Raw genomic sequence first — 57,671 nt, forward strand, 5'->3', positions numbered from 1 at the left:
TCTGGAAGGAAGGCTGCCGTATTTTTAAATGGGATAAGGATACTGACCAAAGATGGTTGCATAGCTGCAATTTAGGGAATAGCTGCTAAAATCCGAGATTGAATTTGCTGTTAAATAGAGTCAATAGTGCCAGATGCTGTCCTATTACTATTAGGGTCAAGCCAATTCATTGAAGGTGTATTTCAGGAATTGAAGAACAGGATTGTAAATTTTATTCAAAGCTCGCTGGTCTTAAATTTGGAACCTGATGGAGGTCTATCGCATTTTCAATTTGCAGGAGATGCTCCTTAAGCGAATTTTGGTAGGGGTCTTCTTCACTGTAGTTCTCTTGTGCCCTTTTGTAAGCGGCAATGGCCTTATCCTTCTGACCAATTCGCACATAAGCATTGCCAAGGATGACAAAACTGCTTGTTGCCCAGTCTAAATGCTCGGTGACCTTTTCGAGGCGTTTTGCGATTACAGCCCAGTCCGGATCATCTGTTTCCCGAATATATCTAATTACCTTGTCATACATAGAATATGCCCAATTCTTAGGATCTTTAAACTCCCCATAAACGATATCAATGTTACCGATACGCTTTATTGATTTCAGGTCTTTAATATCGTTTGGATCCCAGTTAGGCCATTTCAAATATGTATTCATTGGTAGGAGGTAATATCCCTTCATTAGTCCATCTTCATTGCTGTCATCGTAAATATCTTTAACGAGATCGGTATCGAAGTTCAGATTTTCTGATTCCCATTCTTCACGCATATACCATGCCCAGGCACTAATAGATTCATCAGGGTCGATGCCAGGCTGATCAAAAAAGGCTTTGGTCTCGTAGAACCGTTGTCCCTGATAAATTCCCTCATCTGCGAAATACTTATAGGCATTTTCTGTACCACCTACAATCTCATTATAATACTCGTAGATACGTTTTTCGCCAAAGGTCATTATTAGGGTGATACAAAAAAGTGCGGTTGGTACTAAACGATTAGAATACCTAAATCCAGGCAATTTCAGCAAGCCAATTGCCCCTGCCAATATCCCCATTCCGCCAACAACAGGCAAAGCATGTCGAATGCCCCCGTAAGAAGTTCTTCCGCTGGCCAGTGCCAGTAGATGGGCCAGAACAAAGGCGCCTATAAAAGCAATGACAATCCATTGGGAGTCTTTTATATTAGAAGACCTTGATCTCCAATAGGCAATAAGTTCTTTGGCCAGGAGTATAAGGGCAAGAAGAAACATTAGCATTAATGCCAGTGGCAATTTGGCCACTATGGCTCCGGGAAAATAAAGGTAGGGTGCCCTTCCTTCAACTATGGTACCAAAAAATAGATGTTCATTCTCGCCACGCCCTTCAATGCCTGCTCTTATGGTATCGGCAAGACCCCAAACATAGGCCCTTGGGAAAAGATGAGATTGGTCCATTATACTAACCAGATGCTGCCACATCCCGGTATTGAGATCAGCAATCTTTAATTCAAGGCTTCTATTAAACTTATCCTGAGCCCCTTCCGAGCTGTAATACTGAAATCCGTAAGTTGACCATAGTACCGTTAATGCCAATAATGCTACCACTACTAATCGGAGGAGTCTGTTTAATCCAGTTTTCACCTTTCTTCTAAAAATAGGTCCCAAAGCAAAGATGATACTTAGCAAAATTATGGCGGCCAGGCCAGGAAGAGCAGAATGTTTGGCCGCTAAAGTAGCCCCGGCGGCAATACCAAAAGCAATTACCCATTTCCATGACCAATCATAACACATTTTGCCAGCAGTGAGGGCAGCTAAAATTAAGGTGTAAGTAAGTGGAAGATCTGTAAAGACAAGAGGTTGATGAGCGCCAATAGATGGCTCAAGGGCCATCCAGATCATAGAACATAAAGCCCAGCCAAAACCAAAAATATGCCATAGTAAAATTGCAATTAACAGCCCTAATACAAAATGAAAGCTGTACATGGCCCGTCTGGATTGCCGCTGCGACAGGTGGTCGTCATTGTCAAAATACATTATCTGCTGTAACCATTTGCGCTCTTGTCCTTTATCGTCCAAAACCTCAAATGGCCTTAATTCTAAATTATTGGCATTCCAGAGTCCAACCCAAAGTTTGGAAAGTGGAGGATGCTCAGGGTTCAGGCGGTAATCTCCAGTCTTGGCATAATAGGCTCCGGATACAATATGATAAGGTTCATCGTTTGCAAATGAATCTAATTGAGTACCATACCAGGATCGGACAATTGCCAGGAAAAGGACCATCAGAATAATGCCAATTCTGAAGGTTTTAGGATTTCGCTTAATTATGGCTTCCAACTTCATAACAAATTTATTATAAAGGGGCAAAGGCTAAAGTTAGCTACTCCAATTAATTTCTTCTTAGATAAGTAGCGCTTTACGGTTAAAGCTAGGCAATAAATTAACCTAATGGCCTATATTTTTATAAATAGCCGGTAAGGGTGTATGTATTGCATAAATAACACCATATTCAGAGGTATTGCCCGGATTTAATGACCAATTTTCCAATTCTTTATTATTGTATAATCAAGAATAAAAGGATGTGTATTCAGTATTTAAAAAGATTAATGCGGTAATGCTAATGGCTACCCAGCACCTTTTTTAAAGCATCTTCTGCCATAGGGGCCATCATTTCATAACCTTTTTTTGTAGGGTGTACCCCATCATGGGCGAGCTCTTCATCAAGGCCATTTCTGGAGTTGGTCATTGCCGAGAAATAATCCAGGTAAGCGGTACCACTATTATCGCAATAATTCTTTATTAGGGCATTGAGTGCAGGAATCTTTTCATTCGGTTTAAGGCCTGGCCTCCATGGGTAATCTTCGGCAGGTAATACAGAACATAGTACTACTGCTATATTATTGGCCCTGGCCAGCTCAGCCATAGACTTTAAGTTATCCATAATCTGTGTCAGGGTCATGGGCCCAGTATTGCCCGCTATATCATTGGTCCCCGCCAATATAATCACTGCCTTCGGCTTTAAGTCGATAACATCTTGTCGGAAACGCAATAACATCTGGGGCGTGGTTTGTCCGCTGATTCCTCTATTGACATAAGGTTTACCCTTAAAAAAATCTGGTTGTGTATTGAGCCAGCCTATGGTGATAGAGTTGCCCATGAATACTACGCGGTCTTCATTATCCGCAGCTGGAGCCAAAGATGCATTGGCGTCCTTAAAATGCCCCAGATCTGCCCAATCCTGGGCGTTTACGATTTGTGTCATAGAAAAAACGAGTATAAGAACTGATAGGAATTTCAGAAATTTCATTGGTTGCGATTTTAGATTTTGGCAGAAGATACAAAATCTGCACAGACAGCAAAAGCCAACTTTATGTAGAAAACCAATAATAGATTTGAACATATAGGTGGCTTAATATTTTATCAGAGATCAGTATTTTGCACTTTTACCATTGGCCAGGGTCCTGGTAATAAATGTCCTGATATCCTCATTGGCCTTTTTAAGATCTTCCCTTCTGAGGTACATCATATGTCCACTGCGATAGCCCTTAAATTCGAAGCGGTCTTTTAGCCTGCCGCTGGGGTCTGTTTGCCACATGGTATATTTGGCATTAAAATAAGTGGTAGCGCCATCGTAATACCCGGATTGAACAAGGACATTCAGATACGGGTTTTGCGCCATAGCCTGTCTGAGGTTGTCTCTGGTTTCATCATTCTCATTATTCCAGGGCCTTACGGGGCCAAACATATTATATTTAATGTCTGTTTTGAGTTTTAACTCCTCCTGCAGATAATAATTTATAGCAGGGGTAAAGCTATGCAGCCAGGAGGTGATTTCCGGATTGTAATCTGTTTCTGTGCCCAACATTTTCTTATCCATACCTAAATAGCGAGAATCTAGCCGGCCAATAGTATATCCGCCTTTCTCCTTAAGTAAATTCTTCCAAAAGAAGCGGGTAGGGATCACCAGATTCTGGTCTAGTATATCCTTTTCTGATAGCCCTGAGTAATATGCCATTTTTTTAGCTACTTCACCCTTTTCGTTTTTATCAATAAATCCACCTTTAGCCAGGGCAGGGATAAGGGTGTTTACGGTATACGCCTCAGATTCCGGTAGTATTTCGAGCAAGTCTTTATTTTGAAGGGCAGGAGGCAATGCTTTATGGTGCCATGCAGCTGCCGTATAATAGGGGAGGTTTAGCGCATTAGACACCGGGCCACCTACTCGGATAACTTTGTAATCTGCTGGGGAGACCATAATTACCCCGTTGAGGTACATCCACTGTTGGTTCTGTAATGCAAGAGAAAGCCCCATAACCCTTGTACCACCATAACTCTCTCCTATAATATATTTTGGCGACCTCCATCTGTTGTTTCTGGTAACAAAGGTGTTTAACCATTCGGCCAGGTATTTAATGTCTGCATTGATCCCAAAGAATTTATCCCTGTCCACTTCTTTTCCTGTTTCCGGGATGGTTCTTGAATAGCCTGTATTGGCAGGGTTTACGTAAACAATATCTGTAACATCCAATACAGAATACGGGTTGTGCCTTACGCCATAGGGCTGTACAGGATAACCTTCATCATCAATATTTAATATTCTTGGTCCTGTATAGGCCAAATGCATCCAGACCGATCCAGAACCCGGGCCGCCGTTAAAGGAGATAAGCAGGGGCCTGGAAGCCCTGTCTCTGACATTATTTCTTGTGTAGTAGGTGTAATGCAGGGCTGCGATGGGCTGGCCCATTTCATCCCAAACCGGCTGTGTTCCTGTTTTTGCAGTATATGAGAAGGCCGTGCCATTGACGGTGACATTATGTTGGGTGGTTACTACAGTGTCTATTGGAAGTTTGCGTTCCTGTGCACTAAGTAATTGGGTGGCAAGCAGGGTTAGGGTAATACAGATGATGTTTTTCATTTCAGGCTTGAATTTAGTCTGGACTAAAATAGGGATTTTAGGTTAGATAAGTATTCTTATCCATGAAAGTTAAAACTGTTTTAAAACGGCTATGAGCTTGGCGCTTAGTTCCTATATTTAAAGAACGCTAACTAATCTAAAACCTTTGTCGTATGAGTAAATTAGACAGAAGAACATTTGGCAACCTTTTAGGACGAGGTACCGCTGCTGCTGCATTATTGGGAGGAATACCCCTGGCGTGTGCCATGTCTGGGAAGAAAGACCATTCTAAAAAGTTAGGAGTTGCCCTCGTTGGTTTGGGCGGTTATAGTACCTATCAGTTAGCTCCCGCCCTGGAAGACACGGAGCATTGTTATCTGGCTGGCATTGTAACCGGAACCCCTGCAAAAGAATCCGTATGGGCGCGTAAATACAATATCCCTCAGGAAAGTATTTACAATTATGAGAATTTCGATACAATTGCAAAGAATAAGAATATCGATATAGTATATGTTGTATTGCCAAATAGTATGCATGCCGAATTTTCTATTAGGGCGGCTAAGGCCGGGAAACATGTTATTTGTGAAAAACCGATGGCGATATCTGTAGAAGAGTGCGATGCTATCATTGCGGCCTGCAAACAAGCCAACGTAAAATTAGGTATGGGATACCGTTTGCATTCTGAACCCTATACCAAAGAAGTAAAACGTTTTGTCCGGGAAAAGACCTTTGGAGAATTAAAAGAAATTAGTGCTGATGCTGCATATGTGTCCCGCGGAAACCCTGATCAATGGCGCCTTAACCGGGCCTTGTCTGGTGGTGGAGCCCTAATGAATATGGGGGTGTATGCGATTCAGAGCATTATTTATGGTTCAGGAATGAATCCTGTAGCAGTGACAGCTCAGGAGTATAGTACCAGGCCAGAGTACTTTAAAGATACCGACGAGACCATTACTGCACAGCTAGAATTACCTACGGGAGTCAGGGCCGAGATAATGACCTCTCATAATAAAAGAGCAAACAGACTATATGCTTCCTGCGAAAATGGATGGTTTGAGCTGGATCCTGCCAGCACCTATATTCCTCTGGCCGGGAGAACTTCCAAAGGGCCGCTTACCTTTCCACAAGAAAGCCAGCAAAAATTGCAAATGGACGATTTTGCCAGACATATTCTTAAAGGAACAACTAATGTAGCTCCTGGTGAAATGGGGAAAAGAGATATGATAATTGTTGAAGCCATTTACAGATCTATTGCAGAGGGGAACAAAAGAATAGATTTAGATCTTGGGACTATGGGGATTGTTAATTAGCCAGTACCAGTAAGTTTTCATCTTACTAGGGATTTAAGAGTCGAAGATATTTAGGCAAAAGGGAAGGGCTGGGAGCTGAAGGAAACAGTTGTGACTTACCTCTGCTAAACAAATAAAATTGGATTTACCTTATACGTAAAGGCCCAGGGGTTCATCCTCCTTATCATATAACAACCAGTATTCTGCCGTTTTTATGTCTCCAAAGATTTTGAGGCAGGCGGCCCTGTTATTTGCTACGGCCTGGAAGAATTTTTTGTCATCCTTCCCTTTCCATACCATGGCCATCTTTATCCTGTCCCTTAAAGTATCTGCCAGAATTTCGCTGAGAAAAAACAGTTCAATATTGGGTATCTCCTTATACCTGACCAAGATGAGATCTACCAGAATCTTGAATGAATTTAATTCCAGGCATTTCTTTTTTATCAGAGCCGGATATTTAATAAATTCCCGATAGTTATAATCTCCCTTAACAGTCAATACCAAAAAACTGCCTTTATCCTTAAAAGTAAAGTTACTGCCCATACTAATACGTTAAAAATAAAGTGACCGAAAAGTCTGGGGGGATGTAAATTAAGGAGCTAGGTGTGAGCTAATAATATACGAATTATTTTATAAAGTTGTAGGAATTTATCAAAATTGGATAAAAATTATTTGGTTATGCCAATGTTTTACTTCCCTCAGCCATTTGAAAATAAGGAGTTTTTAATGCCTTTACAGTCAGTATTTTAAAGAATTACCATTTTTCAAATACTCCTAATCCAAACAAAGCATAATCATATTTCACCGGATCTGTCGGGTCTAGTTGTCTTAGATGTTTATCTAGTTCAATAAGGGCTTTTGCATCGTTCTGCTTTCGATGCAATAATCCTAGACTTCTGGCCACTCTTCCGGAATGTACATCCAGGGGGCAGCTCAATTGTGAGGGAGAAACGCTGTCCCATAAACCAAAATCAACGCCTGTTGTGTCTTTACGGACCATCCATCTCAGAAACATATTTATTCGCTTGGCTGCCGACCCTTTTAGGGGGTCAGAGATGTGTTTGGTGGTCCTGGATGGATGCGGAATTTCAAAAAAAAGTTGTTTAAAGGCGCTTATAGCAGGCTGAAGGGAGGCCGGATGGGCATAGGACCTGAATACACTTTCCAGACCATGGTGTTTAGTGTACAAATTCTTAAGGCCTTTGATAAATTGTGTAAAATCGGTGCCATTGAAGGTTCTGTGTACAAAGGGCAGCAAAGCATCCAGGTCGCTCTCCTTGTGATGCATAACAAACTGAAAAGGATCATTGTCGAGGAATTGCATCATACGGTTGGCATTTTTAATGATGCTTTTCCGATTCCCCCAGGAGATTGTGGCTGTAAGAAAGGCGCTTATTTCTATATCCTCTTTCTTTTCAAATTTATGCGGAACCTGGATGGGATCTGTGGCGATAAATTTGGAATTATTGTATTGCAAGACCTTGGCATCCATAAAGTCTTTCAATTCTTGCTGTTTCATTCCCATGGGATACCCAATTATATCCTAAGTACGGACAAAAGTATTTTATAGTATTTGACCATCTACCATGGTTAACTTCCTGTCGGCCATATCGGCCAATTCTGAATTATGGGTAACAATGACAAAGGTCTGGCCAAATTTATCTCTTAATTCAAAGAAGAGTTTGTGCAAAGTATCTGCGCTTTCCGAGTCCAGATTTCCACTGGGTTCATCCGCCAGGATGGTAGACGGATTATTTATCAAAGCTCTGGCAACTGCTACCCGCTGCTGCTCGCCTCCGGATAGCTCATTAGGTTTATGATGATGCCTGTCTTTTAGTCCCAGAAAATCTAGCAATTCTGCTGCTCTTGCTTTAGCTGCTGCCTGTGGTGTTTTTTTAATAAAAGCCGGGATACATACATTCTCGATAGCTGTAAATTCGGGTAGAAGTTGGTGAAACTGGAAAATAAATCCCAAATGTTCATTCCGGAATTTAGCCATCGCCTTATCGCTGAGGGTATTCACTGCCACATTATCTATGTTGATAACACTACTCTCCGGATTAGAAGCTACATCTAAGGTGCCTAATATTTGCAACAAAGTAGTTTTACCTGCTCCGGAAGGCCCCACAATTGAAACTATTTCACCTTTAGCTATTTCAAGATCAACTCCTTTAAGCACCTGAAGCTGTCCGTAATATTTTTGAATGTTGCTCGCTTTGATCATGTATCAAATCATTTACTGCCCGAAAGTAGCTATAAGTGCAGACATGGCAAAAATAACAATCTCCCCCATAAATTCTTGTGAGATTTTGTTTATTATTACGACCAATAGGTGCATGCTTTCCTGGCGAGGTATAATATTCTGTCAGGATGCTACTATTTTAGCTAAAATTCACCATATTTAACAACAATAAATACGGAAGTACCCTATGTCACCATATAGAAATTTAGAGGAGTATAATATTGAGATCACTAATGAGGTCAGAGAACATTTTTCAAAAATAATAGATGATATCGGCGAAAATGTAGCGCGGGAAGGACTTACCAAAACCCCTGAACGTGCGGCCAAGGCCATGCTATTTCTAACACAAGGCTATAAGCAGAATGCTGTAGAGATTCTTCAGGGGGCTATGTTTAAAGAAGATTATGACGATATGGTTATTATCAAGGACATAGAAGTCTACTCACTTTGTGAACATCATATGCTGCCATTTTTCGGGAAAGCCCATATTGCATATATACCAGACGGACACATTGTTGGGCTTAGTAAGATACCACGGGTAGTGGATGTCTTTGCAAGGCGTTTACAGGTGCAGGAGAGACTTACTCATGATATTCTGGAGTGTATCAATGATACTTTAAAACCAAAAGGAGTTGCAGTGGTGATTGAAGCGGCGCATATGTGTATGATGATGCGTGGGGTGCAAAAACAGAATTCGGTGACCACCACCTCGGGCTTCAGGGGCCAGTTCGAAAAAATTGAAACCAGAAACGAATTTTTAAAATTAATTAGCTCCACGCTTTCCTGATACTGCCTGCTTGCATCTGGTTGTGAATCAACCACAAGTATTGGTTAGAATATTATCACATTTAGTACCAACTGTGTTAAAATTGTCGGTTTGTTGTAACACAAGGCTTTTTACAGCGTCTCTTTAATATAACCTTAACCAGTTCATTCATGAAGAATGTACTCCTTCTTCTTTTTATATTAATTGGTGCGCCATGTTTTGCACAAAATAATGAGGCCCTTATAGCATTCGATTCGATCGACAGCAATATTGGAGCAAATATAAACATCATTAAAGCTGACGAACATAAAATAGAACTTACAGGGGATGGCGAAATTATAAAACACATCAACTGGGCTGTTAATAATAGAAATTTAAAGATCAGATCGGATAGTAAAACCATTAACTATGAGGAGGTGATACTAAATGTATATACACCCTCTCTGAACGTGTTAAGCGTATCAGATGGCGGCAAGACAATAATGGACGGCAGTTTTAACCGCCTAAACAATTTTGAAGTTACCGCCTCAGGAGATGCTATTGTTGATCTTTCGAGAGTAGAGTTCAAAACTTTGATTGCCAATTCTAAACTTGGTGGTCAGATTATTTATAACGATCCTGCAGCACCATTTTAATTGGCTTACTCATTGGATTAACCACAAGGGATGCATCCTCAATTCGAATAAATTTCCTTACCAAACTTCATTTTTGGCATTTAAATTGATTCCTTTAAAAGGAATACTTAATTTTAAACATGTCAAATAGTAAACAAAATAAATACAGAGATTTGTTCCTGGGACTTCTTTTTGATGCCATTGGGATGGTCTCTTTTTTAATTCCGGGAATTGGAGAATTCTCGGATGTAATTTGGGCTCCGATCGCAGGGTGGTTAATGACCAGGATCTATAAAGGAAAAGTAGGCCAGGCAGCTGGTATTTTCACCTTTATAGAAGAAATTATCCCAGGATTGGATATTATTCCCACTTTTACCATAATGTGGCTGTATACGTACGTATTTAAGAGTGCTAAGGCCACGAGAGTAATAGATATTGATGCTAAATAAATCCGGGCGTAGAAGGCCCTGAGTAATGTTGAAATATGGATTCCTACCTAGAAGCTTTTTTAAATGCATTTTCTTCTAATGTCAACTGGACATGGAGGTCTATTCTTTTTGATGTACCATGGTACACCAACTATTTCTGGGGCCTGATACTAATTTCTTTATTCATTTGGGGTCTGGAGATTTTATTTCCCTGGCGAAAGCAGCAAGCTGTTTTTAGAAAGGACTTTTGGCTCGATGGATTTTATATTTTCTTTAATTTCTTCATTTTCACTATTGCAATCAGTGGTTTTTACAAACTCCTGGAGGTTTTATTTAATGATTTGGGCATCACTGCCCGCAGTTTGTCCATTGTAGATATAAGATTATGGCCAAATTGGACACAATTGATTTTATTTTTTGTGCTGCTCGATTTTTTCCAGTGGTTTACACATGTCTTATTACATAAGTACAATTTCCTTTGGCAATTCCATAAAATACATCACAGTGTAAAAGAGATGGGTTTTGCTGCTCACTTTCGCTATCATTGGATGGAGAACATTTTTTATAAACCGCTAAAGACATTGGGGGTGATGTTGCTTGGAGGGTTTGAACCTCAGCAGGCCTTTATTGTTCACTTTGTAGCGATAGCCATAGGGCACTTAAACCATGCTAATGTGAAGGTTAGCTGGGGACCTTTAAAGTATTTATTTAACAATCCGGTAATGCATTTATACCACCATTCCTATGTGTTACCTAAAGGGAAATACGGGGTAAATTTTGGAATAAGTTTAAGCCTTTGGGACTACCTCTTTAAAACCAATTATATCCCTGAAGATAGCGGAACCATTCCGCTTGGATTTAAAGGAGATGAGGAAATTCCCAAAGACTTTTTACATCAACTAGGATATGGATTTAGAAAAACCAAATCCTCAGACTAAATAGCCTCAGAGTGCAACACTAAGACCAACACTTATATTCCGTCCTATGTTAGGAATTCCATCTGACTTTAATCTGGACAAATGGGCAATATAGTTCTGATCTAACAAATTGTTGGCGCTCAGTCTGAGTTCTGCGTCTTTATTAAATAACGAAAAGTTTCCACCGCAGCCTATATTTAATAAATTATAGCTATCAGTTGTAGTTTCAAACTCGCTAAAATTGTCCTGAGTAAAAACAGATTGCAGACTAACGAAGGCGTAACTTCTTTTCAGCCAGCGACTCTTGTCCTCAAATTCTATCCTCAGTGTATTTTTCAGTTTGTTTGCTGGTATCAGTGGCAAGTTATCCCCGTTATCTAGTTTTCCTCTTACAGTTTCGAAACTGCTTTCGAGATGAAGCCAATCTAACGGATGAGGATGAAGGTGAAATACTATTTCACCCCCATAAAGCCTTGCATTTTGTTGTCTGTATAGAAAAACTGCATCCTCACCAACAACCTCACCATTGGGCTCTATAAAGATGTAGTCTTTTATGCTATTGTAGAAGCCATTCAGATAAAACTCTACATGCTCATTTTTATATTCCAGTGCAACATCTGTCTGCAGGTTTTTTTCATTTTTTAGATCCGGATCCCCAATTTCAAATCGGTTAGTACCCTCATGGACACCATTTGAAGTAAGCTCCGCCAGGTTGGGTGCTCTGAATCCGGAAGCAAAATTTACTCTTCCGATAAGTTTATCCATAACATCAACTCTATAGCCTAAAGCCGCATTAAAACTAGTGAAATCCCTGTCTAGTGATGCTATATAGCCTTCTGTGGCGGCTATTCCGCTTTCTTCACCAGTTATGGCCCTGTGATCAAAACGAAGGCCAAATTGAATATCGCTTTTGTCAAAATGTAAGTGGGAATTTGCTAAAACTCCAATATCTGAGGTGGTGGCGTCTGGAATCAGGATTTCTTCGCCAAAGTTTTTATTGGTTTGCCGCATCCCCTGGATACCCACAATGGTTTCCAGACGTTTGCCCTTAGGGAGATTGTAGAGAAGGTTATAATTAAATGTAGAAAGATGCATATCGAGAGCTGCCCCTTCCTCTTCCTCTTCCTCTTCCATTCCTTCTTCCTCCTCATGGTCTTCAAACTCCTTCCGATCATTAAAGATATATCCTAATGTAATTTTCAGGCTGGATTTGTTAAAGAATATACTGGTTGCGGAGCTCAATATATGATTATGGAGTTCCTGGTATGGAAGGGTGGGGGTTCTGTCTCTGGTCTGAGCCCCTATCTCTTCTGGGATTCCCAATTCGGATGCATTATAATTGTATCTGAATTCTGTTTTTAGAATGCCTGCCTGGTAACCCATTCCAGTTTTAAGGTCATATTCTCTGAATCGAGAATTGGTAACTCTTAATCCATCTCCGCCCTTATAGTCGGTATGAGTAGTATGCCCTCCTCTGACCAAAAACTTAAATCGTTCTCCGGAAGATTTAAACCCCAAATTTGTACCAAGCCCCGTAGTATTGGAATAATAATTCATATTGATATCCCCCGAACTGGTATTGGCAAGCGCAAACCTTTCCGGATTCAGATAAAGGACCCCTCCAAGGGCATCTGAACCGTAAAGCAGGGAAGCGGGCCCCTTGATAACTTCCACACTTTCTATTCCGGCCTCTCCTATGCCCAGGCCGTGTTCATCTCCAAATTGTTGATTTTCTAGTCGTATACCCTGGGTATAGACCAAAACCCTGTTAGCACTTAAACCCCGTATCACGGGTTTCCCAATTCCCACCCCGGTAGAAACGGTTTCAACCCCGGCAATATTTGTAATACCATCGGCCAGAGTAATGGCTCCACGGGTTTTTAAATCGGCTATTTTCGCCTGTTCTACCTTCATTACATTTTCACGCTGTAATTTGTGGAAGGGAGTAGATACAATTACTTCTTCCATTTCAATGACACTTGGAATCAGTTGAACTTCTAGATTATTAACTCCTGTTGTAATTTCAAAAGTTTTGGAAAAAGTTTGGTAGCCTATATATGATACCACCAGTTTGTAGGAACCTAGGGGCAGGCTGGATACCTGGAAAACCCCTTCAGAATTTGTAACCGCACCTCTTTCCAATTGAGGGAAATACACGGATACCTGCTCTAAAGGAGCATTATTCTCGGCATCGGTTATTTTTCCTGAAACTGAATTTTGGGCATGGGTTACTGATATAGATATTGCAAAAAGCAATGAACAAAAATATTTCATACTTAGAATTTTAATTAACCAAATTGTAAAATTGTCGAACTATGAAATATTCGGGGGCCCTCTGAGAGAGAAATGAAGTTTTTGAAAGGAACTTAAAAATGAATAATAATTACTATTGATACTGAACTGCCTGATGGGGGAGTAAACCTCAAAATTTACAATAGGGGGGTAAAATTGCTGTGTAAGCTTAAACTTCTGAAACTCACAGTCAAATTCGGCCTCATGAATGTGAACAGCAATGTTTTCGACACATTTCTGATTTTTATGCCCGTGCACAGCATGGGCTAATTTCATGATATTCGGCAGTGCCATAAAGGCGATAAGCGTAAAAGAAGCAAGGGATAAGTAAAGGTCTCTTTTAATAGCCATCATGCTGCAAATTAATTCAATATAGACGTGCCACAATGTTAAGGAAATTATAATTTACTTTAAAAGAAATCCGAGCCCCATTCTTTGTAGCATCTTCTTTTCAAAATTCCAGAAAAATCTGAATTGTCCGAAAACCCAGCCAAAGACAACTAGTAATACCTGGTATATCGGGAATATAATCAGTAATCTGATGGTCCAGTAGATCCACCCACTCCACCAACTATCCGGGAAAATTGATCTGTCAAATCCAATCCATTCTAGAAACGGACGTGCCACATAAACAGAAGATGATCCTGTAATTGCAAAAACAACGAAGATGATGATCAGCTGAAAGGTAGACTCAATGCCCCAACGACTTTTTAGTTTATCCATAGGAATTTAAAAGAGCTGGCAAATATATTCAATTAAATCCTTGGCACAAAAGGTCCCAGACGTTGATTGTATTTACGCTGGAAATAGATAAAGTAATTGTAGAGTTTGAAATTTACCTCATAACCATAGTCTATATGCGGCTCATAGTCTATTTGCATCTGATATAGGTTAGGGTCAAATCGCATGGGCTGCAGCACCCTTTGGTTCCAATTAGAAACAAGTATCCGGTTTCTGGTTTCCAGGTACGACTGGGAATAATACCCTTCGGGCTTTGCAATACTTTGCAGCCAGAAATTAAAACCAGGTTCAATTATTATTATCTCATATTCGGTCTTATCGCTTTTAATCTCAATTGTATCTTCCGTAGTTTGTTGAAATGCTAATTTTTCATCTTCACTAACAACAACGGCCTCCTTTGAGCTTTTACAGCCAATTGCAAACCCTAATGCAACCACAAAAATACTCAGCAACACCCCTTTCGTCCTATTCATCTTTTGCATTTTAATAAATCAATAATCTCTAATAAAAGATACAAAAAAAGCCATTCGCACCGGCGAATGGCTATGTTAAATAACGTTAAGTTTTATTGCGTTTAATTATTTCCCAAAAAGACCTCCCAGTAACCCTCCCAGGCCACCGCTTTTCTTTTTAGATCCACCGCCCATTACCATGCCGGCGACGTCATCCAGGATGCTTCCGTCACCATCTGCATCAAGCAAAGTGGTAATAAGACTTTGGTTTTGTTCTGGCTGCCCCCCGAGCATACTGCCGAGCAAGCCGTTCATTCCCTGGGCATCCTGTACATTGCTTTGTGCTTTCTGTTTTCCGAGAAAGCCCATTACAATAGGAGCGGCTATTTTTAAAATTTGCCCTATAGAGCCAGCATCTACGCCAGATTTCTGACTCAATGCATTTTCTACCTGTGGTTGTTTGTTTCCAAATACGTGGCCTAAAATTCCTGCTCCATCATCAACAACTTCCTTGTTAACGCCTCCGCCGAATAAACCCTGCAGGTTATCCAAAATACTGCCATCGTGTTTGGAGGATAACGCACTCATTAATCCTTCAGCACCTCCGGGTTGTGCTACATTTTTTTTCATTGCCCCAAGAAGCAGTGGCATAGCCATGCTAAGAACATCAGAAGTCTTGTTTTCGGCCTGCCCTGTTTCGCTTGCCACCCCGCTGATTAATTGTTTGCCCATTGGGCTGTTTAGTAAATCTAGTAATCCAGACATTTTTATAGTGTTTAATAATTAGTAGGGTAATGTACAAAAATTGTCTTAGAAAACAGTTGTTTAAAAGGGCTTGTGTGTTATTTTGATTTATTTCAACAAAGTAGAAATCTGGCTGGCCAATTCCTCGCCAATCCTGTCTTGTGCCTCTCCGGTTGCGGCTCCGATATGAGGAGAGAGTGAAATATTCGGATGCATTAGGATTTTTAATTCCGGACTGGGTTCAGATTCAAAAACGTCCAGGCCGGCAAAGGCTACCTTACCACTTTCTATGGCATTGATAAGGGCCACTTCATCTATGACACCACCTCTTGCTGCATTTACGATGCCGACACCGGTCTTCATTTTATCGAACTCCGCTTTCCCAATCACATATTCTTTTTGGGCAGGTACGTGCAGGGTAATGAAGTGTGCTTCGGCCAGGATGCTTTCCATAGCGCTGCTTTGTAGCTCAAATGAAACTTTCTGACCATCAAAAAAGTCAACTTCAATGCTGGCTTTCTCTATAAAAGGATCAAAATAAACTACCTTCATACCTACACCCAATGCGATCTTTGCTGTAGCCTGACCAATACGGCCAAAGCCTATTACACCAAGGGTTTTACCTCTTAATTCTATCCCTTTCGCATAGGCCTTTTTTAATTTTTTAAAATTACTGTCTCCTTCCAGAGGCATATTTCTGTTGGCATCATGAAGAAATCTAACCCCACCAAATAAATGGCCAAATACCAATTCGGCTACTGAACTAGATGACGCCGCCGGAGTATTGATTACATGCAATCCTTTTTGCCTGGCATATTCCACATCAATATTGTCCATCCCAACACCGCCACGACCAATTAATTTAAGGCTAGGGCAAGCATCAATAAGGTCTTTACGCACTTGTGTTGCGCTTCTTACAAGTAGCCCTACAATGGCATTTTCATTAATGTAGTTTGGCAGCTGCTCCTGTGCTACGGTAGTAGTAATTACCTCAAAACCTTCTTTTTCAAGGGCGCTTATTCCACTTTGGGAGATTCCGTCATTAGCAAGTATCCTCATGTAATTTGCAGTTTATAATTATAAAAACTTTGATTTTTTATTCCCAGTTTGTCAGGCATTCCGCTCTAAATCGCTCATTATATCTACCAATACGCCTACGCTTTCAAGAGAGAGTGCATTGTACATTGATGCCCGATAACCTCCAACAGAACGGTGGCCGTTGATTCCGTTGATACCTGCGGCTTTGCACATAGTATCGAAAGTTTCTTTAAGGCGCTCATCGGTCAGTGTAAATGTAGCATTCATTGCTGACCTGTCTTCTTTTTCCGCGAAACCTGTAAAAAGTGGATTAAGATCAATTTCGGAATAAATAAGGCTGGCTTTCTTTTCATTGATTTCCTCAATGGTCGAAATGCCTCCCATATCTTTTAACCATTGTAGGGTCAGCATGGAGGTATATACTGCAAAAACAGAAGGAGTATTAAACATGCTGTCTTTTGATATATGTACCTGATAATCTAACATGGAAGGGATCTGACGTGAGACCTTACCAAGAATGTCTTCTTTAACTACCACCAATGTAGTCCCAGCCGGACCCATATTTTTCTGAGCACCAGCATAAATCAGATCGAACATAGAAAAGTCTATCTGCCTCGAGAAAATATCCGAACTCATATCACAAACCAAGGGGATATCCGTGACAGGAAGTGCTTTCACCTGAGTGCCGAAAATGGTGTTATTGGAAGTAAGGTGCAGGTAATCTAAATCTCCCGGCACCTCATAGTTCTTAGGGATATACTTGAAATTCTTATCTTTTGATGAGGCCACCTCAATGATGTCTCCAAAATATTTAGCTTCTTTAATGGCTTTATCGCTCCAGGTACCTGTATTGATGTAACCTGCTTTGTTTTCGAGCAAGTTGTAAGCAACCATTAGAAATTCAAGACTTGCCCCGCCCTGTAAGAACAATGCCTGGTATCCTTTTCCTTCCAGGCCAAGTAGTTCTAATGCCAAAGCCCGTGCAGATTCCATAATAGCCACAAATTCTGTACTTCTATGTGAAATTTCGATGAGAGAAAGCCCAATTCCGTCTAATTCTACCACTGCTTCAGAGGCCTTTTTTAAAACTTCCTGTGGTAATACACAGGGGCCCGCACTAAAATTGTGTTTTTTCATCTTGCAAGAGTTTAGTTATTTTTTTGCTTTTTAATTTAAGCCCGTAAAGGTCATAAATAAAGCTGAAAGATTATTGTCAATTCCGGATTAATTATGTGATGTTTTTAACAAGAATTCAACAGTGTCTATCCCATCTGCATAATCTTCCAGACCAGGCTGTTGTGTTTGCCCAAAGGCCACCTCATCAGAAAACAGACCATTTGCTACTATACACTGAACGGAATCCCTGTTTAAGCTAAGTTTTTCTTTAAGTGCTTCCCTGGAGCTATACTTTTCGTAGAAGAGTGTAGCAATGGGTGAGCCGAAATTCTCATCCTCTTTCAGCATTAAGAAACCGTTATCCAGGAAGTTGAATTCGCTCATCAGGTATACGGCTTTATTGTAATCGTAGTTATTTGCGTATTTAGTAAGGTTTATAATATCCTTATGGGGGTACATGGCATTGAATAAGCCGTCAAAATTATAGTCATCTGGCACATAAATTTTGGAGACACTTCTGCAACCCAATCCAAAATAGGTGAAAACATCCTCGCCTAATGCTTGCAATGTATCTGCGCTTTCTTCACCGGTAAGCACGGCAACGGAGGTTCTGTTTCTTCTTATTATACTGGGTTTGTCTTTGAAATAGTAGTCAAAATAACGGGCTGTATTGTCGCTGCCAGTAGCGATGATGACATCAAAATTCTCCAATCGGTCTTCCTGGAATTTAATCAAGGGCTTAAATTCGGGTTCAATTTGTATGAGGTAATCAGCCATAAAAGGCAGTAGTATTTGATCATTAGAAGACAGTTTCACCAGGACTTTGTGGCCTAAAATTAGTGCACTCAGGAAATCGTGAAATCCTACCAGAGGTATATTGCCGGCCATTATAATAGCCACCGTTTTTTGCTCAGTTCTATCTATTGGGTACTTATTTAGCCATTCTGACAGTATTTCTTCCGTAAGCAGTTGGCTCCATTGGCCCAGTGCAAAAGTGACATTGGTTTTGGTAAACCATCCATTTTTATGGCCAGCCAGCTCGATCTTATTTTCTAAATCTGCAAAAACAGTGTTGCTATTAGTTATTTTATTGTATGTGTTATTGGCATATTCGCAGTATTCCCGGAAAAAATTGCCAAGTTTAACAAAAGCTTGTATTCTACGATGCAGGTGGGCCATTATATTTGTCCAGAATTTTATTAGGATTTACCTTTGCGCAAAAATAAGCATGCTTAAAGGAATTTTAGGCTAACAGAAAGAGAAAATTATGGCAATTGTTATAACCGATGAATGTATTAACTGTGGTGCTTGTGAGCCAGAATGTCCCAATACCGCAATTTATGAAGGTGCAGATGAGTGGAGATATGGCGATGGCACTTCTCTAAAAGGTGATGTTGTTCTTCCAAATGGTAAGGCGGTTAATGCCGATGAGGTACAGGAACCTATAAGTGACGAAATATATTATATATCTCCGGATAAGTGTACAGAATGCATGGGCTTCCATGAAGAACCTCAATGTGCTGCGGTATGCCCGGTAGATTGCTGTGTTCCTGATGATGATCATGTAGAGTCCGAAGAAACACTTTTGGGCAAACAGCGCTTTATGCACCCGGACGGGTAGAACAAATACCTCCTGTTACCTCAGCCTATTATATTGGGATTTGCTTTTATTGTAAACATTTGGCAGCAATTTCCTTTAAGATTTTGGCGCAAACCATGGCGGTCATATTATTTATATCTCTTTCCGGATTATATTCCACTAAATCGGCCCCAAGAACAGGCACATTGATACGATGAATTATACTGATCAGCTCTCTGGTGGTAAGTCCGCCAGGTTCATAGTGTGACACCCCGGGAGCAAAAGCAGGGTCCAGGACATCCATGTCCAGGGACAAATAAACAGGCCTCTTAAATTCCGGGATCTTATTCAGGTGGTAGTCTTTCATTTCCACTACCTTAACACCATATTTTTTAGCTTGTTTACGCTGATGTGAATTTAATGTTCTGATCCCAACCTGGTGGAGCTCCCCCGCGAGACCCTCCTCCATAATTCTGGCAAAAGGACAGGCATGGGAATATTTATCACCTTCAAAGCTGTCATAGAGATCGCCATGAGCATCCAGGTGAAGGATGTCTACAGGGCCATATACTTTATGTATTGCCCGTAGAACAGGATAGCTTATAGAGTGGTCTCCACCTAAAGTAATTAAAGGTGTATTCTTGTTTAGATTAGAAGATGTAATAGACTCTATATCAAAATATTCCACTATTTCAAAATCGCCTTTATCATCAAACACATCAGGAGTAATTTCTACACCCGATTCAGCAAAGAAATTTGCAGAATTACTTCGATATGCCTGCCGGATTAGAGGAGGGGCTTTGGCCGGGCCACGCAGGTAGGACGACTTGTCATCGTACACAATTCCCTGAAGTATAATTTTGCTCATATATAATTCTACAGTTCGCTGTACTAAATATACTAGTAAAAACTATCTTTGCAGCCAAAATTACAAGAAGTCAGAATACAACTGACATTTTCTCGTATAAGATCCTTAAGAATGAAAGCAGGTATAGTAGGATTGCCCAATGTTGGAAAATCTACCCTTTTTAATTGTTTATCTAATGCAAAAGCGCAGAGCGCAAATTTTCCATTTTGTACTATTGAGCCAAATATTGGCGTAGTCAATGTTCCCGATCCGCGACTCCAGAAATTGGAGGAATTGGTCAACCCTCAACGCGTGTTGCCTGCTACGGTTGAGATTGTAGATATAGCCGGACTGGTTAAGGGAGCCAGCAAAGGAGAAGGATTGGGGAATCAGTTTCTTGGGAATATCCGCGAAACAGACGCGATACTGCACGTATTGCGCTGTTTTGACAATGATAACGTGGTGCACGTTGACGGTTCGGTAGACCCGATAAGAGACAAGGAAACCATAGATATGGAACTGCAGTTAAAAGACCTGGAAACCGTTGAAAAAAAGCTCGACAAAGTAAAAAGAGCAGCAAAAACGGGTAATAAGGATGCTCAGAAGGAGGCCGATGCATTAATGCAGTTAAAAACAGGACTGGAAGCGGGTATTTCCGTTCGGGCAATTGAAATAGAGAAGGATGCACGTAGAGATTTTGTTAAACCTTTGCAGCTAATTACAGATAAACCGGTCTTGTATGTTTGTAATGTAGATGAAGATGCAGCGGTAACTGGGAATGCTTATGTAGAAAAGGTGAAATCTGCAGTTGCCAATGAAGATGCGGAAGTCATTGTCCTGGCCGTAGGCACAGAAGCGGATATTACGGAATTGGAAACTTACGAAGAAAGGCAGATGTTTCTGGAAGATCTGGGATTAACCGAACCGGGTTCGGCCAAGTTAATCAGGGGAGCCTATAAACTGTTAAACCTGGAGACTTACTTTACTGCCGGGGAAAAAGAAGTCAGGGCCTGGACCATCCCAATTGGTGCAACGGCCCCTCAGGCAGCTGGGGTAATTCATACCGATTTTGAGAAAGGATTTATCAGGGCAGAGGTGATCTCCTATGATGATTATGTCTCCTACGGTAGTGAGGCTAAAGTAAAGGAAGCGGGAAAAATGCGGGTTGAAGGTAAGGAATATGTGATGCAGGATGGCGATGTCATGCATTTCCGATTTAATGTCTAGAGTGCTTTTGTTCAGGCTGCAAATAGCCGGCAACAGCTTAAGATAAGGAGTACAGCTATCAACAAAATGCAGAAATGATTGTTAATTACTTTCCGTAGCCTGCATTTTGATTTCTGACCTATAATTTTATATTAGCGGGGGTAAACCCCCAAGTAAAATGGCACAATCACAATATACAGAAGAAAATATTCGATCTCTGGACTGGAAGGAGCACATCCGACTGCGTCCTGGAATGTATATTGGAAAGTTAGGAGATGGTTCTTCTGCCGATGATGGGATTTATATTCTTCTTAAAGAAACCATAGACAATTCTATTGACGAATTTGTCATGGGGGCCGGTAAAACAATTGAGATATCTATTCAGGGAGACAAGGTAATTGTTCGCGATTATGGCCGGGGTATTCCCCTGGGGAAAGTTGTGGACGTAGTTTCTAAGATGAATACAGGAGGTAAATATGACACCCGGGCGTTTAAGAAATCTGTTGGATTAAATGGGGTGGGGACCAAAGCAGTGAATGCCCTGTCTACCTTTTTTAGGGTAGAATCTACAAGAGACGGCAAATCTAAATCGGCCGAATTTAACCTGGGGGAGCTTAAAAATGAGGAATTGTTAGAATCAACCTCGCGAAGAAGGGGGACAAAGATCACCTTTACTCCTGATGAAGCTATTTTTAAAAAATACAGGTTCAGAAATGAGTACGTAGAACGGCTGCTAAAGAACTATGTTTACCTTAATCCGGGACTTACCATCTTATTTAACGGAGAAAAGTACTATTCCGAAAATGGCTTAAAAGACCTGTTGGAGGATAATAATAGTACGGAGGATATGCTTTATCCTATTATCCACCTTAAAGGAAACGATATTGAAGTGGCCATTACCCATAGTAAAACTCAGTACAGTGAGGAATACCATTCTTTCGTCAATGGTCAGCACACCACTCAGGGAGGAACACATCAATCTGCTTTCAGGGAAGCCATAGTGCGCACCATCCGTGATTTTTATGGAAAGAACTATGATGCTTCTGATATTAGAAAATCCATAATTTCTGCTATCTCTATAAAAGTAATGGAGCCGGTTTTTGAAAGCCAGACCAAAACCAAACTAGGTTCTACTGATATGGGTGGCAACCTACCTACCGTTCGAACCTACATAAATGATTTTATTGGGAAACAACTAGACAATTACCTGCACAAGAATCAGGAAACGGCAGAGAAGATTCAGCGCAAGATAATGATGGCAGAAAAGGAGCGCAAAGAATTGTCCGGGATACGTAAACTTGCCAGAGAAAGAGCAAAGAAGGCAAGTCTTCATAACAAAAAACTGAGAGACTGCAGAATACATCTGGGAGACATGAAAAACGAAAGGCGGCTAGACAGCACCTTATTCATTACCGAAGGAGATTCTGCTTCCGGGTCTATTACAAAGTCTAGAGACGTAAACACCCAGGCGGTATTCAGTCTTAGAGGAAAGCCCTTAAATTCTTATGGGATGTCAAAGAAGATCGTTTATGAGAATGAGGAATTTAATTTACTTCAGGCTGCCCTGAATATTGAAGAATCCATGGAGGATTTACGTTATAACAACATCGTAATCGCTACTGATGCTGATGTAGATGGAATGCACATCAGGCTATTGCTAATTACTTTCTTTCTGCAGTTTTTTCCCGAACTAATTAAGGAGAATCATCTTTATATTCTTCAAACCCCATTATTCAGAGTAAGGAACAAGAAGGAAACTATTTATTGTTATAGTGATGACGAAAAATATTCGGCCCTGAATAAACTTACAGGCAAAGCCGAAATAACAAGGTTTAAAGGGTTGGGAGAAATTTCGCCCGATGAGTTCAAGCACTTTATTGGAGACGATATCCGCCTGGAGCCTATCATGCTAGATAAAGCCCTTTCTATTGAAGAATTACTTAAGTTCTACATGGGAAAGAACACTCCGGACAGGCAGGAATTTATCATAAATAACCTTAAAGTAGAGGTTGATCTGGTTGAAGACAATTAAATATAAACCCAAATAATACGAATCTTTCTATATGGAAGAGAATGAAGAAGTAAACGAAGTGCAGGAAGAGGATCAGGCTGGTGGCGGCGAAGCACTTGTACGCGTCACCGGAATGTACAAAGATTGGTTTCTTGACTATGCTTCTTATGTTATTTTGGAAAGGGCAGTACCCGCAATAGAAGACGGTTTTAAGCCTGTTCAGCGGAGAATAATGCACTCCCTGAAAGAATTAGATGATGGCCGCTATAATAAAGTTGCCAATGTAGTTGGGCACACCATGCAATACCATCCTCACGGCGATGCAAGTATCGGGGATGCGATGGTACAGATTGGTCAGAAAGACCTGCTCATAGATACCCAGGGAAACTGGGGAAACATACTTACCGGTGATAGAGCAGCTGCTTCCAGATATATAGAGGCGCGACTTTCAAAATTTGCCCTTGATGTTGTTTTCAGTCCTAAAATTACGGAGTGGCAAATGTCTTATGACGGTAGAAAAAAAGAACCCGTTAATTTGCCGGTTAAATTCCCGTTGTTATTGGCTCAGGGTGCCGAAGGTATAGCAGTAGGGTTATCGACAAAAATTTTACCTCATAATTTTAATGAACTAATAGACGCCTCAATCAAGCACCTTAGAGGCCAGCGATTTAAACTTTTTCCAGATTTTCCTACGGCAGGCATTATAGATGTTACCAATTATAATGAAGGGCTAAGGGGAGGTAAGATCCGCGTTAGGGCCAAAATTTCTCAGCTAGATAAAAAAACCTTGGTGATCAACGAGATTCCGTATGGAACTAACACTTCTTCTCTTATAGACTCTATTTTGAAGGCCAACGATAAAGGTAAAATCAAAATAAAGAAAATAGAAGATAATACAGCAGCGGATGTTGAAATCCTGGTGCATATTCCAACAGGGATTTCCCCGGATAAAACAATTGATGCCCTCTACGCTTTTACTTCCTGCGAATCATCTATTTCTCCATTGGGGTGTATTATTGAAGACAATAAACCTTTGTTTATTGGGGTGAGGGAGATGCTTCAACGCTCTACAGATTATACGGTAGAACTGCTTAAGGCAGAATTGGAAATTCAGCTTTCAGAATTGGAAGAGCAGTGGCATTTTGCCTCTTTGGAAAGGATTTTTATTGAGAAGAGGATCTACCGGGATATAGAAGAAGAAGAAACCTGGGAGGGTGTCATTGCAGCTATTGATAAAGGGCTTAAGCCCCATGTAAAACATCTTAAAAGGGCGGTTACAGAGGAAGATATTGTGCGGTTAACTGAAATCCGTATTAAGAGAATCTCCAAATTTGATTTAGACAAGGCACAGCAGCATATTGAAAGTCTTGAAGACAGAATAGCCGAAACCAAAAACAACCTTGAAAACCTTATAGATTTTGCCATTGACTACTTTAAAGATTTAAAGAAGAAATACGGCAAGGGAAGAGAGCGTAAATCGGAGATCAGGATTTTTGATGATATCGAGGCAACTAAAGTCGTAATTAGGAATACCAAGCTCTATGTGAATAGGGAAGAAGGCTTTGTCGGCACCTCATTGAGGCGGGATGAATATGTAACAGACTGTAGTGATATTGATGATATTATTGTCTTTACCAAGAATGGAGAAATGATGGTTACCAGGGTAGATGCAAAAACCTTTATCGGTAAAAATATCATCCATGTTGCGGTTTTCAAGAAAAAAGATAAGCGTACCACTTATAACATGATTTATAAGGATGGAAGGGGTGGCGCCAGTTATGTAAAACGATTTAACGTTACGGCAGTAACCAGGGATAAGAGCTATAGCCTGACCACAGGCAAACCCTCTTCTTATGTGCATTATTTCTCTGCGAATCCCAATGGAGAGGCAGAAGTGGTGACTGTCAATTTACGGCAATCCGGAAGTATTAAAAAATTGAAGTGGGATTTGGATTTTGCTGATGTCATGATCAAAGGCAGGGGTTCCAAGGGAAATATAGTTACAAAGTATCCTGTTAAGCGCATTGAATTAAAAGAGAAAGGCTTATCAACCCTGAAGCCACGTAAATTATGGTTCGATGATACTGTTCAGCGACTTAACGTGGACGAAAGAGGAGAACTGCTAGGTGAATTTACCAGCGAGGACATGTTGCTGCTTGTTAATCAGAAGGGAATTGCTAAGACTGTTATTCCGGAGGTTACTATGCGTTTTGATGATGATATTATCGTACTCGAAAAATGGAAACCAAAGAAGCCATTATCTGCCATTTACTACGATGGTGATAAAGAGCGTTACTATGTTAAGCGATTTCTGATAGAGAAGGAAAACAAAGAAGAATTATTTATCACCGAACATCCAAAGTCGTTTCTGGAACTCATCTCGACCGACTGGCGACCGGTGATTGAAATAGAGTTTCCTAAACCCAGAGGGAAAGAGGCCAAACCCAATCTAACTGTCGATTTGGAAGATTTTATAGCTATTAAGGGAATCAAAGCTTTAGGTAATCAACTGACATCTGAGAAGGTTAAAAACATAAATGCCTTGGAGCCATTGCCTTACGAAGAGCCGAAAGCTCATGATACCATGGAGATAGAAGTGGTAGATGAAGAAAATGTGGCAGCGCCGAAAGAGTCCCTGGCCAAGACTCCAAAATCTACAGCCAAAACATCCGGGAAGTCAACTGCTGATGACAAAGGCAAGAACGATGAAGAAGGCCAAACAAAGCTTTTTTAGACAACTATTTTCATGAAGAATTTTATCCAGGAATTTAAAAATTTTGCCATAAAGGGCAATATGATCGATATGGCCATAGGTATCATAATTGGTACTGCCTTCAACAATGTGGTAAACACCCTGGTTAAAAAGATAATTATGCCCCCTCTTTCATTACTGACGGCAAGAGTTAGTTTGGCAGAACAGAAATATGTGCTCAGAACAGCTTCGGAGGGTGTGGATGAAGTGGCCATTGGATATGGAGCGCTTTTGGAGGTGCTTATAGACTTTGGAATTATTGCACTCACAATATTTTTGGTGATTAAGTTTATCAATAAGATCAGAACTAAGGCGGAAGACCCCCAAAATGTGGAGGAGGTTACGCCAAAAAATATAGAACTGCTATCGAATTTGGAGGAATTAATGAAGGAACAGAATGCTTTATTGAGAAATATGAAGGACGATTCTGGCGAACAATAGAAAATAGTATGCTTGCGATAAACTAATTCTATTTCTTTTTCGCTATACTACTAAAGATAACATTATATTTAGGCGCTTTAAGCCAAAGAAAATATGGATTTTACCAACCCCCTGGTATACGGAGTACCTTGTTTTATTGCCTTTATTCTTTTAGAACTTACCTATAGTAAAACGCATGGCGATGATCATCTTTACCAATGGAAAGATCTTTTTGCCAGTGGCTTTATGGGGGTAGGTTCCGCAATAATAGGTCCGTTGTTCAAGGTCATTTTTGCTATTTTCCTTTTCGAATTTACCTACGAATTTTTTAATCCTGAGAGCCTTGATGGTACAAGAACCAATGTGTTTGGATATACTTCTTTTGGCTATGCATGGTACGTTTGGCTGCTATGCCAGCTGGCTGATGATTTTACCTATTATTGGTTTCACAGGGCCAATCATGAGATCAGGGTTTTATGGGCCGCACATATCGTACATCATTCATCTGATAATTTTAATTTAGGGACAGCTGTGAGAAACGGATGGTTCACTATTCTTTACAAGCCTTTGTTTTATATGTGGATGCCGGCAATAGGATTTCCACCGGAAATGGTTTTGGTATGTTTGGGGATAGAGGCACTATGGCAATTTCAACTGCACTCTGTTTATGTTCCAAAGATGGGATTTATCGAGAAAATTTTTAATACGCATACGATGCATCAGGTGCATCATGCACAGAATGTGGAATACCTGGACAAAAATCACGGTGGATTTCTAAATTTCTTTGATAAGATCTTTGGCACCTGGAAAGAATTGGACGATTCTATAGACGTACAGTATGGTGTTATTCATTCTCCGCAGTCTTATAACCCCATGGTTATTCTCACTCATGAGTATAAGGATATATGGAACGATATGGGGAAATCTAAAAAATTATCAGACAAACTCATGTATGTGTTCGGACCTCCGGGATGGAGTCATGACGGCAGTACGTTGACGGTAAGGCAACAGCAAAGGGAGTTTGAGAAACAGAAGGAATTGAATCCCGAGATGGCATTCAACAGGCCAAATTAAAAGGGCGTACTACTGATAAAATATATTCAACTACTTTATTAGCAATAATATAAGCTACTTATCCTCAATTATTTCTTCAACATCGGATTTGTTATTCTTCTTTATTCTCATGTCAAAAAATTCTACCATTAGCGAGAAGGCGATTGCAAAATAAAGATAGCCTTTGGGGATGGCGCCAATCTCATTTCCAAACACTATAAGGTGCGAAATATGCGCAGCTTCAGCGATAAGCATAAACCCGATTAACAATAGAAAAGACAGTCCAAGGACTTGTATGGATGGATGTTTGGTAACAAATTCTCCTACCGGGTTCGCAAACAGCATCATGATAACAACAGAGACCACCACGGCAATTACCATCAAAACCAGCGCGTCATTAGGGTTGGGAGATATCCCATTGGTCATCCCTATGGCCGTTAAGATTGAATCAAATGAGAATACGATATTGATGACGGTAATTTGAACAATGGCATTTGTGAGAGAGGTAGACCTGGCTTTTTTCACTTCATTTTCGTCATGGCCTCTGTCTTCTATCTTTTCATGAATTTCCCGTGTACTCTTATATAGTAAAAACAGACCACCGCCAAATAGTATTATGGCCTGCCAGCTTAAAGCACCGCTGATCCAGGATTCGTTCAAAACCATAAAAGGTTTTTTCATGGTGGTAAGCCATGTTATTCCAAAAAGCAACACTATCCGCATAACCATAGCCAGAACAAGCCCTAAATTCGTGGCGCGCTTTCGCTGGTTTTTCTCGAGTTTACCGGCAGCAATTGAAATAAAAATAATGTTGTCTATACCCAGTACTATTTCCAGGAATGTTAAGGTTAATAGGGCAATCCAGGCATCCGGACTTGTAAAAATTTCAAACATTGATAGTGTTTTGAACCATATAGAACTTCTGCTACGGCAAAGTTTTTATGGCAGTTCCTCTTAATTTTCTGCTGTCTCCAATTCTACTATACTCAAATGTATAGGAATTATCCGTGGTTGACAATATTTTAATATGAATGGCCTGCTCTTCGGCCTTGTTCTTTGGTTGTAGCTTTGTAGCCACAAATTCACAATCGTTAATCCATCGAATATTAGAACTATCAGCCTTGCCATTGAAATAGTCTATTTCCAGGTCTCCGTTACGTACGAATGTGGTTGTGCTTTCTTTTCCGTCGATAATTGATTTAAAAGTGAAAGTCCCATCTTTAAAGCCTTGGCAGTCTCTTTGAGGTTGGTAACAGCCGCTAAGGAGTACCGCTAAAACAAGTGGAATTATAGTTCTGATTTGCATAGCGGAAAAATAGGGAATACTTCTAATATTTCCCAGCGGGGAAGAAGATCAATTTAAAGTGTATCCAGGTTTTTGTCAAAGGCCTTGAAGCTCCCGTCTTCATAAAAAATGATGATCTTATGAATGGTTTTTGCGTCTGAAGTTGTGGGAATTTCGTCTTTAGGCTTTGTTTTTGTGCCGGGGGTAGGGGCAGCTGTGCTCTTTTGAGGAAAGCTACCCTTGCCATTTAATAACCAATAAAGGTTTACTTCGGGGAAGGTCTTTACAACCTTGAGTACAAACTCCAGACTGGGTTTGTTTCTTCCTGTAAGCAGGTGCGAAATGCTGGATCTTTGCACTTGTATCTTATCTGCAAATGCAGCAGCCGACATGCTGTAATAACTCAAAATTCGCTCAAGTCTACGAACAAACTCATCTGTGTTTACCATTGTAACTTGTTTCGGTTATTCTAATTCAAATTATAGTTTAAAAGTATCTGAATATACTAATATATGTTAATTTAAAAGTATATATAAAGTTTCTTAATATTCTGAATAACAATGTAAAACAAAACAAATATTAATTCTATTAGACCGAAAGCAATTTTTGTTTACAATTGTATTCAACAACGCGGAATTACGAACCAATTGTTGTTTACAAATGTAACTAATTTAGTAACAATTGTAATTTAAATTGCAACTACTTTTGTCCTAAATAATTCCTATTCAGTATGGAGGTTACAACAGTCCGGTACGAGGCCATTAAAGAGAAAAATATTAAAGGCAGGTATATTACAAATATCGAACTGGAAAATTTCATGCAGCGCTATTCAGAAGTGTTAACAAATAAAAGTACCGGCACTTCTGTTGAAGGGGTTCCGATTCATATAATTACAATTGGTAATGGTCCTATAAAAGTGTTGATGTGGTCTCAGATGCACGGCAATGAGTCTACCACTACTAAAGCACTTTTAGACCTGCTTGCTTTTTTTAGTAAAGGGAGTGGCCTTGCAAATCAAATTCTGAACAATTGTACTTTAACCCTGATTCCCATATTGAATCCGGACGGGGCGGCGATATATACCAGATTTAATGCCAATAAAATAGATCTGAACAGGGATGCTCAGGATAGAAGTCAGCCTGAAAGTAAGCTGTTGCGCAGTATATATGACACTTTTGAGCCAGATTATTGTTTTAACCTGCACGATCAAAGAACTATTTTTAATGTGGGTACAACATCTAAACCGGCAACTGTTTCTTTTTTAGCACCTGCAGCTGATACCGATAGATCTGAAACAGCATCAAGGATAGTCAGTATGCAGCTTATTGCAGTAATGAATAAAGTACTTCAGAATATTATTCCTGGAGCTGTAGGCCGCTACGATGACTCCTTTAATGCCAATTGCATTGGTGATTGCTTCCAGATGCTGGGCACTCCTACTGTACTTATTGAGGCAGGACATACAGCCGGTGATTATCAGCGCGAGTACACCAGACAATATGTCTTTTTTGCAATATTGGCCGGATTAAAAGGAATCGCTGAACAAAGTTTGGCCCAAGAGAAGAAATTGGAATACCACAATATTCCTGAAAACAACAAATTGTTTTTTGATCTGCTTATCCATAATATCCATAGTATCCATCCTCAGTACCAAAAGGGAGAAAGCATAGGAATACTTTACAAGGAAGTTTTGAAAGAAAATAAGATCGAATTTCATCCATATATAGAAGCGTCCGGAAGACTTACTGATAAACTGGGCCATGAAGTTTTTGATTGTAAAAACATTTCTGACCTGGAAAAACTTAAAAAACACAGAGCCGTTTATGAACTGTGTATTTGAATTTTATATGAAAAAACTAGCTAAGAATTACATATATTTCAAAAAAACACGATTTTTATTACATTTAATTTCTTAATGTTTTATTTTTGCTAAAATTTCAATTAGAATGGGGAAAGTTAAATTGGATGAAATAGATCATCAGATTCTGGATATGTTAATAGACAATACCAGGACTCCTTTTACGGATATTGCAAAAAAATTGCTAATCTCCGCAGGAACTGTTCATGTAAGGGTAAAGAAAATGGAGGAAGCCGGTATTATACGAGGCTCATCCTTAACGTTGGATTATGTGAAACTCGGGTATTCTTTTATTGCTTATGTCGGGATTTTTCTTGAGAAGACCCATCAGACAAAATTTGTTTTGGAAAGGCTTACTCAGATCCCTAATGTCACAGTTGCCCATATCACTACAGGCAAATTCAATATATTTTGCAAGATTAGGGCGAAGGATACCAACCATGCGAAGAATATCATTTTTAAGATTGATGACATAGATGGTATTAGCAGAACAGAAACGATGATTTCTTTAGAAGAGAGTATCAATGATAAAAAACGCCTGATGCATACCATCTTTGGTGAACTGTGATCAGAGCGTACATAATTACTAATATCCTGATCATGAATACTGATCAGGATTTTTAATTTATAGCTATGCAAACATCTGCACTTCAACCCGGTGATTTCCTTCCATATTCCCAACCGTATATCGATATCGTTGGAGAGGCGGAACTAAAAGAGCTCATGAGCAAACAACTAAACAATTTTCCTCAATTTATTGAGAGTCTCCCTGATGAGAAATTGCAATATGCTTATGCAGAAGGCAAATGGACCATTTTAGAAACATTGGTGCATATCCTTGATGCTGAAAGGGTATTTCAGTACAGGGCACTTAGGTTTGCCAGGAAAGATGATACTCCTCTTCCGGGATTTGATCAGGATATTTATGTGCCGAGTTCCATGGCGAATCAGCGCACAAAAAAGGATATTATAGAAGAATATAAGGCGGTCAGAAGCTCATCTATAGCATTGTTTGCTCCTTTAAATGAGGAGGCTTTACACAGATTTGGCACAGCGAGTGGTGGTAAAATGACAGTTGCCGCACTTGGTTTTATGATTTGCGGGCATCAGAAGCATCACAGGAATATCATAAGAGAAAGATACCTATAGTAGCACTTACAGAAAGCTTCTGCTTTTATAGCACTTTAGTAGAAATAGACTTAATCTAGTCCGGCTTCTTCATCGAGCTCGTGTTCCGTATTTAATTCCAATTCTACGCTATCAGTACCAGAATCATTTTCTGAACTAAAATCGGTTTCGGAAACTTTTGATTTGTTTTCAAGTTCTCTTTCAATCGAATCATCAAAATTAGCAATGAAGTGAGAAAGGCTCTGGCTAATCTTCACCATATAAAGGGTGTCATCGGTTCGAAGCTCCACAGCTTCGATAAATTCACCTTTACCATTTCTGAATGCGATGATGTCATCATCTCCATAACCGTCGGGATAAGTTTCGATGAGTAGCGTGGCTATTTCACGGCTCAACTTTTTGTAGTCTATAAGTACACGTTTCATAAGCAGGTCAGTTTTGCTGGTGTTATTTTTAATATTTCTGCCGAACCTGGTCAGGATTGGCTTTAAACTGTACCTAAACTAAAATATTTTTTCTTTGGTTTTTGTAAAGAGTTGTCAACTGCTCTTTTTAGTATATGAAGATGTTATTCTTTGTAGTATGCAAATGCCCTGGCATAAAATTCGTTGGGTACCTGGCAGTCTATTTCCGTTTCTCCAATAGCTTTTAGCAATACAAAATTGATATTGCCATGTGTATTTTTCTTGTCGTATTTTAAAAGAGAAATAATAGCATCTATATCACTATCGCTAAATGAAACCTTTCTATAGCGTTCCAGGAAGGTACTTTTAATATCCTTCAAATGTTCTTTATCCAGGCCGGTAAGTTGGCTGGAAAGATAAGCTTCCAGGATCATCCCAATGGCAATTGCCTCACCATGCAAGAGGGTCTCTTTGTTATCACTGGTTAGGAAATGTGTTTCTATAGCATGCCCCAGCGTATGTCCAAAATTCAAAATCTTTCTTAAATGTTGCTCAGTAGGATCTTTGAGCACTACTTCATTTTTAATAACAACAGAATCAAAAATAGGAGCATCCAGGCTCTCGAAACTATTTAACTGCTTTAAATTCTTCCAGTACTTTTCACTTTTGATCAGGCCGTGTTTCAACATTTCCGCAAATCCGCTTTGCAATTGCCTTGTTTCCAGTGTCCTCAAAAATGCTGGGGCTATCAGTACCATCTGAGGTTGGTTAATTACCCCAATCTGATTTTTCAACATCCCCAGGTCGACTCCTGTTTTGCCGCCTACTGAAGCATCTACCATGGCAAGTAAAGAAGTAGGTACATTTATAAAATGTATCCCCCTTTTAAAAGCCGAAGCCACAAAACCACCAAGGTCCGTAATCACTCCACCTCCCAGGTTTATAAGCAGGCTTTTTCTGTCCCCATCCAGTTCGGAAAGTGCTTCCCAAACCCCCGTACAGGTATTTATGTTTTTATTTTCTTCTCCCGATTCTATCTCAATAATCTCATAGTCCCTCAATTCCTCTAATTGGGATAAAAACAGGGGGAGGCAATGCTTATGGGTGTTTTCATCTACAAGGATAAATATCCTAGAGTAATTGAACTCTTTCAGCTGTGTGTTCAACGCTTTATATCCGGCTTCATTAAAGTGAACCGCATAAGAAGATGTGGTAATAGATTCCATGATACTGACAATTTGTATTAGCAGAACAGATCCAAGGCAAAATAAAGGCTATTTTTCATTAATCGATTAGATTTTGTGTGCTATTTTTGGTCTGATAAGAATTTAGTAATAATGGACCAGATTTTTGAGGATACCGCAACTGCTTTCGCCCTAAAAACAGATTCTGAATTGGAACGTGCCTACTTCCTGTTCAAGATGATTGCCAATGAGCCACTTGTTCGCATTGGGACTGCAGTAACCAATTTTGCTATTAAAGCACATTTACCGGTAGACGGACTTATACGTGCTACGGTATTTGATCATTTCTGTGGGGGAGTAAGTGAAGAGGATTGCATGCCGGTAGTAGATAAGATGTGGAATAACGGGGTGTATTCTGTACTGGATTATTCCGTGGAAGGCAAGGATACCGAAGATCCGCTAGACGATGCCCTGGAAAAGAACTTGCAAATACTCAACTTCGCTAAGGAGAAGCAGGCTATGCCCTTTGCTGTATTTAAACCCACCGGTTATGGACGGTTTGCCCTATTTCAAAAGATAGGGGAGGGCAAAGCATTAAACCCCGCCGAGCAAGCGGAATGGGGGAGGGTAAAAGAAAGGTTCCAGGCAACCTGCAAAAAAGCACATGAACTGGATGTATCACTGCTAATAGATGCTGAGGAAAGTTGGATGCAGGACGCCGCTGACGAATTGGTAGAGGAAATGATGCGCATATATAATAAAGAGAAAGCCATTGTTTTTAATACGTTGCAGATGTATCGATGGGACAGGATGGACTATCTGAGAAAATTACATGAAACAGCCAACAAAGATGGTTTTAAAATAGGGGTAAAAGTTGTTCGCGGGGCCTACCTGGAAAAAGAAAATGAGCGTGCAGAAACAATGGGATACCCAACGCCAATTTGTCCTTCTAAAAAAGCTTCGGATGAGAATTTTGATGTGGCCGTAGAGTATATCGTTGATCATCTTGATACCATTTCCCTATTTGCCGGAACCCATAATGAAACCAGTTGTTATAGATTAATGCAATTGATGAGCGATAGAGGTATTGATAATAAAGATCAGCGCATTGGTTTTGGACAGCTCTACGGAATGAGCGACCATATCTCCTTTAATTTAGCGGCTAAAGGCTATAATGTGGCTAAGTATGTTCCGTTTGGGCCGGTACGTGATGTGATGCCCTATCTTATTCGCAGGGCGGAGGAAAACACTTCCGTAGCTGGTCAGACCAACAGGGAACTGGAACTTTTGAAAAAAGAACGGAAAAGGCGAAAAATTTAGTACTTATTCTTTAACCTTGATCACTACTGCCTCGCAGCTTTGAAGATCGGAATTCAGCACAATGTTTTCCGACTTATTGCCATCTACAATTTCTATTGCAACTGTATTAGGGGCAAATCTTCCCAGATTATGTGCATATAGAAAGAGGTCATTTGGAGTATCTGACTTTAAATTAATCTCGTAGACTTTCTTTTTATATGTAAGCAAATGCTTATATACAACGGCTTCACCATTGAGGTAGATAGAAACGATATCCCCATCTGTTCTCCCATGGTCCCAAAGGCTAATTACCAGAGTAGTATGGTCTACCTCTAAAACTTTATTGTAAGAAATACTTCTTCCGTCAAAAGTATGACGCAATTTGGGTGTATCTTCCTTAGCTACTTCTTTCTTGCTTTCAATTTTCTCCGTAGTTACAGGCGCTTTCTTAAGTACTTTAGCCTCTTTTCTCTTCCTTGGAGCTTTAATTATGGTAAAAAACGGTGTAGAATATTTGGCAACATGCAATTTGTTGGCCGGGTTTTGTTCTATGCCCATCACGCGATAGTTATTTCCGGTAGCCAGCCCTCTGTCTAACCTGATACTATCCTCGCTTTTGGAATTCTGATAGATCCCAAGATCTTGTACTACCACATCATCCTTTACCAGGTAGAACCTAATCTTCTTACTTTGATCAATGTTAGCCGTCTGCCAATCTATTTTAGCAAATCTTGGCAGGGCCCAGGTGGTTCTGGCATTTGGATAGGTTATTTTAATGTCCGATTTTGCTGTATCACCATTATCGGATTGATCAATTACGTTATATTTCTTTACTTCTGTGATATAATCGTAAATGGGAGGTAAGGCAGCAAACCCCTTAGACATGGTAGCTAAGAGTAAAAAGCTTAATAGTAGGATAGTGTTTTTCATGGCTTTCATCATAATGCCTTTAATCGGCTATTTTACATATAGTAAAAGTCTGGTTATATAATAGTTAACTAAAAATTGAGCCAAATAGTATTTATCGTATAAAATCCTTTTTAATTTAATGAAATAAGTAGGAAAATTCTTCAATATTTCCATATTGCAATGCGCTTACCCATTTTAGGATCAGTACTCGTTCTGGTAAGAGGTAATACGCAGATTGCACCAATGGCGCAATAATGAAGTGCTTAATCCTTGGCCTTTCCCAGTGTAATGCTAATTGATTTTGAATCGGATAGTTGGAAAGCGGCTTTTTCAAAAGATGGAGGTCCAAAACTTCCTTTTGCATTGTTCGAAAAGCCTACTAGCTCTTTCGGAATACCAAAAAACCCGGTTTTTAGCTCGCCGTCTTTATCTTCATCATAAAAGACACTAATGGCATAGATTCCACTATTGAGCTGATCTATACTTAAAGTAACACTGCTTTGTGATTTTACCGCTTCGGTTTTACTCAATAAAGGGACTTTCATAAAAGTGTCTTCCGAGTTGAACAAAGTTACCACTACCTGGCCATGGTTGGGTGAGAGTCCTTTTATATGAATAGTCAGGGTGTGCGTATCTATGGGTGAAAAAGCAAAAGTGCAAAAAACAAAGAGCTTGCAAGCCAGGCCATATAGTGCGTTATTTTTCATCTAGTTTATTCTTTATATCCCTAAGACATATATAAGTTTGATACCTGATGATTAAACTTTCAAAAATTAACCGAGTTACCAAGATTCCGAATACCAGCGCCATAATCCACGCCCAGTTATCATTTGTGTATAACCAGTAACTGCCATATAATACGCCACCAATTCCGCCCCAGAATAAAAATTGAAGCACAAAAGGCATCATAAACTTTTTGAATAGCAGATAATTCTTTAGATTTTTCATGACTTTTATATTTACTTCTAGCTAAGGTAGAATATAAATCTCAATCTAATTAAATATAAGAGTTCGGGGCTTTAGAGCTGATTTCATTATCTTTATTTGCAGTCAAAATGGCACTGTTTCTTTTAAAACCTCAAGAAAGCTTTGAATTCATTTTTATTCAGGATATTCAACATATTACTATGGATATTGTCCACTACTACCTTCGCACAGGATTTTGAAGCAGCGGAAGCCACCGCGGAGAAAATCTACCTGCAATTAAGTGCCAAAACTGTTAGTATTGATCAGACGATCTGGTTTAAAACAATAGTAACCGACGCAGAAAATCACCTCCCCTCAAGTATGAGTCAGGTGCTCCATGTAGAACTTATAGATGCCCGGGAGCAAATCGTTAAACGCAAAATGATAAAACTAACAGGAGGAATTGGGTGTGGACATTTTGAACTAAATCGGAATTTCCGCCCCGGTCGATATCTCATCAGGGCATATACACAATGGAATAGAAATTTTGGAACTGACTTTGTGTTCTCGACTTATATAAATATTTATGATGGATCAAGGGTTAAAAGCATTAACTCAAGAACCGATCTATTACCGGCAACCAAAGCTGTCTCTAACTGGGGTCCAGATCCCAAGACTTCTTTTCAATTGAATTTCTTTCCCGAGAGTGGGAAGCTGCTCCATGGGGTTAAGAATAAAATTGGATTTAAAGCAGAGGGGGTAGCAAGCTTGGCGAACAATTTTTCGGGAGTAGTATTTGATGCAAATGGGGAAAAAGTTTCAACTTTTAGCAGCAATCATTTGGGCATGGGTTTTTTTTATATCCATGCAGACAGCGCTACAACGTACAGGGCAGAAATCAGCACCCCCTTTATGGCGATGCCAATTGCAATTGTTGATCTTCCCGAGGTATCGGCAAAAGGAAGTATATTAAGTGCACGCAAAATAGGTGAAGAGATAAGTTTAAATGTATGCTCTAATACTCTGGAAGGAACTGTTTTAATCAAAATTAGTTGCAGGGGCGCAGATTATTATTTAATTAAGGGTCAGCTTGAGGATGGTAAAATGCTTACAAAAATGGAAGCATCAAGTTTGCCTGAGGGTATTATTGTAATTACGCTTTTAGATAATAATAAAATGCCGGTCGCAGAACGATTATATTTTAACACTTCCATCAAAAATCGACTCCTAATTGATTTGAATACGGACAAGGCCCTCTATAAAAAGCGGGAGCTATTAAAATTGAATATTCGGCATACGAATAATACGGAAAGTATCCTCAATTCTAATATTTCTGTCATGGCCACAAATAAAGCACAATGGTCTGGTAAATGGCAGGAGAGTATACTTTCCTATTTTCTTTTGGATTCAGAGCTAAGGGGAAGGATAGAACAACCTGGGTATTATTTTAGTGGAGGAAAGACTGCCCATCGGGACCTTGATGCATTGATGTTGACACAGGGTTGGCGGAATTATAAATATCCAATTAATCATAGTGCCAATACTTTCTCTAACCTAGAAAGGGGCATAACAATTAAAGGAAGAGTTGTTTCAAATTCACCTAAAAGTAAACCATTGACAGATCTAGACCTCAGCCTGGGTGTGTTTACCGAATCGCCCATTTATTACAAACAGCAAACAGATAGTTTGGGCAGATTTCGATTTTTGCTCGATGATATTTACGGGATACAGCCCAGGGTGTTGTTACAAGGAAATATCAAGGGCAATGCATACAAAAATATTAGGATAATACTTGATACTCTTCAACCTCCAAAAGTACATTTCGAAAACAATAATATTAGTGAATTAATTGTATCACCTGCTTTGGAAGAGGCGGTAGTGGCTGCGCAACAAAGACGAAGTGTTTTCCAAACAGCCGCTGATTCACTATTAGGAGGTATCCAATTAGATGAGGTGGTACTTGAAGAGTACAGTTTAACCTCAGAAAGGGAACGGGCGTATGAAGATTTTGGAAGACCAGATGCCATAATTAGAGGTGATTCTCTTCAAAAACAAGAGCAAAGCTGGTCTTACGGCATTTACAGCATTTTGCTTTTTGAGTATCCCGAATTGATACAAATAGAGCGGTTTCCGGACGGATTTATGCGAGCACAGGTTAACAATGATTCAACACTGATTGCAGTTGATGGAAGGTTATTACGCGCTTACGAATATGACTATGTTCAAGATATTTCACCAGCAGTGATTGAAAGTGTAGAGATTATGCAATTTGTTCCATTTTTTAGGAATAAATTTTTGGATGTTTTTCCTGATGCGGATCCCTATGACGCTCCAACTGTAGGGCACATAATTGCCATTTTCACAAAAAACAAGGTTGGCCTTGGAGGCACCGGCAAACCAATTCGTGGAATGTTAGGAACTACAATCCCGGTATTTTCACCAGCTAAAGAGTTTTATATTCCGGTGTATGAGAGCATTGAAGAATTGAACGAGAAAAAGCCAGACTTGCGTTCCCTGTTGTATTGGCTGCCAAACCTGCCTACTAATGTGAAGGACGAGACTTCATTAAGTTTTTACAATGGCGATGTACCAGGGGATTACATAATAATTGTAGAAGCCATATCTCAGGATGGCAAAATAGGATACAAAAAAATAGAATATAAAATTGAGGAGTAAGAGCATTAAAAAGCTATCGTCGTGACAACATCATTATAAGTGCTTGTATTGAAGCTTCGCGGATACATTATTCAATTTTAAATTCCTGCACTTCTGTTTTCTGCTCACAGTTCGCTATCTTCATTACACCAGTATTTCCATTGAATTTAGCTTTTATTATATAGGTCTTACATGGTTTAGAGGAGGTGTCACTATTTTTAAAATCAATATTTCCATCACTTAAAAAATAGGCGATATCGGTTGAATCAAGACCTTTGGCTTCAATTTCGGTAGCCGCTTGGTCTGAAAAACTAATTGGTTTAGACCTGATGTCTTTAAGCACTCTGCAGTTGGGAAAATAACAAAATGAAGTGCCTGTCTCTTCAGATTTCTTTTTAAAGAAGAAAGCAAGGAATACAAGACCTATAGACAAGCCAACTAAATAGAATCCCAATCGTTTTAAAAATGGCATGGTGTGCTGGGGAATTTAAAATATAAGAAAGTTAATATCGCTGTATTTAAGATCGAACCATTCACCGACCGACTTGTTCGTCAGTATTCCGTGATACATATAGAGGCCATTGCGTAGCCCTTTATCAAATCTCAAAGAATTTTCCAAGCCACCCTCCTCACCAATCTTTAATAGGTAAGGGGTAAAAATATTGCTTATAGAGACCGAAGAGGTTTTAGGGTAACGGGCTGGCATATTGGGAACTCCGTAGTGAATGACCCCGCATTTTTCCTGGGTCGGATTATCGTGGGTGGTAACTTCACTGGTTTCAAAACAGCCACCCATATCAATGCTAACGTCTATGATCACTGCTCCCTTTTTCATTTGCTCTACCATAGTCTGAGTTACCACGACTGGGGCCCTATCTCTGCCACGTACGGCTCCTATAGCCACATCACAGCGGCGCAATGCTTTTAAGAGGTTTTTGGGTTGCAGAGTGGAAGTATAGACCGTCTGATTAAGACTGGTCTGTATGTTGCGAAGCTTGGTTATAGAATTGTCAAACACCTTTATATTAGCGCCGAGGCCAAGGGCAGAACGCGCTGCAAATTCCCCAACAGTACCAGCACCCAGAATAACCACCTCTACTGGAGGCACCCCACTGATATTGCCAAACATTAAGCCGTTACCATTGTTAGTCGCCGCCATAATTTCGGCCGCGATCAGCACGGAAGATATTCCGGCAATTTCACTTAGTGAACGCACGGCGGGGTATTTACCATCTTCGTCCCGGATGTATTCAAAAGCAATTGCCGTTATTCGTTTGCGGGCCAATTCTTCAAAATAGGCCTTGGACTGGGTTTTGATTTGCAAGGCAGAGATGATAATCGCCTGCGGGTTGAGCAGCCGTATTTCCGAAAGGGTAGGGGGCTCTACTTTCAGTAATAGCGGACATGAAAAGACTTTTTTATTGTCCTTTGTAATTTTCCCGCCTGCCTCGGTATAGTCTTTGTCAGAATAATTAGCCCCTTCGCCTGCGCCAGATTCTATCAACACTTTATGACCGTTGGCTGTAATAGCATTCACCGCATCTGGTGTAAGGCATACTCTTTTTTCCTGGTATTGGTTTTCTTTTGGAATACCAATAAATAATTCCCCTTTCTGTTTTAAAATCTCGAGGGTTTCTTCCTGGGGAAGCAATTGTTGTTTACTGAAAGGTGATGAAGGTTGGTTCATAAGCTGTAATTCTATAAGCCCTGCCCAGGGAAGCGGAGATTACTGTATAAAATTACAACAATAAAATGAAAATCCCTGCTATTGCAGGGATTTGAGAATATCGTTTTACAAAGAATTTACAGGAAAAGGTTAAACAGACTTTTTAACGAATGTTGTAGTTGTGTAAATAAGCCACTAAGTGTTTTATCTGTTGTTTTTTTTGTGAGATCGTCTTCTTTTGCTTCTGTTTCCTTAACTTTAATACCAATCTTCTCTAATTCCTGCCTTTCTTTTTCTTTATAATAACTAAGTTCTAGGTCCATGGCTTCCAAGTCAATCCCGTGTACATGTTTATCGTATAATTTAATCCTAATAAAGTAGACGAATGGAATTACGATCATACAGAATGGAAGAAGCCAAAGTACATTGTCAGTATCAATATAATTATCTTCTGAAATTACACCCTCAAAAATTTGAAAGGCATACATTAAAATTGGAATTAATATTATATGGTACCACCAATGTTTACAAGTGAAAAACCAAATAAGTAGTAAATAAAGAGGTACAATTTTTCCTAAAAGAAACCAGATATAAACATTAATATTTGGAAATCCATTTTTATCAATCGTAATGCCAAGAAAATTTATTGTAGCTTCGGGGTCACTAGATACATATTCATGCATCTTAAAAATAAAGGGAGAAACCAAGATAAAAATCACCATTAAGGATTCTAAAAGAATTCTTCTTCTAGCCTTATTTCTTTTTTCGTTAGTAGGTTTTTTCATTATTAAAAACTGGGGACAATTAGGTTTTTATAACGAAAAAAAGGGCAATTTATGATTGCCCTTAACGGAATTTATCTGAATACTCGATAAATTGGTATAATATATCGGCGATTAACCCTTCTTATTATCGCCGTTTATGATTTTTGTTTTGTCAACACTTTTTTTATCTCCATTGACCAGCTCAGTTTTATCAACTCCATTTTCGTATAGTTGATCATCCGCTGTATTAGCTGTGCACGCAGATCCAACTAGAACTAAGAAGGCGCAAATGCCAAATAATAATTTTTTCATGTTCATCGTTCAAAGATTTTGGTTCAAGATTTGTTAATGTTCTCTTACAAAAGTAAGAAAAAAATGACTCTGTTAAGCCCATTTACCGGCAAAATACTACACTTTATCGGATAAATCAAGCTTTTTATCGATTATTTCGCAGGTCATCGAAAAAAATACAATAAAAATGACGGACGGACGATATGCACATCATGTTTAGATCTGATAATGATTATTTGGCAGTATAATGCATTAACTTGCTTGACCATAGGCTTTTAATAAAATTAGATAGCAAGACATTATTTTTTCGACGGTCTAGCATCATTTGGCGAGTGGGGTTAGGATATTTGGAATTAGCCAATCTTAGCCTTTTGTACTTTTAAAATTCACATATATAGACTATTTTCTGTATTTTATAGTAAAATATATTATATTAGAGATTAATTTCTTAAATAATTGTAATTTTTCATTCTAATTGTTCAGGTAATTATACCTTGTTTAATATTCTAATGCTACTTAGGGATTATAGTATGGTAACTAAGCTTTACACTTTCAAGAAAGAAGTTCATATAATCCATATTGGACTAGCATTCCTTATTCTAATACTACCGTTTGCTCTCTTTCTTCATTTATTTTTTAGTGATGATGTTAATATCATGACACTTTTTAATTTTAAGATTGATCACGGTTTTAATAATAACAGAGGCTGGGCCTGGAATTTTCTGTCAATTATTATCCCTCTTGTACTTATGTTGATTTGGTTTAGTACAAGTTACGATTGGTGGCGTTATGTTTTGCTTGTTCCGATATATCTATATATTACTCGAATTATAGTAAAGATTTTCAGATATCCAAACCTTATCGAAGACAACCTTGCAATCTTTTCAATAATAATCGCACTAGTTTCAATCTTAGTTATAGTGTTTTTGGACTTAATTATTTTAACTAGATATAGGGAGAAGGGATTTCTGCTTGTAAGGCTTAAATTATTTAATAGTAAAAGAATGAGATTATTTTCTTGGCTTAAATCTAAAATGATTTTCGCAGAAAATTTAATGTCATTTGAAGATAAAAATAGACACTTTAAAAAGTTATACTACGCAAAGTCCATTCTTGAAAGTGAAATTGAAAAATACTCGAAATTTGACTCCTTAGATTTTGCTCGAAAGAAGAAATGGGATTTTGGAATTACATTATTCATTTTAATTTCGTGTGCTTTTTTTTTGCCCATACATTAATTCCGCCAGATGTACAAACTTATGATATTTCTGGCATAACAATTACTACGCATGGCTTTGCAGACGTCCGAAGTTTTGTTTATTATTTCAATGTTAAATTATTGATAATTAGCCTATTGTGCACATGGTTCATTAGTTCAATTTATTGGTGGCGATATGCTATTCTTTCAGGAATAATATTAAATACCTATCAGCTTTGGGAAGGATTTCAAGAAAATTTAATGTTAATAGACGAGGCCGAATATCTATATTCCTTGCCTTATATTTTCATTCTAGTGACCGTACTTATTATCACATCGGAAACGATTAAATATCATTCAAAAGTCCTATTGCTGTATAAAACGATATGCGGGGAAATTGAGCAAATTATTGGGGAAATGAACGGTCCTATTAAGGCGGTAAAGAGACAAAAGATTAAGTTCTTTAATTTAAAAAGATCAATTAATCAAAACGGAGTTACTCTGAAAAAATTTAAAGATCTCCAGAAATTACGAGAGGAGCTTATCAATGAAATAAATGCGGGTGCGGGCAGTTAATCTTTGTTCTTTAGGTGTTTTTGGGCGCGTTCTATCTCGGCCGTAACTTCTTTTAAAAGTCCCTGCAGTTCTTCTTCATGTCTTTCCCTTATTTTCATTTCGATAATGCGCTCTATTTGTTCCTGCCTTGCCTTGGGTAATTGATCAAAATCCAGGATGTCTTCCTCCTGGTCCTTTTTCAGCATTTCGCCTTCACCGGTCAATAGCCATACTACATTTAATTGAGGATAGGTTTTAATGATGCTTTCTATTACATCGCTGCCAATAGAAGCATTATTTTTTTTCATTCGTAAAGTGTAGCCGTTACCGGCACCTATGGAAATATCAAACTGTCGGGCACTGAGCCCTGCAAATTTGATAAATTCCATCAATCGATCTATCGTTTTAAACATATAAGAGAAAATAATCTATTGGTTGTTCAAAAATCTGAATAAATATACAATAAAAAAAGAGACGGAAAGAAAGTTAGTCATTTAAATATGCCATTTTGATTAGCTCAGAGAAAAATGCACGCAAATTTGTTTATGTAGAAAATATTCTATATACTTGTTATGAGATCAGCAGTGACTACCCCTCTAATCCCTACAAATTTGTCCGTTATGAGCTCCATCAAAATCCTGGAACGCATGCAAAGGTTGCATTCGTTAATTTCACAAGAGTGCACAGGTTCTCCACTAGAACTTTCCCGAAAATTACGTATTAGTGAACGTTCAGTTTATAACCTTTTAGATCATCTAAAAGACTTTAATGCTGAAATAAACTATGACAGAAGCAGGAAGACCTATTATTATCAAAACGATTTTAAACTCGAAATTCAGCTGTCATTTTCCGTTATCACAAATAATGAGCTTACAGAAATTCTTAGTGGTAGCTATCTTTCAAAAAAGAAGGATGGCTATAGTACTTCCACTAATTAATTTTACTGGCAAATCTACTTGTCAGCTATACTGGTTAGCATCATATAAGTTTCATGAAATATACCTTACATATAGATTTTCATTTAATTGGTCTATATTATATGGGTATTTGGCAATATTATATTACCTCTGCACAACCAAATTATTATGAAATTGACCATTTGTATTATCGACGATGACCTTGTCTCCCAGTTTGCCACTACCTATAGTATAGAGCAAAGCGGTCATCCCTGTTCTATTATTACCTGCGACAGTGCCGAAGACTGCCTGGAGACTTTTAATTCGCTTTTGGAGCAAAAAAGAGAATTGCCAGATATAATACTCCTGGATCTCGTGATGGGAGATATGAGCGGTTGGGATTTCCTTGAACGTTTTAAACAGATTCCCAATTGGCCCAAAGAAACGGCCATTTATATTCTATCTTCATTTACCAATTCCAAAGACAGAAGAAGAGCCAAAGAACACACGCTAATTAGTGGGTATTTTGATAAACCCGTAAGTAACAACGATTTGGATAGCATCCTTTCGTCTATGGTAAAATAGCCGCCACTGGCTGTTTATTAATTAAACCATACCGCATAGCGTTGTCTTCGAAGTGAAAGCGCAAGCGCTTCCTCGAGCTTTAAGGCTTCATCCCTGCTTGCTACCGGAGCAATATGATTATAAAGGCTTGGCCTAAGATAAAGCCCGTATTTCTGAACAATACTGGAGGCGAGTTTGTGGCCTTTACGGTTGACATAGCCCGTTTTATGTTGCGTAAAACGTTCTTTGGGTGTTTTGCTGGTCATCCCGACATATACACATTGTAGCACCCCGTTAAACTGGGGATTAGCTTCCCGAAATCTGCGGTTTTCCGTAAATACGCGTTTAGACAATTCTATCACATAAACCTGATAATGTACCCTTGGCATATAATTCTTATCTGATTATATCAATGTCAGCTTCATCTTATTTATGTGCTTTTTCCAAATGTTGGCGGAGTAAGTCTTTTCCATAATCATTCCCATTGGGTGTTCTTAACATGGTATGAATATGATTTCTGGTTGCCCCACTTACTTCACTGGGGACACCAACGGCCCGCTGATGATCAAATTCTATAAGTATTACGGGGGAGTGAATGCGATAGTAGAATACAGCATCCTCATCGGTATGGCCCACCCAGGCAAACCAGGTATGATCCAAATGCTGAAGTACTTCTTCCATTCTAATCTGCTGATGCCCTTCCCTAATATTATTTACGTACATGGCAATTAACTTTGTGAGTTCTTCTTGCTGATCGCTGGTCATTTCTGAAAGTTGCAGTCCTTCATAATTAAGTATCAGGTTGTCTTTGTTGGCCGCTGCAACATTATTATTATGGGCCTTGCTGCTGTCAAGTATAGCTTTTTTCTGTTGCTCTTCTGAAAGCGACTGCATAAACGCCAGTCCGACATTCTGTTCATCCTGAAAGATTGTATTTCCTTTGTATTTACCACTGGTAGTGATAATTGGTTCTCCACCCATAAATACTGGCGACATTACTATCTGATCTCCCAAAATAAAATAATTGATGATTAAATGATGACCGTCTAATTGCCAGCCCCAGGGCTGAGTCTCTGAGGGTGTTCCCATAAGGGTAAAGAAATACAGCTCTTCATCATAATCATCAGAACCATTATTTATTTCTTTTAAGGTTTGGTCTGTTTTCATAATATCCTTACTGAGCTGAAGGCCTTTGGCGCTTAGCGCCTCCTGCATCAAATGAAATGCTGCCTTTTTTTGATTTGCCGTCATTTCCATCAGACTCACCCCTTGTCTTTCGTAGATACCATTGTCTACATTAGACCATTTTCTCCACTCCACATCGTCAATCTCAAATTTGATGCGCTTACGCTGATTTGCATCCAAGCTAGCTAGAAAAGCGGTTGCGGCTTTCTGAATACCTGAGGTAGAGACACCACTTGCCTTAATTGGAAATAAATCCGACAGCTTTCCATCGTCTGTAAAGATGCCATCATAATCTTTCTTTAAAGCGTCTGCTTCCATTTTGGCAAAGCGAGCCTTTACAGGATTATCTTCGGTTTGTGCTGCTTCATTGATGATTACCTGGGCCTCTGCGGTTTTCTGTTTACAACCAAAAACCAATACTAATAGTAATAGCAAATATGTTTTTTTCATGATACGTTTTCTATAAAATTAATTTTCATCCTTTGGGTCTTAAGAAATTGATAACTACAGTCACCTCAAGCAAAAAGATACTTCCTTTTTATAGTGGCATCCATACCACCATTGCCGATTGAATAATAAAAAATAACACAAAAGGAATTACAAAATAACCCATGATATCCCTTGCCTGAATTTTAATGCCCTGGCCCATAATGGGAAGCACAATCAGTAAATAGAAGGGTTGCAGTAAATTACTAAGGCTTTCACCGTAGGCCACAGACATCGATGCTCTGGAAATCATCTTAGTCAGCTGTTCCTGAGGAAGTCCGGCACCAAGCTCCTTTACAGCATCAATAATGCTGGGTCCGACTACCGCAAATTCACCCCCTGCAGAGGGAATGGCAAAATTAATTACTCCCCCTGTCAGATAAGCAAAAAAGGGATAGTTGTCTATGGTGGCCACTGCAGCCAAAATTTGTCCCAGTTGAGCGCCCAGTCCGGTATATAGCATTATCCCCATGATTCCGGCATAAAAGGGATATTGAAATAAAATGCCCGAAACATTACTGCTGGCCCGTTTCATAGCAATTACATACCTGGACGGTGTCTGGTGTAATAACAGGCCCACAATCAAAAAAATAAAGATCATGATGTTAAAGTTTAGATCGAGTCCACGGGAAGCAAAATGATACACGATATACACCAGGCCCATCAGAACAATAACCATCTGAATCAGGGAATTGTTATTTAATTTGTCAGAAACAGCATTAAACGGAAGTTTTAAGTCGGACGCTTCTTCTTTAATGCTTTTAGATTCTGACACAAAATCTGATGACATTAAATCTTTTAACTCTTTATTCTCCGCGGATTTTGGTTTTATAAACAGCAGTAGAAGGGGAGAGCCTATCACGATAATAGCCATCATAGCAATGTTTAAACCAGACTGCAATGTGTAGCTGGTAGCAATTACATCATTAAGTACCCCTGTACTAATTAGAAAATTATTCTCCGAGTTGAGCAATAAAGGAATACTGCTCGATAATCCCAGTACCCAGCTACCCATTGAAAAATATACACAGGCTACCAGGTATGGATAATTTACGCCCTCAACCCTTTTTGCTAATTCTCTTGCAAGCACACAGGCTATTACCACCCATCCAAAACTTATCAGACAAAGCAGGCTACCCATAAGTACAACAAAAAAGTAAACCTGAGCCGGAGTTTTAATGTGTCTTGCCAGTTTGTCTATTCCCTTTTTTATAACAGGAGACAGGGCAATGCTAAAACCGGTGATGATAATCAGCACAATCTGCATAGCAAATGCCAGTAAATCAAAAAAACCTTTGTACCAGGATGATACAACCTCAAGCGGTTCCGCACCTATCCAGAATAATGCGCCTAAGGCGGTTATAAGAGTTAGAAGTATGGCAAAGACAAAGGCATTGGGCATGTATTTCAGAAAGAGGAGTGTAAATTTCTCGCCTAATATTTTTATCATGTAAACTTTTTTTGAGTTTACCACATATCCTAAGTGCGGTTGCTTCTAAATATACCACAAATGCAATTAAGATTACAATAGAAAAGTTACTTAAACGATTTCCAGGCGCCTGGATTGCCGATCTATAATTTCAATATGGATTTCTGTTCTATTGGCCGGTAATAAGGAAGTTATCTTTTCAGGCCATTCTATAAAGATCCATACATCCTGATAAAGATAATCTTCCAGACCCATATCCAGGGCCTCCGTTTCTTCTTCAATCCTGTAAAAATCAAAATGGTATCCAAGGAGTTCACCGGCTGTTGTATGGTATTCGTTAACCAAACCAAATGTCGGACTACTGGCAGGGTCAGCACCCTCCAGCTCTTTAACCATGGCCTTAATTAGAGTAGTTTTTCCGGCCCCCATCTCCCCGTAAAAACACAGGGTTTTTGAAGCAGCATTAGCTAATATTTTGGCCGCAGTTGCCGGCAACTCTTCTTCTGTGTATGCTATATTCATTTAAAATATCAGGCTATCTCGGGTCCAGTACAACAAACGGAATTATCATTTCTTCCAGGGATACTCCTCCGTGCTGGTAACTGTTGCGGTAATAGCTCACATAATGGTTATAATTATTAGGGTAAGCAAAAAACAAATCGTTCTTGGCAAAAATAAAAGAACTGCTCATATTTATGGTGGGTAAATGAATTTTACCAGGATCGCGGGCTTCCAGAACATCCTTTTTTTCATAGGTAAGGCTGCGCCCGGTTTTATACCGCAGATTTAAACTGGTTTCTTTATCTCCTATTACTTTGGATGGCTGCTTTACATTAATAGTGCCATGATCTGTTGTTAATATCAGTTGCATGCCCATTTGTTGCGCCTGCTGTATAATTTCTAAAAGCGGAGAATTCTTAAACCAGCTTTTTGTCAGTGACCTGTAGGCTTTATCATTAGATGCCAGTTCTTTAATTACTTCCATTTCTGTTTTTGCATGGGATAGCATATCTACAAAATTATAGACGATTACCGTAAGATCATTGTCTTTTTGAGATCTGAAGTTTTGTGATAAATGCCTGCCCTGCTTCAGGCTGCTTATTTTGTGATATTCCCATTTAATATCCAGACCAAGTCTTTTGAGTTGTGCCTCCAGAAACTTATTTTCAAAGAGGTTTTTACCTCCTTCATCCGTATCGTTCTTCCACCATTCCGGGTATTTCTTTTCCATGTCTAATGGCATAAGCCCGGAGAAAATTGCATTCCTTGCATATTGGGTAGCCGTGGGGAGTATACTGTAAAAGGGCTTTTCTTTAATTTTTTTATAGAAGGGGTTCAGGGCATCCTCAAAGGCAAACCATTGGTCGTACCGTAAGTTGTCTATAACTACAAGTAAAGTTGGTTTATCCTTTATTACAGGTTGTATCCATTCACGAAAAAGCGTGTGAGACATCACAGGGGCATCATTTTCATTAAACCAGTCGGCATAGTTTTTTTCCACAAACTTCCCAAACTGACTGTTCGCCTCTACTTTCTGCGATTCCAGTATTTCAAACATGCCGGAATCTTCAATTTCTTCTAGCTGTAATTCCCAATAAATCAATTTTTTGTAGAGTTCTGCCCATTCCTCATAGGTATTTACCATGGAAAGATCCATGGAAATTTTTCTAAATTCCTGTTGATAGTTAGACGTGGTCTTTTCTGAGATCAATCTTGAATGGTCCAGGTTTTTCTTTAATGAGAGTAATATTTGATTAGGATTTACAGGTTTTATAAGGTAGTCTGCTATTTTGGAGCCAATGGCTTCCTCCATAATGTACTCCTCTTCACTTTTGGTGATCATTACCACAGGAAGTGTAGCATCAATAACTTTGATTTCATTGAGTGTTTCCAGTCCTGAAATACCCGGCATATTTTCGTCCAGGAATACAATGTCAAAACGGGTATCGTTTATTTCCTGCAGGGCATCTTGTCCGCTTTTACATGTAACTACTTCATAGTTTTTTGCTTCCAGAAATAGTATATGCGGTTTTAGCAAATCTATTTCGTCATCTACCCAGAGGATTTTTATTTTAGTCATATAGGATACTTAATTTAAAGTGTCGGCAAAAAAGCTTCATATTACTGTTAGGCTTAGTTTAAGGGAATGCCTGTTAGATAGTCTCTAATTTCATTTGCATAACTTTGAACTTTAAAGCGATTAAAAATCTGAACTTGAAAAAACAGAACAAGCTTAAAATATTGAACGATCCAATTTACGGATTTATTAGAATACCAAATACGCTTATCTTCGAGATCATAGCCCAACCTTATTTTCAAAGACTCCGCAGAATTTCGCAAATGGGGCTTTCCTATTTGGTATATCCGGGAGCACATCATACCAGGTTTCACCATGCTATAGGAAGTATGCATCTTATGAAGCAGGCCATACAAGTGCTTCGTTTTAAGAAAGTTGCTATCTCTGAGGAAGAAGAGAAAGGACTGCTTTGTGCTATACTGTTGCACGATATTGGGCATGGCCCTTTCTCCCATGCGATGGAAAATAGCATAGTGGAAGGAATTAATCATGAGCGCATTTCCGGATATTTTATGGAGGAACTCAATACCAAGTTTAACGGAAGTTTAACGCTTGGCATCCGGATATTTAAAGGGACATATGACCGAAAGTTCTTAAATCAATTAGTGTCTAGTCAATTAGATATGGACAGGTTGGACTACCTTAAACGGGATAGTTTCTATACAGGAGTTGCAGAAGGCAATATAAATGCCGAACGTTTAATTACAATGCTAACCGTTCATAATGATGAATTAGTGGTTGAGGAAAAAGGAATTTATTCCGTAGAAAAATTTCTAATGGCACGAAGATTTATGTATTGGCAGGTATATCTTCACAAAACGGGCCTGGTAGCCGAACAATTACTTATTCGTACATTAAAAAGGGCCAAGGAACTTCATTCTGAAGGGATTAGATTGTCCTGTAGTAAACCGTTGCAATTTTTTATTGAAAACAAAATAACCAATGAAAATTTTGATGCTGATAAGCTAAAGCTTTTCGCTCAATTAGACGATGTGGATATTCTTTCTGCCATAAAAGTATGGCAATTTCAATCAGACTTTGTGCTTTCCAGCTTATCTAAAATGATATTAAATCGGGAGTTGTTGAAGATTACAATAAAAGACAAACCAATTTCTGATGCTAAATTCAGATCCCATTTAGATGATTTTATGGACAGACATGGACTCTCTGCACATGAGGCCGGTTATTTTGTATTTACCGGGACCATATCTAACAAGGCGTACGACCAGGATTACCAGAATATAAATATCCTTAAAGGAAACGGCAAAATAGTAGATGTAGCTAGGGCTTCGGATCATTTAAACCTGGCAGCTCTTACCAAAACAGTTGAAAAGTACTATATGTGTTTCCCCGAAGATGATTTAATAAAATAGGAATGTCGAAGAATGACCGTAACTATTGATTTTCTTTTTGGGCAATCCTAAAAACCAGGATGTACTATACAGGTATTTTGGATGATAGAAACAGATAGAATCCATTAAGCAATTTTTCTTACTTTTGTGCACATCGATCACATAGGCACTAATTTTTTACTATTGGAATTCACGGCTAGTCAGATTGCAGGTATTTTAGAGGGAGAAGTAGAGGGGAACCCAGAGATTGCCGTTCACAAATTAGCAAAGATTGAAGAAGGCGAAGAGGGCTCTCTTACATTTTTGGCAAATCCTAAGTATACCCCTTATATATATAGTACTGCCGCTTCCATTACAATTGTAAATCGCGATTTTGTTCCTGAACATACCATATCTACTACCTTGATCAAGGTGGATGACGCCTATCAGTCATTTTCCAAAATACTGGAATATTACAATGAGGTTAAATTCAACAAGTCGGGAATAGAAAGTCCGGTTTACGTTTCAGAATCTGCTTCTCATGGCAAGGATTTTTATATGGGAGCCTTTTCCTACTTAGGGAATAATGTCGTCATTGGCGATAATGTAAAAATATTCCCCAATGTATATATAGGCGACAACGTTAGCCTTGGGGATAATGTAATTGTTTTCGCAGGTGCAAAAATATATTCTGAATCTATAATAGGTAAAGGCTGTGTAATACATAGTGGAGCCATTATAGGAGCTGATGGTTTTGGCTTTGCTCCCAGTAGAAATGGAGAATTTAGTAAAATACCCCAGACCGGTAATGTCATCCTGGAAGATCATGTGGATGTCGGAGCTGGCACAACAATAGACAGGGCCACTCTTGGGTCTACTATTCTTAGAAAGGGTGTAAAACTAGATAATCAGATTCAGATTGCACATAATGTAGAAATTGGGGAACATACTGTAATAGCTGCACAGACGGGGATTGCAGGTTCAACAAAAATTGGCAAAAACTGCTTAATAGGAGGACAGGTTGGAATTGTAGGTCATATCACCATAGGGGATCGCGTTAAAATTCAAGCGCAATCGGGAATAGGAAGAAATGTAAAGGATGGTGAGATTTTACAGGGATCACCTGCTTTAAATTATGCAGATTACAACAAATCATATGTCCACTTTAAAAATTTGCCTAAGATCGTAAATAGATTAGACCACATTCAAAAAACTGAAGACAGTGAGTGATACTACTGCAAGGCAACGCACTATTGCTAAGGAAATAACGCTTACCGGTGTAGGATTACATACCGGTGAAAATGTTACAATGAAATTTGTCCCCGCTCCGGAGCATCATGGATATGCCTTTAAACGGGTCGATCTGGAAGGGGAACCCATCATTGAAGCCGATGCCAATTTTGTTATTAATACCCAAAGGGGAACCAATCTGGAAAAGCACGGGGTAAAAATCCAGACTTCGGAACACGTTTTGGCCGCTCTAGTCGGCCTGGAAATAGACAATGTGCTTATAGAATTAGATTCTCCGGAACCGCCAATTATGGACGGTTCTGCAAAATACTTTGTCGAAGCGCTGGAAAAAGCGGGAATTGTTGAGCAGAAGGCCGAGCGGGAAGAGTATGTTGTAAAAGATGTCATCAGTTATAAAGATGAGGGTACCGGAAGTGAAATTACTATTATCCCTTCAGATGAGTACCAGATTACCACAATGGTAGATTTCGGCACTAAAGTTTTGGGAACACAAAATGCAACCCTGGAGCACATCACAGACTTTAAAACCGAGATCGCCGATGCCCGAACATTTAGTTTTCTGCATGAATTGGAGATGTTACTGGAACACGGGTTAATTAAAGGGGGCGATCTTAATAACGCCATAGTATATGTGGATAAGGAGATTTCCGACACAACTATGAAACGTCTGGAAAAGGCATTCAACAAAAAGAAATTATCTGTAAAGCCCAACGGGATACTGGATAACCTGACCTTGCATCAGCCCAATGAAGCAGCTCGTCATAAATTACTTGATGTAGTCGGGGACCTTGCCCTTGCTGGCACCAGAATTAAGGGTAAAGTAATTGCAAACAAACCCGGTCATTTTGTGAATACCCAATTTGCTAAAAAACTTGCCAAGATTATCAAGCAGGATAAAAGGAATAATGTTCCAAATTACGATCTAAATAAAGCTCCCCTAATGGATGTTACGGAGATTATGAAGATGTTACCGCACAGACCGCCTTTTTTGCTTGTAGATAAGATACTGGAACTTTCAGAATCTCATGTGGTAGGAGTCAAAAATGTGACCATGAACGAGCCTTTTTTCGTTGGTCATTTTCCAGGAGCTCCGGTGATGCCCGGGGTACTTCAGGTGGAGGCAATGGCCCAGACAGGAGGTATTCTTGTTTTGAGCACTGTCCCTGATCCTGAAAACTACCTTACCTTCTTTATGAAAATCAACAATGTGAGATTTAAGCGACAGGTGGTGCCGGGAGACACACTAATTTTTAAATGTGATTTGATTTCCCCTATTCGCAGGGGAATTTGCCATATGCAAGCCTATGCTTATGCCAATGGAAAGTTGGTATCAGAGGCCGAGCTGATGGCTCAGATTGTAAAAACCAAATCGGACTAGGATGAATCAACCACTGGCATATGTTCACCCGGGGGCAAAAATTGCAAAAAATGTAGTAATTGAACCCTTTTCCACCATTCATAATAATGTACGTATTGGTGAGGGCACCTGGATAGGTTCTAACGTCACCATTATGGAGGGGGCTAGAATAGGAAAGAATTGTAATATTTTCCCAGGAGCGGTCATATCTGCCCCTCCTCAGGATCTTAAATACAGGGGAGAAGAAACCACTGTAGAAATTGGCAATAACACTACAATCAGGGAATGTGCCACTATACATAAAGGCACATCTGACAGGATGAAGACGGTAGTTGGAAAGAATTGCCTAATCATGGCCTATTGTCATATTGCTCATGACTGCCTTATTGGAAACAATTGTATTTTTTCTAACAATTCTACTCTTGCAGGTCATGTTACCATTGGCGATAATGTTATTCTTGCCGGTTTGGTAGCTGTCCATCAATTTGTTTCTATTGGAAACCACGCCTTTGTTACCGGGGGCTCCCTGGTAAGGAAAGATGTGCCTCCCTATGTGAAGGGTGCAAGAGAACCCATGTCTTATGTTGGGATCAATTCTGTTGGACTCAGACGCCGGGGATTCAAATCTGACAAAATCAGAGAGATTCAAAATATTTATAGAATACTATATCAGAAAAATTACAATAATACACAGGCCGTTCAGATCATTGAAGCAGAGATGGAAGCAACTCCAGAAAGGGATGAAATTCTTCAGTTTATAAGAGATTCTCAGCGCGGTATAATGAAAGGCTATTTTAGCACAAGTTAAGAATATGGCAAGTACATCAGACATTCGAAAAGGGTTATGCATCAGGTATAACAACGATATTTATAAAATTATCGAGTTCCTTCATGTTAAGCCGGGCAAAGGCCCTGCTTTTGTTAGAACTAAACTGAAAAGTGTTACCTCTGGTAAAGTCCTGGACAATACTTTCTCTGCCGGGCATAAAATTGAAGATGTCAGAGTAGAGACCAGATCGTACCAGTTTCTTTATTCGGATGGAGAGACCTACCATTTTATGAATACAGACGATTACAATCAGATTGCGCTTCAGGAAAGCGCTTTAGATGCTCCTGGTTTGCTAAAGGAAGGAGAAGTGGTCACCATCCTTTTTAATACAGAGGATGCCATGCCATTGTCCGTAGATATGCCTGCTAGTGTGGTGCTCGAAGTTACTCATACAGAACCTGGTGTAAAAGGAAATACAGCAACAAATGCCACCAAACCAGCAACCGTGGAAACCGGGGCCAGACTTAATGTCCCGCTATTTATAAATGAAGGAGATAAGATTAAGATAGATACCGGTAGTGCCACCTATATGGAAAGAGCAAAGTAATTGTCATTAACAAGATTTAATTTAACGCTAATACATTTCGTTTGAAATTCCCAGAACCCCAGGCCTTAAAACAAATCGCTGCAATTCTCCAGTGCGAATATGAAGGAGCAGATGATTTTGAAGTATTGGGCATGAATGAAATCCATGTAGTGACTCCTGGTGATATTGTCTTTGTTGATCATCCAAAGTATTACGATAAAGCCCTTGAGTCTAAGGCTACAGTGATATTAATTAATAAAAAAGTAAGCTGTCCACCCGGAAAGGCATTACTAATCTCAGAAGACCCATTTAGCGATTTTAATAAACTAAGCAGTCATTTCAGGCCATTTGTCAGTGCCAGTTCGTCAATTTCCCCTTCAGCCAAAATTGGTCGGGATACCATTTTGCAGCCCAACGTTTTTATTGGTAATAATGTAAGTATTGGAGATAACTGTATTATACATGCCAATGTATCTATCTATGACAACAGCATAATAGGTGATAATGTCATTATACATTCAGGTACAGTTTTAGGAGCAGATGCATTCTATTTTCAGAAACGCCCCCACGGCTTTGATAAACTGCTTTCCTGTGGCCGTGTAGTTATTGAAGATAATGTTGAAATTGGTTCACTTTGCAGTATTGATAAAGGGGTTACGGGAGACACTATAATAAAAAAAGGAACCAAATTAGATAATCATGTGCAGGTAGGCCATGATACAGTGATAGGAGAAAACTGCCTTATTGCGGGTCAGGTTGGGATTGCAGGCTGTGTAGTTGTTGAAGACGAAGTTACCCTCTGGGGTCAGGTAGGTGTAATCAGCGCAATTACTATTGGCAAGAAGGCAGTAGTTTTGGCCCAATCCGGAATTGCAAAATCGCTTGAGGGAGGTAAAACCTATTTTGGCAGTCCGGCCGAAGATGCTCGGGAAAAGATCAAGCAGCTGACGACCATGAAAAAATTGCCCGAGATCATTCAAAAACTAAAGGAACAATAGCGGCAGAAAACTTTAATAATCGTCGGCAAACACATATTTTTGTCAAACATATAAAACCAACAATAAATGAGTGTTTTAGTAAATAAGAATTCCAAGATTATCGTTCAGGGTTTCACAGGCAGCGAAGGAACGTTTCATGCTCAACAAATGATAGAATATGGCACTAATATAGTGGGTGGTGTTACCCCGGGTAAAGGAGGGCAGGAGCATCTTGGAAAACCTGTTTACAATACTGTTGAAGAGGCTGTACAAAAAGCGGGGGCAGATACTACAATTATTTTTGTGCCTCCGGCATTTGCTGCTGACGCTATTATGGAAGCGGTTGCTGCCGGGATTAAGGTAATTATTACCATTACAGAAGGCATCCCAATTGCAGATATGGTTAAAGCGTATGATTACATAAAAGGAAAGGACTGTACCCTTGTGGGGCCTAATTGCCCGGGAGTCATTACGCCGGAAGAGGCTAAGGTAGGGATCATGCCAGGATTTGTTTTTAAGAAAGGTGGTGTAGGGGTTGTTTCTAAATCGGGGACGCTTACCTATGAAGCTGCTGACCAGGTTGTTCGCCAGGGACTAGGAATAACGACGGCTATTGGGATTGGTGGTGATCCTATAATTGGAACCACTACAAAAGAGGCTGTAGAGTTGCTTATCAATGATCCTGAGACAGAATGTGTTGTAATGATTGGAGAGATAGGAGGACAACTAGAAGCAGATGCAGCACAGTGGTATAAGGCCAGTGGAAGCAAAAAGCCTATCGTAGGTTTCATTGCAGGGGAAACAGCTCCTGCCGGAAGAACCATGGGGCATGCAGGGGCAATTGTAGGTGGAAGTGATGATACAGCACAGGCCAAAAAGCAAATTATGCGAGATTGCGGCATACATGTAGTAGATTCACCAGCAGAAATTGGCATTAAGGTCAAGGAAGTGATCGGATAGTCCTAAGTATGTTAAAGTTTTTACAATAGATTAAAATTTTGATCCATCAGCCTTTATTTTAGATTGATGGATTTTTTTTTGCCTTATTAGATCATCGTGAGAAATGATTACTATTTTTAGTTGTCCTGACATTTATTTTTGCAAGCTTCCAGAATTATAATAACCTGGGAGTACAATTGCGGGTCCATGATTACTTTTTCAATTGCGAAAAACTATTACCGCTTAAATCTTTATATACAGAAAGAATAATAACAGCCTAAATAAGACCAAATGAAACTTTTAGAAGGAAAAAATGTAATTATAACTGGTGCCAGCAGAGGTATTGGGATGGGAATTGCAAAGGT

At 39.4% G+C, this 57,671-nt stretch carries 61 protein-coding genes (2 of these 61 cut by a window edge); 27 read left to right on the forward strand and 34 right to left on the reverse strand.

The window, feature by feature from the left end:
• From J1G40_RS10425 to J1G40_RS10440, 4 genes are all read right to left on the reverse strand, one after another.
• Positions 1-62: the start of a glycosyltransferase family 2 protein gene (locus tag J1G40_RS10425; RefSeq protein ID WP_265242574.1), read on the reverse strand. It extends 946 nt beyond the left edge of the window; only the first 62 of its 1,008 coding nucleotides appear in the window; the start codon lies at positions 60-62; its stop codon lies beyond the left edge, outside the window.
• Between the two features lie 149 nt (positions 63-211).
• Positions 212-2,299, reverse strand: a complete 2,088-nt coding sequence (locus J1G40_RS10430; RefSeq protein WP_265242575.1) for an ArnT family glycosyltransferase — start codon at positions 2,297-2,299, stop codon at positions 212-214.
• A gap of 274 nt (positions 2,300-2,573) precedes the next feature.
• Complete coding sequence (locus tag J1G40_RS10435; RefSeq protein WP_265242576.1) at positions 2,574-3,263, reverse strand: SGNH/GDSL hydrolase family protein; 690 nt, start codon at positions 3,261-3,263, stop codon at positions 2,574-2,576.
• 120 nt (positions 3,264-3,383) lie between these two features.
• Complete coding sequence (locus J1G40_RS10440) at positions 3,384-4,871, reverse strand: S10 family peptidase (protein ID WP_265242577.1); 1,488 nt, start codon at positions 4,869-4,871, stop codon at positions 3,384-3,386.
• A gap of 152 nt (positions 4,872-5,023) precedes the next feature.
• On the opposite strand from J1G40_RS10440, the gene J1G40_RS10445 reads away from it, so the two are divergent.
• Entirely contained in the window at positions 5,024-6,160 is a 1,137-nt protein-coding gene (locus tag J1G40_RS10445; protein WP_265242578.1) for a Gfo/Idh/MocA family protein, read from the forward strand.
• 129 nt (positions 6,161-6,289) lie between these two features.
• Here J1G40_RS10445 and J1G40_RS10450 read toward each other — a convergent pair whose 3' ends face one another.
• From J1G40_RS10450 to J1G40_RS10460, 3 genes are all read right to left on the reverse strand, one after another.
• Entirely contained in the window at positions 6,290-6,682 is a 393-nt protein-coding gene (locus J1G40_RS10450; protein ID WP_265242579.1) for a hypothetical protein, read from the reverse strand.
• A 211-nt stretch (positions 6,683-6,893) separates the two neighbouring features.
• The gene (locus J1G40_RS10455) at positions 6,894-7,658 is read right to left on the reverse strand and encodes a TIGR02757 family protein (protein WP_265242580.1); all 765 of its coding nucleotides are present in this window, start codon (positions 7,656-7,658) and stop codon (positions 6,894-6,896) included.
• Between the two features lie 45 nt (positions 7,659-7,703).
• On the reverse strand, positions 7,704-8,363 hold the full coding sequence (locus J1G40_RS10460; RefSeq protein WP_265242581.1) for an ABC transporter ATP-binding protein: 660 nt from the start codon (positions 8,361-8,363) through the stop codon (positions 7,704-7,706).
• Between the two features lie 205 nt (positions 8,364-8,568).
• Here J1G40_RS10460 and folE point away from each other — a divergent pair, with 205 nt between their 5' ends.
• From folE to J1G40_RS10480, 4 genes are all read left to right on the forward strand, one after another.
• The gene (gene folE / locus J1G40_RS10465; RefSeq protein WP_265242582.1) at positions 8,569-9,168 is read left to right on the forward strand and encodes a GTP cyclohydrolase I FolE; all 600 of its coding nucleotides are present in this window, start codon (positions 8,569-8,571) and stop codon (positions 9,166-9,168) included.
• 149 nt (positions 9,169-9,317) lie between these two features.
• Complete coding sequence (locus J1G40_RS10470; RefSeq protein WP_265242583.1) at positions 9,318-9,782, forward strand: DUF2807 domain-containing protein; 465 nt, start codon at positions 9,318-9,320, stop codon at positions 9,780-9,782.
• A gap of 119 nt (positions 9,783-9,901) precedes the next feature.
• Entirely contained in the window at positions 9,902-10,210 is a 309-nt protein-coding gene (locus J1G40_RS10475; protein ID WP_265242584.1) for a hypothetical protein, read from the forward strand.
• A 35-nt stretch (positions 10,211-10,245) separates the two neighbouring features.
• On the forward strand, positions 10,246-11,127 hold the full coding sequence (locus J1G40_RS10480) for a sterol desaturase family protein (protein WP_265242585.1): 882 nt from the start codon (positions 10,246-10,248) through the stop codon (positions 11,125-11,127).
• A 6-nt stretch (positions 11,128-11,133) separates the two neighbouring features.
• Here the strand turns inward: J1G40_RS10480 and J1G40_RS10485 are convergent, their stop codons facing one another.
• The 8 genes from J1G40_RS10485 to J1G40_RS10520 all read right to left on the reverse strand — a co-directional run bounded on the left by J1G40_RS10485 (position 11,134) and on the right by J1G40_RS10520 (position 18,668).
• The gene (locus J1G40_RS10485; RefSeq protein WP_265242586.1) at positions 11,134-13,380 is read right to left on the reverse strand and encodes a TonB-dependent receptor; all 2,247 of its coding nucleotides are present in this window, start codon (positions 13,378-13,380) and stop codon (positions 11,134-11,136) included.
• Between the two features lie 39 nt (positions 13,381-13,419).
• Positions 13,420-13,752: a hypothetical protein gene (locus J1G40_RS10490; protein ID WP_265242587.1), complete on the reverse strand. Its 333-nt coding sequence runs from the start codon at positions 13,750-13,752 to the stop codon at positions 13,420-13,422.
• Between the two features lie 51 nt (positions 13,753-13,803).
• Complete coding sequence (locus J1G40_RS10495; RefSeq protein WP_265242588.1) at positions 13,804-14,121, reverse strand: DUF6787 family protein; 318 nt, start codon at positions 14,119-14,121, stop codon at positions 13,804-13,806.
• A gap of 32 nt (positions 14,122-14,153) precedes the next feature.
• Positions 14,154-14,612, reverse strand: coding sequence for a DUF6146 family protein (locus J1G40_RS10500; protein WP_265242589.1), 459 nt, complete (start codon positions 14,610-14,612; stop codon positions 14,154-14,156).
• A 105-nt stretch (positions 14,613-14,717) separates the two neighbouring features.
• Positions 14,718-15,356 carry a DUF937 domain-containing protein gene (locus J1G40_RS10505; protein WP_265242590.1) on the reverse strand — a complete coding sequence of 213 codons (639 nt, stop codon included), beginning with the start codon at positions 15,354-15,356 and terminating at the stop codon, positions 14,718-14,720.
• 87 nt (positions 15,357-15,443) lie between these two features.
• Positions 15,444-16,394, reverse strand: coding sequence for a D-2-hydroxyacid dehydrogenase (locus J1G40_RS10510; protein ID WP_265242591.1), 951 nt, complete (start codon positions 16,392-16,394; stop codon positions 15,444-15,446).
• Between the two features lie 51 nt (positions 16,395-16,445).
• The gene (serC, locus tag J1G40_RS10515) at positions 16,446-17,510 is read right to left on the reverse strand and encodes a 3-phosphoserine/phosphohydroxythreonine transaminase (RefSeq protein ID WP_265242592.1); all 1,065 of its coding nucleotides are present in this window, start codon (positions 17,508-17,510) and stop codon (positions 16,446-16,448) included.
• A gap of 87 nt (positions 17,511-17,597) precedes the next feature.
• Entirely contained in the window at positions 17,598-18,668 is a 1,071-nt protein-coding gene (locus tag J1G40_RS10520) for an acyl-CoA reductase (RefSeq protein ID WP_265242593.1), read from the reverse strand.
• Positions 18,669-18,756: 88 nt separating this feature from the next.
• Between J1G40_RS10520 and J1G40_RS10525 the strand changes: the two genes are divergently transcribed.
• Positions 18,757-19,110, forward strand: a complete 354-nt coding sequence (locus J1G40_RS10525) for a 4Fe-4S dicluster domain-containing protein (protein WP_265242594.1) — start codon at positions 18,757-18,759, stop codon at positions 19,108-19,110.
• Positions 19,111-19,156: 46 nt separating this feature from the next.
• Here J1G40_RS10525 and speB read toward each other — a convergent pair whose 3' ends face one another.
• Positions 19,157-19,936: an agmatinase gene (gene speB, locus J1G40_RS10530; protein ID WP_265242595.1), complete on the reverse strand. Its 780-nt coding sequence runs from the start codon at positions 19,934-19,936 to the stop codon at positions 19,157-19,159.
• Between the two features lie 111 nt (positions 19,937-20,047).
• Between speB and ychF the strand changes: the two genes are divergently transcribed.
• The 5 genes from ychF (at position 20,048) to J1G40_RS10555 (ending at position 27,378) form a co-directional block, all read left to right on the forward strand.
• Positions 20,048-21,142, forward strand: a complete 1,095-nt coding sequence (gene ychF, locus J1G40_RS10535) for a redox-regulated ATPase YchF (protein WP_265242596.1) — start codon at positions 20,048-20,050, stop codon at positions 21,140-21,142.
• Between the two features lie 157 nt (positions 21,143-21,299).
• Positions 21,300-23,153, forward strand: a complete 1,854-nt coding sequence (locus J1G40_RS10540; protein WP_265242597.1) for a DNA topoisomerase IV subunit B — start codon at positions 21,300-21,302, stop codon at positions 23,151-23,153.
• A gap of 31 nt (positions 23,154-23,184) precedes the next feature.
• Positions 23,185-25,866 carry a DNA gyrase/topoisomerase IV subunit A gene (locus tag J1G40_RS10545; protein ID WP_265242598.1) on the forward strand — a complete coding sequence of 894 codons (2,682 nt, stop codon included), beginning with the start codon at positions 23,185-23,187 and terminating at the stop codon, positions 25,864-25,866.
• 12 nt (positions 25,867-25,878) lie between these two features.
• A complete protein-coding gene (mscL, locus tag J1G40_RS10550) occupies positions 25,879-26,325 on the forward strand; it encodes a large conductance mechanosensitive channel protein MscL (RefSeq protein ID WP_265242599.1) in 447 nt (148 codons plus the stop codon).
• Between the two features lie 93 nt (positions 26,326-26,418).
• Positions 26,419-27,378, forward strand: a complete 960-nt coding sequence (locus J1G40_RS10555; protein WP_265242600.1) for a sterol desaturase family protein — start codon at positions 26,419-26,421, stop codon at positions 27,376-27,378.
• Between the two features lie 54 nt (positions 27,379-27,432).
• Here the strand turns inward: J1G40_RS10555 and J1G40_RS10560 are convergent, their stop codons facing one another.
• The 3 genes from J1G40_RS10560 to J1G40_RS10570 are packed head-to-tail and all read right to left on the reverse strand — an operon-like array spanning position 27,433 to position 29,091.
• Entirely contained in the window at positions 27,433-28,251 is an 819-nt protein-coding gene (locus J1G40_RS10560) for a TerC family protein (RefSeq protein WP_265242601.1), read from the reverse strand.
• A gap of 31 nt (positions 28,252-28,282) precedes the next feature.
• Positions 28,283-28,663, reverse strand: coding sequence for a DNA topoisomerase IV (locus tag J1G40_RS10565; RefSeq protein ID WP_265242602.1), 381 nt, complete (start codon positions 28,661-28,663; stop codon positions 28,283-28,285).
• A 53-nt stretch (positions 28,664-28,716) separates the two neighbouring features.
• On the reverse strand, positions 28,717-29,091 hold the full coding sequence (locus J1G40_RS10570) for a helix-turn-helix domain-containing protein (RefSeq protein ID WP_265242603.1): 375 nt from the start codon (positions 29,089-29,091) through the stop codon (positions 28,717-28,719).
• 281 nt (positions 29,092-29,372) lie between these two features.
• Between J1G40_RS10570 and J1G40_RS10575 the strand changes: the two genes are divergently transcribed.
• From J1G40_RS10575 to J1G40_RS10585, 3 genes are all read left to right on the forward strand, one after another.
• On the forward strand, positions 29,373-30,482 hold the full coding sequence (locus J1G40_RS10575; protein WP_265242604.1) for a M14 metallopeptidase family protein: 1,110 nt from the start codon (positions 29,373-29,375) through the stop codon (positions 30,480-30,482).
• Between the two features lie 106 nt (positions 30,483-30,588).
• Positions 30,589-31,068, forward strand: a complete 480-nt coding sequence (locus J1G40_RS10580; protein ID WP_265242605.1) for an Lrp/AsnC family transcriptional regulator — start codon at positions 30,589-30,591, stop codon at positions 31,066-31,068.
• A 65-nt stretch (positions 31,069-31,133) separates the two neighbouring features.
• A complete protein-coding gene (locus tag J1G40_RS10585) occupies positions 31,134-31,649 on the forward strand; it encodes a DinB family protein (protein WP_265242606.1) in 516 nt (171 codons plus the stop codon).
• Between the two features lie 50 nt (positions 31,650-31,699).
• Here J1G40_RS10585 and J1G40_RS10590 read toward each other — a convergent pair whose 3' ends face one another.
• A complete protein-coding gene (locus J1G40_RS10590) occupies positions 31,700-32,053 on the reverse strand; it encodes a hypothetical protein (RefSeq protein WP_265242607.1) in 354 nt (117 codons plus the stop codon).
• 143 nt (positions 32,054-32,196) lie between these two features.
• Positions 32,197-33,258 carry a 3-dehydroquinate synthase gene (gene aroB, locus J1G40_RS10595; RefSeq protein WP_265242608.1) on the reverse strand — a complete coding sequence of 354 codons (1,062 nt, stop codon included), beginning with the start codon at positions 33,256-33,258 and terminating at the stop codon, positions 32,197-32,199.
• A 111-nt stretch (positions 33,259-33,369) separates the two neighbouring features.
• Here aroB and J1G40_RS10600 point away from each other — a divergent pair, with 111 nt between their 5' ends.
• On the forward strand, positions 33,370-34,536 hold the full coding sequence (locus J1G40_RS10600) for a proline dehydrogenase family protein (RefSeq protein ID WP_265242609.1): 1,167 nt from the start codon (positions 33,370-33,372) through the stop codon (positions 34,534-34,536).
• Between the two features lie 3 nt (positions 34,537-34,539).
• Here J1G40_RS10600 and J1G40_RS10605 read toward each other — a convergent pair whose 3' ends face one another.
• The 3 genes from J1G40_RS10605 to J1G40_RS10615 form a co-directional block, all read right to left on the reverse strand.
• A complete protein-coding gene (locus J1G40_RS10605) occupies positions 34,540-35,457 on the reverse strand; it encodes a hypothetical protein (protein ID WP_265242610.1) in 918 nt (305 codons plus the stop codon).
• A gap of 230 nt (positions 35,458-35,687) precedes the next feature.
• On the reverse strand, positions 35,688-36,131 hold the full coding sequence (locus tag J1G40_RS10610) for a DUF2141 domain-containing protein (protein ID WP_265242611.1): 444 nt from the start codon (positions 36,129-36,131) through the stop codon (positions 35,688-35,690).
• Positions 36,121-36,372, reverse strand: a complete 252-nt coding sequence (locus J1G40_RS10615) for a hypothetical protein (RefSeq protein ID WP_265242612.1) — start codon at positions 36,370-36,372, stop codon at positions 36,121-36,123. The genes J1G40_RS10610 and J1G40_RS10615 overlap by 11 nt, the downstream gene beginning before the upstream one ends.
• Before the next feature lie 141 nt (positions 36,373-36,513).
• Here J1G40_RS10615 and J1G40_RS10620 point away from each other — a divergent pair, with 141 nt between their 5' ends.
• On the forward strand, positions 36,514-39,006 hold the full coding sequence (locus tag J1G40_RS10620) for a hypothetical protein (protein WP_265242613.1): 2,493 nt from the start codon (positions 36,514-36,516) through the stop codon (positions 39,004-39,006).
• A 67-nt stretch (positions 39,007-39,073) separates the two neighbouring features.
• On the opposite strand, the gene J1G40_RS10625 is transcribed toward J1G40_RS10620, so the two are convergent.
• From J1G40_RS10625 to J1G40_RS10640, 4 genes are all read right to left on the reverse strand, one after another.
• The gene (locus J1G40_RS10625) at positions 39,074-39,457 is read right to left on the reverse strand and encodes a DUF4258 domain-containing protein (RefSeq protein ID WP_265242614.1); all 384 of its coding nucleotides are present in this window, start codon (positions 39,455-39,457) and stop codon (positions 39,074-39,076) included.
• A 15-nt stretch (positions 39,458-39,472) separates the two neighbouring features.
• Positions 39,473-40,672, reverse strand: coding sequence for an alanine dehydrogenase (locus J1G40_RS10630; protein ID WP_265242615.1), 1,200 nt, complete (start codon positions 40,670-40,672; stop codon positions 39,473-39,475).
• 116 nt (positions 40,673-40,788) lie between these two features.
• Positions 40,789-41,436 carry a hypothetical protein gene (locus J1G40_RS10635; protein WP_265242616.1) on the reverse strand — a complete coding sequence of 216 codons (648 nt, stop codon included), beginning with the start codon at positions 41,434-41,436 and terminating at the stop codon, positions 40,789-40,791.
• Positions 41,437-41,547: 111 nt separating this feature from the next.
• Complete coding sequence (locus J1G40_RS10640) at positions 41,548-41,727, reverse strand: hypothetical protein (protein WP_265242617.1); 180 nt, start codon at positions 41,725-41,727, stop codon at positions 41,548-41,550.
• 1,438 nt (positions 41,728-43,165) lie between these two features.
• On the opposite strand from J1G40_RS10640, the gene J1G40_RS10645 reads away from it, so the two are divergent.
• Entirely contained in the window at positions 43,166-43,480 is a 315-nt protein-coding gene (locus tag J1G40_RS10645; protein WP_265242618.1) for a hypothetical protein, read from the forward strand.
• Here the strand turns inward: J1G40_RS10645 and J1G40_RS10650 are convergent.
• The gene (locus tag J1G40_RS10650; RefSeq protein WP_265242619.1) at positions 43,477-43,848 is read right to left on the reverse strand and encodes a hypothetical protein; all 372 of its coding nucleotides are present in this window, start codon (positions 43,846-43,848) and stop codon (positions 43,477-43,479) included. The two genes, J1G40_RS10645 and J1G40_RS10650, sit on opposite strands and share 4 nt — an antisense overlap.
• 231 nt (positions 43,849-44,079) lie before the next feature.
• On the opposite strand from J1G40_RS10650, the gene J1G40_RS10655 reads away from it, so the two are divergent.
• Both J1G40_RS10655 and J1G40_RS10660 read left to right on the forward strand, forming a co-directional pair.
• On the forward strand, positions 44,080-44,397 hold the full coding sequence (locus J1G40_RS10655) for a DNA-binding protein (RefSeq protein WP_265242620.1): 318 nt from the start codon (positions 44,080-44,082) through the stop codon (positions 44,395-44,397).
• Between the two features lie 147 nt (positions 44,398-44,544).
• On the forward strand, positions 44,545-44,940 hold the full coding sequence (locus J1G40_RS10660; protein ID WP_265242621.1) for a two-component system response regulator: 396 nt from the start codon (positions 44,545-44,547) through the stop codon (positions 44,938-44,940).
• Between the two features lie 17 nt (positions 44,941-44,957).
• On the opposite strand, the gene J1G40_RS10665 is transcribed toward J1G40_RS10660, so the two are convergent.
• The 5 genes from J1G40_RS10665 to J1G40_RS10685 form a co-directional block, all read right to left on the reverse strand.
• Positions 44,958-45,308: a ribose-5-phosphate isomerase gene (locus J1G40_RS10665; protein WP_265242622.1), complete on the reverse strand. Its 351-nt coding sequence runs from the start codon at positions 45,306-45,308 to the stop codon at positions 44,958-44,960.
• 37 nt (positions 45,309-45,345) lie between these two features.
• Entirely contained in the window at positions 45,346-46,554 is a 1,209-nt protein-coding gene (locus tag J1G40_RS10670; RefSeq protein ID WP_265242623.1) for a DUF3500 domain-containing protein, read from the reverse strand.
• An 88-nt stretch (positions 46,555-46,642) separates the two neighbouring features.
• Entirely contained in the window at positions 46,643-48,040 is a 1,398-nt protein-coding gene (locus J1G40_RS10675; protein WP_265242624.1) for a short-chain fatty acid transporter, read from the reverse strand.
• Between the two features lie 90 nt (positions 48,041-48,130).
• Positions 48,131-48,541, reverse strand: a complete 411-nt coding sequence (gene tsaE, locus J1G40_RS10680) for a tRNA (adenosine(37)-N6)-threonylcarbamoyltransferase complex ATPase subunit type 1 TsaE (protein WP_265242625.1) — start codon at positions 48,539-48,541, stop codon at positions 48,131-48,133.
• Positions 48,542-48,554: 13 nt separating this feature from the next.
• A complete protein-coding gene (locus tag J1G40_RS10685; protein ID WP_265242626.1) occupies positions 48,555-50,099 on the reverse strand; it encodes a PglZ domain-containing protein in 1,545 nt (514 codons plus the stop codon).
• Between the two features lie 134 nt (positions 50,100-50,233).
• On the opposite strand from J1G40_RS10685, the gene J1G40_RS10690 reads away from it, so the two are divergent.
• The 8 genes from J1G40_RS10690 to fabG form a co-directional block, all read left to right on the forward strand.
• On the forward strand, positions 50,234-51,469 hold the full coding sequence (locus J1G40_RS10690; protein WP_265242627.1) for an HD domain-containing protein: 1,236 nt from the start codon (positions 50,234-50,236) through the stop codon (positions 51,467-51,469).
• Positions 51,470-51,631: 162 nt separating this feature from the next.
• Positions 51,632-52,657 (forward strand): UDP-3-O-(3-hydroxymyristoyl)glucosamine N-acyltransferase, encoded by a 1,026-nt coding sequence (lpxD, locus tag J1G40_RS10695; protein WP_265242628.1) that lies wholly within the window; start codon positions 51,632-51,634, stop codon positions 52,655-52,657.
• Positions 52,650-54,056, forward strand: coding sequence for a bifunctional UDP-3-O-[3-hydroxymyristoyl] N-acetylglucosamine deacetylase/3-hydroxyacyl-ACP dehydratase (locus J1G40_RS10700; RefSeq protein ID WP_265242629.1), 1,407 nt, complete (start codon positions 52,650-52,652; stop codon positions 54,054-54,056). Before lpxD ends, J1G40_RS10700 begins: the two co-directional genes overlap by 8 nt.
• A gap of 1 nt (position 54,057) precedes the next feature.
• Positions 54,058-54,843: an acyl-ACP--UDP-N-acetylglucosamine O-acyltransferase gene (gene lpxA, locus J1G40_RS10705; RefSeq protein ID WP_265242630.1), complete on the forward strand. Its 786-nt coding sequence runs from the start codon at positions 54,058-54,060 to the stop codon at positions 54,841-54,843.
• Positions 54,844-54,847: 4 nt separating this feature from the next.
• Positions 54,848-55,411, forward strand: a complete 564-nt coding sequence (gene efp / locus J1G40_RS10710; RefSeq protein ID WP_265242631.1) for an elongation factor P — start codon at positions 54,848-54,850, stop codon at positions 55,409-55,411.
• Between the two features lie 41 nt (positions 55,412-55,452).
• Positions 55,453-56,388: a UDP-3-O-(3-hydroxymyristoyl)glucosamine N-acyltransferase gene (locus J1G40_RS10715; protein ID WP_265242632.1), complete on the forward strand. Its 936-nt coding sequence runs from the start codon at positions 55,453-55,455 to the stop codon at positions 56,386-56,388.
• 66 nt (positions 56,389-56,454) lie between these two features.
• Positions 56,455-57,327: a succinate--CoA ligase subunit alpha gene (gene sucD, locus J1G40_RS10720; protein WP_265242633.1), complete on the forward strand. Its 873-nt coding sequence runs from the start codon at positions 56,455-56,457 to the stop codon at positions 57,325-57,327.
• Positions 57,328-57,597: 270 nt separating this feature from the next.
• On the forward strand, positions 57,598-57,671 hold the 5' end (the start) of the coding sequence (gene fabG / locus J1G40_RS10725; protein ID WP_265242634.1) for a 3-oxoacyl-[acyl-carrier-protein] reductase. It continues 673 nt past the right edge of the window; the window shows 74 of its 747 coding nt (coding positions 1-74); it begins with the start codon at positions 57,598-57,600; the stop codon falls past the right edge of the window.

It is taken from the genome of Muriicola sp. Z0-33 (assembly GCF_026126425.1).
GTDB lineage: Bacteria > Bacteroidota > Bacteroidia > Flavobacteriales > Flavobacteriaceae > JAFMPW01.

Bases quoted from the DNA above. Each gene is read 5' to 3' on its own strand.
- J1G40_RS10635 (WP_265242616.1), bottom strand. From the start codon at position 41,436: ATGAAAAAACCTACTAACGAAAAAAGAAATAAGGCTAGAAGAAGAATT.
- J1G40_RS10600 (WP_265242609.1), top strand. From the start codon at position 33,370: ATGGACCAGATTTTTGAGGATACCGCAACTGCTTTCGCCCTAAAAACA.
- J1G40_RS10605 (WP_265242610.1), bottom strand. From the start codon at position 35,457: ATGATGAAAGCCATGAAAAACACTATCCTACTATTAAGCTTTTTACTC.
- J1G40_RS10460 (WP_265242581.1), bottom strand. From the start codon at position 8,363: ATGATCAAAGCGAGCAACATTCAAAAATATTACGGACAGCTTCAGGTG.
- J1G40_RS10470 (WP_265242583.1), top strand. From the start codon at position 9,318: ATGAAGAATGTACTCCTTCTTCTTTTTATATTAATTGGTGCGCCATGT.
- tsaE (WP_265242625.1), bottom strand. From the start codon at position 48,541: ATGAATATAGCATACACAGAAGAAGAGTTGCCGGCAACTGCGGCCAAA.
- J1G40_RS10445 (WP_265242578.1), top strand. From the start codon at position 5,024: ATGAGTAAATTAGACAGAAGAACATTTGGCAACCTTTTAGGACGAGGT.
- J1G40_RS10580 (WP_265242605.1), top strand. From the start codon at position 30,589: ATGGGGAAAGTTAAATTGGATGAAATAGATCATCAGATTCTGGATATG.
- J1G40_RS10560 (WP_265242601.1), bottom strand. From the start codon at position 28,251: ATGTTTGAAATTTTTACAAGTCCGGATGCCTGGATTGCCCTATTAACC.
- J1G40_RS10625 (WP_265242614.1), bottom strand. From the start codon at position 39,457: ATGCCATTTTTAAAACGATTGGGATTCTATTTAGTTGGCTTGTCTATA.
- ychF (WP_265242596.1), top strand. From the start codon at position 20,048: ATGAAAGCAGGTATAGTAGGATTGCCCAATGTTGGAAAATCTACCCTT.
- J1G40_RS10685 (WP_265242626.1), bottom strand. From the start codon at position 50,099: ATGACTAAAATAAAAATCCTCTGGGTAGATGACGAAATAGATTTGCTA.
- sucD (WP_265242633.1), top strand. From the start codon at position 56,455: ATGAGTGTTTTAGTAAATAAGAATTCCAAGATTATCGTTCAGGGTTTC.
- J1G40_RS10495 (WP_265242588.1), bottom strand. From the start codon at position 14,121: ATGGATAAACTAAAAAGTCGTTGGGGCATTGAGTCTACCTTTCAGCTG.
- J1G40_RS10490 (WP_265242587.1), bottom strand. From the start codon at position 13,752: ATGATGGCTATTAAAAGAGACCTTTACTTATCCCTTGCTTCTTTTACG.
- aroB (WP_265242608.1), bottom strand. From the start codon at position 33,258: ATGGAATCTATTACCACATCTTCTTATGCGGTTCACTTTAATGAAGCC.
- J1G40_RS10480 (WP_265242585.1), top strand. From the start codon at position 10,246: ATGGATTCCTACCTAGAAGCTTTTTTAAATGCATTTTCTTCTAATGTC.
- J1G40_RS10575 (WP_265242604.1), top strand. From the start codon at position 29,373: ATGGAGGTTACAACAGTCCGGTACGAGGCCATTAAAGAGAAAAATATT.
- J1G40_RS10485 (WP_265242586.1), bottom strand. From the start codon at position 13,380: ATGAAATATTTTTGTTCATTGCTTTTTGCAATATCTATATCAGTAACC.
- J1G40_RS10510 (WP_265242591.1), bottom strand. From the start codon at position 16,394: ATGAGGATACTTGCTAATGACGGAATCTCCCAAAGTGGAATAAGCGCC.
- J1G40_RS10590 (WP_265242607.1), bottom strand. From the start codon at position 32,053: ATGAAACGTGTACTTATAGACTACAAAAAGTTGAGCCGTGAAATAGCC.
- folE (WP_265242582.1), top strand. From the start codon at position 8,569: ATGTCACCATATAGAAATTTAGAGGAGTATAATATTGAGATCACTAAT.
- serC (WP_265242592.1), bottom strand. From the start codon at position 17,510: ATGAAAAAACACAATTTTAGTGCGGGCCCCTGTGTATTACCACAGGAA.
- J1G40_RS10555 (WP_265242600.1), top strand. From the start codon at position 26,419: ATGGATTTTACCAACCCCCTGGTATACGGAGTACCTTGTTTTATTGCC.
- J1G40_RS10615 (WP_265242612.1), bottom strand. From the start codon at position 36,372: ATGAAAAATCTAAAGAATTATCTGCTATTCAAAAAGTTTATGATGCCT.
- J1G40_RS10430 (WP_265242575.1), bottom strand. From the start codon at position 2,299: ATGAAGTTGGAAGCCATAATTAAGCGAAATCCTAAAACCTTCAGAATT.
- J1G40_RS10455 (WP_265242580.1), bottom strand. From the start codon at position 7,658: ATGAAACAGCAAGAATTGAAAGACTTTATGGATGCCAAGGTCTTGCAA.
- J1G40_RS10670 (WP_265242623.1), bottom strand. From the start codon at position 46,554: ATGAAAAAAACATATTTGCTATTACTATTAGTATTGGTTTTTGGTTGT.
- J1G40_RS10545 (WP_265242598.1), top strand. From the start codon at position 23,185: ATGGAAGAGAATGAAGAAGTAAACGAAGTGCAGGAAGAGGATCAGGCT.
- J1G40_RS10650 (WP_265242619.1), bottom strand. From the start codon at position 43,848: ATGGAATTTATCAAATTTGCAGGGCTCAGTGCCCGACAGTTTGATATT.
- J1G40_RS10450 (WP_265242579.1), bottom strand. From the start codon at position 6,682: ATGGGCAGTAACTTTACTTTTAAGGATAAAGGCAGTTTTTTGGTATTG.
- J1G40_RS10525 (WP_265242594.1), top strand. From the start codon at position 18,757: ATGGCAATTGTTATAACCGATGAATGTATTAACTGTGGTGCTTGTGAG.
- J1G40_RS10610 (WP_265242611.1), bottom strand. From the start codon at position 36,131: ATGAAAAATAACGCACTATATGGCCTGGCTTGCAAGCTCTTTGTTTTT.
- J1G40_RS10645 (WP_265242618.1), top strand. From the start codon at position 43,166: ATGTTAATAGACGAGGCCGAATATCTATATTCCTTGCCTTATATTTTC.
- J1G40_RS10475 (WP_265242584.1), top strand. From the start codon at position 9,902: ATGTCAAATAGTAAACAAAATAAATACAGAGATTTGTTCCTGGGACTT.
- J1G40_RS10675 (WP_265242624.1), bottom strand. From the start codon at position 48,040: ATGATAAAAATATTAGGCGAGAAATTTACACTCCTCTTTCTGAAATAC.
- J1G40_RS10500 (WP_265242589.1), bottom strand. From the start codon at position 14,612: ATGAATAGGACGAAAGGGGTGTTGCTGAGTATTTTTGTGGTTGCATTA.
- J1G40_RS10640 (WP_265242617.1), bottom strand. From the start codon at position 41,727: ATGAAAAAATTATTATTTGGCATTTGCGCCTTCTTAGTTCTAGTTGGA.
- J1G40_RS10435 (WP_265242576.1), bottom strand. From the start codon at position 3,263: ATGAAATTTCTGAAATTCCTATCAGTTCTTATACTCGTTTTTTCTATG.
- J1G40_RS10655 (WP_265242620.1), top strand. From the start codon at position 44,080: ATGAGCTCCATCAAAATCCTGGAACGCATGCAAAGGTTGCATTCGTTA.
- J1G40_RS10665 (WP_265242622.1), bottom strand. From the start codon at position 45,308: ATGCCAAGGGTACATTATCAGGTTTATGTGATAGAATTGTCTAAACGC.
- J1G40_RS10440 (WP_265242577.1), bottom strand. From the start codon at position 4,871: ATGAAAAACATCATCTGTATTACCCTAACCCTGCTTGCCACCCAATTA.
- J1G40_RS10505 (WP_265242590.1), bottom strand. From the start codon at position 15,356: ATGTCTGGATTACTAGATTTACTAAACAGCCCAATGGGCAAACAATTA.
- lpxA (WP_265242630.1), top strand. From the start codon at position 54,058: ATGAATCAACCACTGGCATATGTTCACCCGGGGGCAAAAATTGCAAAA.
- J1G40_RS10585 (WP_265242606.1), top strand. From the start codon at position 31,134: ATGCAAACATCTGCACTTCAACCCGGTGATTTCCTTCCATATTCCCAA.
- J1G40_RS10570 (WP_265242603.1), bottom strand. From the start codon at position 29,091: ATGGTAAACACAGATGAGTTTGTTCGTAGACTTGAGCGAATTTTGAGT.
- J1G40_RS10565 (WP_265242602.1), bottom strand. From the start codon at position 28,663: ATGCAAATCAGAACTATAATTCCACTTGTTTTAGCGGTACTCCTTAGC.
- J1G40_RS10540 (WP_265242597.1), top strand. From the start codon at position 21,300: ATGGCACAATCACAATATACAGAAGAAAATATTCGATCTCTGGACTGG.
- J1G40_RS10520 (WP_265242593.1), bottom strand. From the start codon at position 18,668: ATGGCCCACCTGCATCGTAGAATACAAGCTTTTGTTAAACTTGGCAAT.
- mscL (WP_265242599.1), top strand. From the start codon at position 25,879: ATGAAGAATTTTATCCAGGAATTTAAAAATTTTGCCATAAAGGGCAAT.
- J1G40_RS10630 (WP_265242615.1), bottom strand. From the start codon at position 40,672: ATGAACCAACCTTCATCACCTTTCAGTAAACAACAATTGCTTCCCCAG.
- speB (WP_265242595.1), bottom strand. From the start codon at position 19,936: ATGAGCAAAATTATACTTCAGGGAATTGTGTACGATGACAAGTCGTCC.
- J1G40_RS10660 (WP_265242621.1), top strand. From the start codon at position 44,545: ATGAAATTGACCATTTGTATTATCGACGATGACCTTGTCTCCCAGTTT.
- efp (WP_265242631.1), top strand. From the start codon at position 54,848: ATGGCAAGTACATCAGACATTCGAAAAGGGTTATGCATCAGGTATAAC.